This window comes from Mesorhizobium sp. M0772, assembly GCF_040320135.1.
Taxonomy (GTDB): Bacteria; Pseudomonadota; Alphaproteobacteria; order Rhizobiales; family Rhizobiaceae; genus Mesorhizobium.
On sequence record NZ_JAMYPB010000030.1, the window covers coordinates 1 to 57,671 of the forward strand.

Here is a 57,671-nt window from a genome sequence, read left to right on the forward strand (position 1 = left end):
CGGCCGCTGATCCGCGGCACCACATCCGGACCCGTAAAGTGAGCGGCGCCCAACAAATCGCTGCTGGACCCTTCACCCCCCCCGGCGCTGCGCGCCGACCTCCCCATCAAGGGGAGGTAAAAGGTCGTGGCTTCATTCACGACCGCCAAAGGGCGACTTTCGGAGAAGCTTCTTTGGCAGCGAGGGTGTTCGCGCCAACGTCCTACCTCCCCTCGATGGGGAGGTCGGCGCGAAGCGCCGGGTGGGGTGATACCCTCTCAGAAGGAACAACTGGAACATCTGGAGGAGTAGTTAGGTGACCTCTAAATCGCCCCTTCGCGTCGTCGTCGCCGGGCTCGGCAATATGGGCCGCAGCCATGCGCTGGCCTACCACACAAATCCGGGTTTCGAGATCGCAGCACTCATCAACCGCTCCGACGTGCCATTGCCGGAAGGACTGTCGGGCTATGACATCCGTCGTTCCTTCGACGATGCATTGCGCGATGAAAAGCCGGATGTCGCCTGCATCGCCACCTATTCCGACAGCCATGCCGACTATGCGGTGAAGGCATTCGAGGCCGGCTGCCACGTCTTCGTCGAGAAGCCGCTCGCAACGACGGTGGCGGACGCCAAGCGCGTCGTCGCCGCGGCCAAGGCCAACGGCCGAAAATTGGTGATCGGCTACATCCTGCGCCATCACCCGTCCTGGGTCAGGCTGATCGCCGAGGCGCGCAAGCTCGGCGGCCCTCACGTGTTTCGCATGAACCTCAACCAGCAATCGTCAGGCCCGACCTGGCAGACGCATAAGCAACTTATGCAGACAACCTCGCCAATCGTCGATTGCGGCGTGCACTATCTCGACGTCATGCTGCAGATCACCGACGCCAAGCCGGTCGAGGTGCGCGGCATGGGGCTGCGGCTGACCGAGGAGATCGCGCCGACAATGTACAATTACGGCCATCTCCAGGTGCTGTTCGACGACGGCTCGGTCGGCTGGTACGAGGCGGCTTGGGGCCCGATGATCTCGGAGACAGCGTTCTTCGTGAAGGACGTGATTTCGCCCAATGGCTCCGTGTCGATCGTCATGAAGGAAGGTGTGAAGTCGGACGACATCGACACCCACACCAAGACCTCGACCATCCGCCTGCACAGTGCGGCGACCGGCGCGGACGGCAAGTTCGCCAGGCCGGACGAGATGCTGTCCATGGAAGGCGAACCCGGCCACCAGGACCTCTGTGACCTCGAACAGGCCTTCGTGCTGAAGGCGATCCGGGAAGACATTGACCTGACCCGCCACATGGACGACGCGGTGAAATCGCTCGCCGTCTGCCTTGCCGCCGATGAGAGCGTGCGCAGCGGCGCCCCAGTTAAGCTCTAGTAGGGCAAACTCTAGAACAAGGACGAAGCCGTGGGCTCGCTGGTAATCGAGAATGTGAAGAAGGCCTTCGGGCCGGTCGAGGTGCTGAAGGGCATCAACCTCGAAGTGACCGACGGCGAATTCGTCGTCTTCGTCGGCCCATCTGGCTGCGGCAAGTCGACACTGCTCAGGGTCATTGCCGGGCTGGAGGATTCGACTTCGGGCCGCGTGGTGATCGACGGCGCCGATGTCTCGGCCACGCCCCCGGCAAAACGCGGCATCGCAATGGTGTTCCAGACCTACGCGCTCTACCCGCATCTGACGGTGAAGAACAATATGGGCCTCGGCCTCAAGCAGGCCGGCACGCCCGCCCCGGAGATCGAACGCCGCATCGGCGTCGCCTCGTCGATGCTGTCGCTGGAACCGTATCTCGAGCGGCGGCCGGCGGAACTGTCGGGCGGCCAGCGCCAGCGCGTCGCCATCGGCCGCGCCGTGGTGCGTGAGCCAAAACTGTTTCTCTTCGACGAGCCCTTGTCGAACCTCGATGCAGCGCTGCGCGTCAACACGCGGCTCGAGATCGCGCAGCTGCACCGGCGGCTGAAGGCGACGATGATCTACGTCACCCACGACCAGGTCGAGGCGATGACGCTGGCCGACAAGATCGTTGTGCTCAATGCGGGAAAGATCGAACAGATCGGCGACCCGATGGAGCTCTACAATTCGCCGGCAAACGAGTTCGTCGCCGGCTTTATCGGCTCGCCGAAGATGAATTTCATCGACGGTGCCAGATTGGGCGAGACGGCCAAGACGATCGGCGTGCGGCCGGAGCATCTGACCGCGGATCCAAGGTCCGGTGCCTGGAAGGGAACGGTGGTGCACGCCGAACATCTCGGCGCCGACACCAACCTCTATCTCGACTGCGAAAAGGCCGGGCTGATCACGGTGCGCATTTTCGGTGTCTACGACGCCGAGCCCGGTGCGACGCTGTATGCAACGCCCGAGCCGGGTAAGACATACCGGTTTGGGGCGGACGGCAAGACGATCAAGTAATCCTTCGCCGACAGCAACCACGGCGATCACACCGCGCCGAGCAGCACCGCGCCATGGATCGCCGCCTGCCAGCCCAGGGCCGCCCAGCGAATGTCCAGAGGCTCTACAACAAGCGAATGCGGCAGGCTGTCCGCGATGCGCTGCTTGAGCGTCTGGCGGGGATAGGACTTCATGTCGACGATACCGCCGCCGATCAGGATCGTCTGCGGGGAAAACAGGGCGGCTGCCGTTGCGACGGCCACCGCCTGCTGCCAGACGATTTCGTCGAGCCATTCGCGCAGCGATGGCGGCTGCCCGGTCGCCGAAAACAGATCGGCCACCGGGATATCGTAGTCCGTCGCGAGTTCGACGAGCGTTGCTCCCGAGGCATAGGTCTCGACCCGGTTTGGCGGTCCGCTTTCGTCGGGTCGGTAGATCGGCATGTGGCCGATCTCGAGCGCCCAGCCGCCGCCCCTGAAAATGCCGTCCTTGCCGAGATAGGCTGCACCAATGCCGGTGCCGAGATAGACCGCCAGCACCTCCTTTTGCCGCTTCACCGCGCCGGCAACGCTTTCGCCCAGCAATTGCAGCACGACGTCGCGTTCGAGCCGCACGGGAACGCGGAGCCGCGATGCCAGTTCCGTACCCAGCCGGATGCCGTTCAGCTCGCGAATGTTGGCCGTGTGCAGCACCGTGTCGAAGTCGCGGTCGATGAACCCAGGCACCGTCGCAACGACCCGTGCAGGTTTGAGCCCGGCATCGCGGCAGGCTGCGGTGACCGCATCTGCCAATCCCACCACCGGCGCGCCCTGGCGCAGTTGCGCGGTAGGGTAGGTGCGGGCGAAATCCACCGGGTGGCCGCGATCGGCAAAGCCAACCTTGACCGACGTGCCGCCGATCTCGACCACGGCGATGGTCTCATTCGTCGTTTTGTCGGTCATGCGAGCGGTTCCAGGAATTCCGAAAGACAGGCGCGGAATTCCAGCCGGTAGGCGGCGTGATCCTGCGATTTGGCTGTGATGGTGCAAAGCCGGGCCGACGGAACGAGCCCGGCCAGCGTCTGTGCGTCGTCCAGTCGATGGACGAGGTCATGGTCATGGCCGATGACAAGAGTCGGCACCGCGATAGCGCGGATCTCCGCCTCGCTCACGCCGGGACCATCGCCGGCGATCGCCGAAAGCAGCCTGCCGAACAGAACCGGGTCCGGGCGAGTGAAGAAGCCTTGCAGGCTGCCGAGATTGTCCGGCGCCAATCTGGCCAGTTCGCCGGCAACAGCGCTGTCATCGAACAGACGCCTGGCGTCTTGGGGCGAATGCCGCATCAAGAGATTGCCGACGACGGCATAGGGCTTCATATTTTCCGGAGCCGCCTGGGCTACCCAGGCGGGCCGCGCGAGCACCAGCGCGCGCACGCGGGCCGGCTTATGCACCGCCAGGCGCAGTGCCAGCGCCGCGCCCATCGAAATGCCGCCGACGACGGCCGGACCGATGCCGAGATCGTCGGCCAACGCTTCAATGTCCTCGGCAAACGTCGCGATCGAAAGCCGCTCGACCGGCCCGTAGCCGGATCCACCCTGGCCACGGCATTCGAGCGTCACCCGCCGGGTCACCGGCAGATCGGGAAACACGTCGGCGACCTGCGCGTCGTCGCCGCCTAGGCCGTGCTGAAAGATGAAGGGAGGCCCGGCGCCGACGTCCCGGTAGGCAAGGTCGACGCCATCTCGGCTGAAGGTCTTTTTCACGTGTCGTCGCTCGCTTCCAGCACGGTGCGCAGAAAAGCGCCGACGCCGGGCGCCTCGGCCTCTGTCAGGCCATGTGTGATCAAGGGGCCGTCGAACCCGGCAGCCTTCAGGCGGCCGATGAAATGCGGGAAGTCGACCACGCCCTTTCCGGCTGCGGCAAAACTGCCATCGGCATGGCGGTCCTTGGCATGGGCCATGCCGATCTCGGCGGCCAGCAGATCGATGGCTTCGTCGATGAGGCGATGACGCTCCGCGCTGTCGGCCACTTCGAACAGATTGGCCGGATCGAGCACGATGCGCAGCCGCGTGCTGTTCATTTCGTCCAGCAGGCGGCGTGCGGCCCGGGCGCTGGAGAGGACATTGGCCAGTTCCGGTTCGATGCCAAGCTCGATGTCGAAGCGCTCGGCAATCGCGATCGCCGCTTCCATCTCCGTCCGCAGATCGCTCCATGCCGCCTCGCTTGCATTGTCGGGATGCCAGCGCCACTGATCCTCAGCATCCCTGGTGCCGGTGCACAGCGTAATCAGCCGCGTGCCCATGTCAGCGCATGACGCAGCCAGTACCTCGAGCCGGGCGAGTCCCTGATCGCGAACCCTGCGATCGGGATGGATCATGTTGTAGGTTCCAGACACTGCTGCAATCGAAACACCGGTCTGGCGGCTCGCCTCAACGACGGATCGGGCCGCATCCGGCTCAATGCTGTCCGGCATCGACGGCAGTCCAAGGCACGCCATGTTGAACTGCGCCGCCGTGTAGCCGCCGTCCGCCACCGCGCGCAGCACCGGCAGAGCGCCGGTGGTGGCGAAGGTCTTGGCGAAAATCCCAAGCTGCATCACACCACCCCGTCGACATCGGCCAGACGGACGGCGCGGCCGCCGGCAGCGGCCGAGCGGGCGATGGCCGCCATGCCCCTGACCGAGGCGATGCCGTCCTCGATGCCGGCGCCGATCATCGGCGCGCCATTCAGCACGACATCGGCGAAGCCTTCGAGCTGGCGGCGATAGAAGTGGCCATCCGCGCCAAGCGTCCGATGCCAACTGCCATCGGCCTCGCGGAAAATGTCGACCTCGCTGCTCTTGTAGTACCAGGGGTTGTAGGTCTTCGCGAGAACGCTGCCATTCTGGCCGTAGATCTGGAACCCTTCGTGCCAGTCCATGCGCACGGCGACCGTCAGGTCGAGATGGCCGATCGTGCCGTCGGCGAAGATGGTGGTGACGAACCAGCAATAGGCGCCATAGCGCTCGGTGAGCCGGGCCTCGACCGCCTCGATCGGCCCGTGCAGATGGCGCGCCGTATCGAGGAGATGGCTGCCATGCGCCAGCATGTAGTATTGGCGCAGATCCGCCTTGGGATTGACGGCAGGCTTGCGCGCCTTGGCGCTGGTGATGATCAGCGGCTGCACCGCATCGGTCATCGGGTAGCGGTGGGTGCTGTCGCAATACCAGCCCTTGAACGCCAGCCGCTCGCCCATTTCGTCGTCGACGAAAGCCTTTGCCGCCTGGATGCCGGGATCGAAGCGCTTCATATGGCCGACCTGGAGCACCTTGCCGCTCTTGTCGAGCGTGGCCCGCAAACCTTCGACCTCCTCGACCGAAACGCCCAGCGGCTTTTCGCAAAGCACATGCTTGCCGGCATCGAGCGCCAGTTCCGCGGCCTTGACGTGAAAAATGTCCGATGTCGCGATGATGACGGCGTCGAGATCGGGATCGGCCAGCATCTGGCCGTAGTCGGCATAGGATTTTTCGGGCGCGTAGGTCGCGGCCATCCTGTCGCGCAGATCGTCGGCGACATCGCAGATGGCATAGAGATCGGCATTGCGTGCCTTGGTGCAGGATTCGAAATGCGCCGCCTGGGCAATCGGACCGCAGCCGAGCACGCCGACACGCAGCCGCTTTTCGTCTTTGCGAGGCATTGAATCTCTCCTGATTAGCGCGCGGCGAGGCCGCGAAGTTGAAATTGCGGATCGCCCGACAAAGCTGCCTGATGCAGCAGACAGGCAGCGCCCAATGCCGGACCGTCGGCGCCGACACGCGACAGTTCGACTGTGGGAACCGGATAACCTTCAGCCAGGAAGTCCGAGAGGAAAGCTTCCACCTGTTTGGCGACAAAGGGATAGACAGCATTGACCGAGCCGGAGAGGATGATGCGCTCCGGCTGGAAGGTGCAGGCAAGTGTCGCCAGCCCGCGACCGAACCAGAGCGCCCAGTCGCGCGCGGTGGCAACGGCTGCCGGATCGCCATCGGCCAATGCCGCCACAAACTCATGCAGGCCGGCGCGCAGTCCGCTTATGTGCAAATAGCGAGCCAGCAACGCATCCTTGCCGACATAGGATTCCAGCCGCCCCGGGCGCTTCGCGTCGAAGACAAAACCTTCGTCGCCAATGCGAAGATGACCGATTTCGCCGGCGCCGCCGAGCCGGCCGCGATGCAGCCTGCCGGCATTGATGATGCCGCCGCCGACGCCGTTCTCGATCAGGATGATCAGCGCATCCTCATCGTCCTTTCCCGGCTGCGCCCAGTATGTCTCGGCCACAGCGACGGCATTGGCATCGTTTTCCAGCAGGATCGGAAAATCGTCGCCAAAGGCGTTGCCCAAAAGCTCAGCCAGATTGACCCCGTGCCAGCCAAGGATGGTGGCATGGTATGAGACGCCATCAGCGGCGGGGAAGCCGGGCACGGCGACATTGAGCCCGTAGGGGCGCGTGCTCTCAGGCAATTGCGATCGGACATCGCCAACGAGTTCCTCGATGATGGCGACTGCAGCGGCAGGCGTACTACCCGGGCCGGCAAAGGCCTTCGATGCTGCGGCACGCTGCGTGCCAGCAAGGTCGACAGCCACGGCAGCGATCCAGTTGACGCCGATATAGGCGCCAAGGAAGAAGCCGCCATTGCCTTCGATCTCGACAAGGATTCCGGGGCGGCCGACCCGGCCCTCGGCGTCCTGCTCGTCATCCCCTTCATCCGAGCGCTCGCGCGCCAGACCGGCTTCGATCAGTCCCAGCACCAGGGCGCCGGTGGTCGACCGGGTCAGGCCGAGATCGCGTGCGAGCGCCGCCCGGCTCAACGCGCCGGCACGAAACAGCGCCGCAAGTGCCCGCGTTTCGTTCGGCCGAAGATCGGTCGACACCAGCACGTCGTTCTCCACAATTTGTTTGATTGGCATACTAATAGAATTTCTAGGCGGTTTGAAAGACCCAAGGTTGGGTGCATTGCAACAAACATTCAGCATCCCTAGGCTCATTGACCCAAGTTTCATACGATGATTTGTATCAGAAACTTACAAATTGGCACGGGAGGATGCGATGCCGGTTCTAGCGCGTCTCGAACACATCGTGAAGGATTTCAGTGCCGTCCGCGCGCTGGACAACGTCTCGCTCGACATCAATGAGGGCGAGGTTCTCGGCATGATGGGCGACAATGGTGCCGGCAAATCGACGCTGGTCAAAACCATCGCCGGAAATTTCCAGCCGACGTCAGGCACCCCCCAAGCCTGTCCTCCGGCCGGGGGACATCTTCTCGAAGGCAGGCTTGTCAGTTGCCCGCTTCGCAATCAGAGACTGCCTGTGTCTCTCCAGCAGGCGATCAGATGACCGTCGCCGGCCTGCCTGACGGGCGGTTGCGCCTTTCGGCAATCGGGCAGCGCGACAGGACAGCGGGCGGCAAAGGAGCATCCGGAGGTCTCGGCATCGTGTGCCGCGACGTGGAGCTGAGCCGGAGCTTTCGGCGCCGTCTCATCCGAGGACGCGGCCAGAAGCAGCTTCGTGTAGGGGTGGTTGGGGCCACGAAAAATCTGCTCGGATGACCCCGTCTCGACCAGCCGGCCGCGATAGAGCACGCCGATCCTGTCGGCCATATAGCGCACCACCCTGAGGTCGTGGCTGATGAACAGATAGGTGGTGTCCTTGTCGCGCTGCAGGTCGTTGAGCAAATTGAGCACGGTCGCCTGCACCGAAACGTCGAGCGCAGAGGTCGGCTCGTCCAGCACCACGAGCTTCGGCACGCCGGCAAAGGCGCGCGCAATCGCCGCCCGTTGGCGCTGGCCACCAGACAGCGATCTCGGCTTCTGGTCGACGGTCGTAGCGGCAAGACGAACCGAGGCCAGGAGATCGCCGACACGCTGCTTCACCTCGCTGCGGCTAAAGCCGGCGAGCCGCCGCAGCGGACGGCCGAGGATCCTGCCGATCCGCTGGCGCGGATTGAGCGTGCGGTCGGGTGACTGGAACACCATCTGCACGTCGCGCCGTTCGCTCAGGCTTCTTTTCTCGACGCGCGACGCGACAGTGCTGCCGAACAGCTCGACCGACCCAGCGTCCGGCGTCTGGAGGCCAGTCACGATCCTTGCCAATGTCGACTTGCCGGAGCCGGATTCGCCGATCAGCCCGAACGTCTCGCCCTGGGCTATCTCCAGGTCGATATCGTGCAGGACGGCCTGGGAGCCGAAGGCGTGGCTGATGCCTTTGCAGGCGACGGCGATCGGACGTGCGGCTTCCGGTTGATCGCTGCGGACAGGCTTCGACGGGCCGGTTGTGTGCATCTCGGCCAGCCTGCCGTCGCGCTTGGTGAAGTTGAGCGCCGGGATCGAGGCGATCAGCGCCTTGGTGTACGCGTGAACAGGGTTCTCGAAGACATCGTTGGCGATGCCGCTTTCGACGACCGTCCCCGACTGCATCACGGCCACCCGATCGCAGGCCCGGCGGACCATGTTGATGTCATGGCTGATCAGCAGAACGCTGGTTTTGTGATCGCGGCGCAAGTCCTGCAGGATGGCGACGATCTCGGACTGGACGCTGGCGTCAAGCGCCGTCGTCGGCTCGTCCAGCACCAGCAGCGACGGGTCGAGCGCAATGGCAATCGCGATGTTGGCGCGCTGCTGCATGCCGCCCGACAATTCGTGCGGATAGAGATCGAGCACCCGTTCCGGATTGCTCACCCTGACACGGCTCAGCAGCTCGGCGGCGCGGGTGCGTGCTTCGTCCTGCCGAACCGGGCGATGCCGCATGATCGTTTCGGTGATCTGCCGGCCGATCGTCATGGCCGGATTGAGTGCCGCACCTGGATGCTGGTAGACGGCCGCGATGCGATCGCCCCTTAGCCGACGAAGCTGCTCGCCGGAGAGACTGCGGATCTCGCGACCCTGGAATTCGAGCGCCGACGCGGCGATCCGGGCGTTGCGCGGCAGATAGCGCAAAATAGCGAGAGCCACCGAGCTCTTGCCCGATCCGGACTCGCCGACAAGGCCGAGCGCTTCGCCTTCGCCGATGGCGAGCGACACGCCGTTGACGGCCGGATGCGATCCCCGGCGTCCATCATAGGCGACGGTGAGCTGCTCGACGTTCAGAACCGATGACGACATGTCTTGCTGAAACCACTTTCTTTCGGCGCGGTCTTCGAGGGCAATCGCTTCCGCTTTCGCGCCCCACAATCTCTATAAAATTACTCGAATTAAGCTGGAGCGCAATCTACCTTTCACCGCTCAGGAGAGATTGTCGCAGCCGGTCGAGGCATCGCGACGGTCGCCTGAAGCAGTTCTGCAAGGAGACCGGCATGGCACGCGACCACATGATCCTCAGCGCGTTTTTCTTCAATCCGCAGGGCGATCATCGCATGTCGTGGCGCCATCCGCGCGCGCCGGGCCGCGAAGTGCTCGACTTCGACTTCTACCGCGATCTCGTCCAGTCTGCCGAGCGCGCCAGGATCGATACGATCTTCGTCGCCGACCATGTCGCGATCTGGGATTCCGTACAGAGCGGCGTAGCCCATTACGCCAATGCCCGCCTGGAACCGCTGACGCTGTTGTCGGCGCTTGCCGGCGTGACCAGGCATATCGGCCTCATCACCACCGCCTCGAGCTCCTACAGCGAGCCCTACAATGTCGCCCGCATGTTTGCCTCGCTCGACCATATCAGCAAGGGCAGGGCGTCTTGGAATGTGGTGACGTCGGCCATGGACGAGGAGGCCCGCAATTTCGGCCGCGACGGCAATATCGAGCACGCCTTTCGCTATGAGCGCGCCACCGAATTCCTCGATATCGTCAAGGCGCTGTGGGACAGCTGGGAAGACGAAGCTCTGCTTATCGACAAGGCATCGGGCTATTTCGCCGATCCCGACAAGGTCCATGCGATCAACCACAAGGGCCCGCACTTCAAGGTGCGCGGACCGCTCAATGTCTCGCGCCCGCCGCAGGGCCATCCGCTGATCGTCCAGGCCGGCTCGTCCGAAGACGGCAAGAATTTCGCTACCGCGCACGCCGATGCGCACTTTGCCATCTACAGCACCAAGGAAGAGGGCATCAAATATAGGCAGGACATCAACGAGCGCCTCGCCCGTTACGGTCGCAAGCCCGAGAGCTTCAAGATCCTGCCGGGCATCCTGCCGATCGTCGCAGCTTCCGAAGCGGAGGGACGCGAGCGGCAGGAGTATCTGCAGAGCTTGCTTCCCGATCGGGTCGGCATCGACCTTCTCTCGAGCTGGAGCGGCGTCGATCTCTCCGTATATCCGCCGGACGGCCCGCTGCCGCCGCTGCCGGACGAGAGCACCTTCAATGGCGGCCGCACCTCGCTCAATCGCGTCAAGGAATGGTCGAAGCAGAACCTCACTCTGCGCGAGATCGCTCGCAAGCTCGCCAACAGCGGTTCGGTGCCGACCGTCGTCGGCACACCGAACCAGATCGCCGATCAGCTGCAGGACTGGTTCGAGGCAGGTGCCGCCGACGGCTTCAACCTGATGTTCCCGCTGCTCCCGGAGGATTGGGTGAATTTTGCCGAGCAGGTCGTGCCGGAACTGCAGCGCCGCGGCGTATTCCCCACCGAATATGCGCCGGGGACGCTGCGTGACCGTTTCGGCCTGGCTCGGCCGGCCAACCGCTTCGCCGAACAGCGCGACAATGTGCGCGCCGTATCCTGACTTGGGGCAACTGATATGACCGCAGCGCCAAAACTTCAGCCCCGCGAAGCCACGGCTCCGCAGCTCATCAATGTTCTGCACAGCCCCAAGCGCATTCGGGTCAAATTCGCCGGCCGCACCATCGCCGACAGCCGCAACGTCCTGGTGCTGCGCTCCAACCATTTTCTGCCGATCTATTTCTTCCCGGCCTCCTCGGTGGACCGCTCGCTCTTAAAGCCGTCCGAGCATAGCCAGCGCCATCCCGTCGGTGGCGAAACCACCTATTGGAACCTGGAGACGGGAGAAAAAGCTTCGCCCAACGCGGCCTGGTCGCTTGTCGCGCCGCCGGATGAAAATCTGTCGCCGCTGGCCGGGCGTATCGCCTTCACCTGGAAGGCGGTCGACCAATGGTTCGAGGAGGAAGAAGAGGTCTTCGTCCACGCCCGCGATCCATACGCACGCATCGATGTGCTGCAGAGTTCAAGTCACGTCCAGATCTGGTTCGACGGCGAACTGATCGCCGACAGCCATCGCCCGGTGCTTCTGTTCGAAACGCATCTGCCGACGCGTTTCTACCTGCACCCGGACGATGTCAGGCTCGACCGGCTGACCGCTTCGGACAGCACGACGCGCTGTCCCTACAAGGGCATCGCCTCCTACTGGTCGGGCCGGCGCGCCGACGGCTCGGTAAGCCCCGATGTCGCCTGGAGCTACCGCGATCCCATTGCCGAAATGCCCAAGATCAGGGGCCTCATCGCCTTTTACCCGCAAGCCGTCGACCGCATCCATCTCGACGGCGAACCAGTCGCTTAAGCCATTCAACAGTCATTTCAGACAGGGGTTTCAAAATGACCAAACGCAACGACATCGATACGCTTCGCAATATGTCCGGCGACATGTGGAACGTCGCCGTCGATGAGCACCAGGCCGGCTTCCTCAAGCGCCGCGATCTGCTGAAATACGCAGCCTTGATCGGCCTCACCGGCTTTGCCGCCTCGCAGGGACTTGCTGGTTTCGGCACGGCGCGCGCTGCCGGCGCCGGCGGCACGGTCCGCGTTGGGCTCGGACAGCCGACCAAGGCGATCGATCCCGTCTCCATCACGGATCCGGCCAGCATCGGCGTCATCAGCCAGGTCGGCGAATATCTCATCCTCGACGATCCCAAGGACGGTCTGCAGCCCAAGCTCGCTCTGTCGTGGGAGGCCGACGAGACCGCCAGCCGCTGGACCTTCAAATTGCGGCCGGGCGTGAAATTCCACGACGGCCGCACCGTCACCGCCAAGGATGTGGTGGCGAGCTTCGAGCGGCTGGTCGATCCGGCCAGCGGTTCGTCCGCTTTGTCTGCCTACAAGGGCATCCTGTCCAAGGGCGGCGCCAAGGTCGTCGACGACCAGACAGTCGCCTTTGATCTCGACGGCCCCAACAGCAACTTCCCCTTCTATGTCTCCTCCGACGTCTACAACGCCGTAATACTGCCGGCCGACTATGCCGGCGATTTCGAAAAGAATTTCAACGGCACCGGCCCGTTCAAGCTCGAATCCTTCCGCCCCAAGCAGGGCGCCAGCTTCGTGCGCAACCCTGACTATTGGGGCGACAAGGCGCTGCCCGACCGCGTCGAAATCAAGTTCTTCGACGACGAGCAGGCGCAGGTGCTGGCGCTGCAGGCCGGCCAGCTCGACGTCATCCCGAGCACGACCCGGCTGGAATTGGCGATCGAGGGCAATCCCAACTTCAAGCTGCTCAGCGTGCAGGCAAGCTCGCATGACGAGGTGCATCTGCGGACCGACCAGGCGCCGTTCACCGACAAGCGCATCCGCCGCGCACTGGCGCTCACCATCGATCGCGAGGCGGTGGTCAAGGGCTTGCTCAAGGGCCGCGCCATTGTCGGCAACGACACGCCGTTTGCGCCGATCTTCCCCTCGGCCGATCCGTCGGTGCCGCAGCGCAAGCAGGACATCGCCGAGGCCAAGCGCCTGCTTGGCCAGGCCGGCGTGCCGAACGGCTTCCCGGTGACGCTGACCACCGAACGCGCCTATGACATTCCCGACTATGCGGTGCTGATCCAGAACTTCGCCAAGAAGGCCGGCATCGACATCAAGCTCAACGTGCTGCCGCAGGACGCCTATTATGGCTCGGCGAAGTTCGGCTCGTCGCCATGGCTCGATTCCAATCTCGGCATCACCGATTTCGGACATCGCGGCACGCCCGACATCTTCCTCAACGCGACGCTGAAGAGTTCGGGCGCCTGGAATGCGGCGCATTTCAACAACCCGGCCTATGACGGGTTGCTGCTCGAATACGGCAAGGCCCGCGACCTTCAGGCGCAACGCCTTGCGGCGGGCAAGATCCAGACCTTGCTGCTGGACGAGACGCCGCTGATCATCAGCTACTTCTCGCAATACAGCCGCATCGTCTCGTCGAAGGTCGAGGGCGTCCGCTTCACGGCGATCTCGCATCTGCTGCTCGACCGCGTGACGTTCGCGCAGGCATGATTGCGAGACGTCCAGCCACTCCGGGCACCACAATCCGATGCTGACCGGCCGCACTGTGTCGGTGCGGGCAGCCTCGCTTCTGCTCACGCTGTGGTTGGTCAGTATGCTGGTGTTCTTCGCCGGGCAGGTCCTGCCCGGCGATGTCGGCCGCCTCATGCTCGGGCCGTTCGCCGATGCCGAGGCCGTCGCGGCGCTGAACAGGCAGCTCGGCGCCGACCAGCCGGTGCTCGTGCAATACTGGCACTGGTTCAGCAGCGTGCTGTCAGGCGACTTCGGCACCTCCCTGTCGTTGCGTTTGCCGGTGGCGCCCTTCGTTCTGGAAAGCCTCAAGCGCTCGGCGGCCCTTGCCGGAATTATCCTCGTCTTTCTGTTGCCGCTGGGCATCGGCGCCGGCATCGTCGCCGGTCTCAACCAGGGCCGCTTTGTCGACCGCCTGATCGTACTCGCCGGCGTGTCCTTCGGCATCGTCCCGGACTTCGTCTCCGGCCTGCTGTTGCTCATCGTCTTCGGCCTGTGGCTGAACTGGTTCCCGATCACCGGCGCTGCTCCCGATGGCGCCGGGCTGTGGGTCAGTGGCTATTATCTGATCCTGCCGGCGCTGCCGCTGGTGCTGAACCTTGCCGGCTACATCGCCCGCATGACGCGGGCCGGTGTGATCGAGGCGCTGGCCGCCGACTATACGCGCACCGCCGTCCTGAAAGGCCTTGAGCGTCGCGAAATCCTCATCCGGCACGTGCTGCGTAATGCGCTGACGCCGACCATCGCCGTGCTGGCGACGCAGACCGGTTACATGCTTGGCGGGCTGGTGGTGATCGAAGCGCTGTTCGGCATACAGGGTCTCGGCAATCTGGTGCTCAACGCCGCCAAGTCGCGTGACTTCCCGATGCTCGAAGCCGGCGTGCTGGTCATGGCGACCATCTTCGTGCTGTCGGCCGCGGCAGGCGATCTCGTGAATGCCTTGCTCGATCCGCGGCAGCGCCGCCGTGTTTCGCCATGATGGAACTGATGGAATTGCCGGAGCGCCGTACGCTGGGCTGGCGGGCAGCAAGTCGCATCCGCGAGACTGTTTCGCAGCTGCCGCCCTCGGTGATCGTTGGATCGCTGATCCTGCTGTTCTGGGTCGGCTGCGCCGTGTTAGGCAGCCTGTTTGTGCCCTACGATCCCTATGCCGAGGATTTCCTCGTCATGCTGGCGCCGCCTGATGCCGCGCACTGGTTCGGCACCGACCAACTTGGCCGCGACGTGCTGTCGCGCATCGTCGTCGGCTCGCGTGACATCCTGCTGGTCGCGCCGGCAGCAACACTGCTCGGCGTTGCCGCCGGCAGCGTGCTTGGCCTCGTGCTCGGCTATTTCGACGGGCTGATCGACGCCATCGGCGCCAGGCTGCTCGACACGCTGATGGCCTTTCCCTTCATCGTCCTCGTCACCATGGCGCTGGTCGCGCTTGGGCCATCGAACCTCACCGTCATCCTTGTGATCGGCATCGCCTATGCCCCGCTGGTGGCACGGACGGTGCGTGCCGCCGTGCGCGAGCAGCGCGAACGCGACTATGTCAGCGCCGCTCGTCTCGGCGGCGAGAGCGCTCTTTCCATCATGTTCCTCGAGATCCTGCCTAATGTCAGGGAAACCATCCTCATCGAGCTGGTCACAAGGCTTGGCTACGCCTTCTTTTCGATCGCCACGCTGAGCTTCCTCGGCCTCGGCATCCAGCCTCCCTCAGCCGATTGGGGACTGGCGGTCGCCGACGGCTACGGCTTCCTGACCGGCGGCAAATGGTGGGTGGTGATCTTCAACTCCGCAGCCATCGTTTCGCTTGTCATGGCAACCAATCTGATCGCGCAAGGCATGGGGGCCTTCGAAAACAGCGACCGGTGAAGAGCGGAACGCTCAGCAAAGCTGACGCGCAATCGCGGACCGTGCGCTAAAATCGTTCCTCGTGATTCGGCTCTGACAGGGCCTCAAAGCAAGGAACGGCATGAGCAAGGCCCTCATTACATTCGCATTGGTCGCGGTGCTCACCGCATTGCTCATGGCGCTCAGCCTGGGGGTGGCCAGGCACGGCTACCCCTATGGCGCGATCGGCGTGAGGCGGCTGGACGGCATTGCCGATGCCGGCTCGTTCCTGCCGCTCGCCGCCGTCTATTTCTTCGGCGCCATGCTGATGATGATCCTGCCGATCCGCGCCGCCGGCATCGTCTTGACCCATGCTGCGGATGCGCTGTTCTGGGCGGTGATCGCCCTGTTCGCCACGATTGTCGGCTGTCTCGTCGCCCGCTGGGCTTTCGGCCAGAGCAGCGTGCTGTGGGCGCTCCTGAACTGGCGTTTCCTGTTCGCCGCGGCCATCGTTGGCAGCCATTTCACCATGAACGAGCTGCGCCGTAACATCCTGCTCAGAAGCCTGTTCTTCGTCATCTTCGCCGCGGCAACGCTGGCTTGCCTGTTCTGGACCTTTCCGACCTGACAGGCCGCTTCATATTGTCCATCTTGAGGCCGCGGCTTTCATAGCCGCGCGCCATCGGCTATCCAGTCCGCAGCCAGATTTCAGCCCTCACAGTGTCGTCATTTGTCTGATAAATGATTCAGGCATACGGCACCCCCAGCGAACCAATACAAGGAAACCGCGACATGAGCCTCTTTCGTAAAAATCTGATCGATGGCGAGTGGGTGGGCGAGGCCGGCTCGCGCAACATCAATCCCTCGAACACGGGCGATGTCGTTGGCGAATATGCCTCGGCCGGCGCCGAGCAGGCAAAGCAGGCCATCGCGGCGGCCAAAGCCGCCTTCCCGGCCTGGTCGCGTTCGGCGCCGCTGGTGCGCCACCCCGGGCTGAAAAAGGCGTCGGACGAGATCATGGCGCGCAAGGACGAGATCGGGCGCGCGCTGTCGCGCGAGGAGGGCAAGACGCTGGCCGAGGGCATTGGCGAGACCATCCGCGCCGCCCAGATCTTCGACTTCTTCGCCGGCGAGACGCTGCGCCTGTCGGGTGAATTGGTGCCCAGCGTTCGCCCGGGCGTCGGCGTCGAGATCACCCGCGAAGCCGTCGGCGTCGTCGGCATCATCACGCCGTGGAATTTCCCCATCGCCATTCCCACCTGGAAAATCGCGCCGGCACTCACGCATGGCAACACCATCGTCTTCAAGCCGGCCGAACTCGTCCCCGAAAGCGCCTGGACCATTGTCGACATCCTGCACCGCGCCGGCCTGCCGAAAGGCGTGCTCAACCTGGTCATGGGCAAGGGCTCGGTGGTCGGCCAGGCCATGCTCGACAGCCCCGACCTCAACGCCATCACCTTCACCGGCTCGGTCGGCACCGGCAAACGCGTCGCCGCGGCAAGCGTCGAGCACATGCGCAAGTTCCAGCTCGAAATGGGCGGCAAGAACCCGATGGTTGTGCTCGACGACGCCGACCTCGCCACGGCTGTCGAGTGCGCCATCAACGGCGCCTATTTCTCGACCGGCCAGCGCTGCACGGCATCGTCGCGCCTGGTGGTGACCGAAGGCATTCACGACCGCTTCGTTGCCGCGCTCAAGGAGCGCCTGGAAAAGCTCGTCATCGGCGATGCGCTCGATGCCAAGACCCAGATCGGGCCCGTCGTCGATGCGAGCCAGCTGAAGCAGGACGAGGACTATATCGCCATCGGCAGCCAGGAAGGCGCCAACCTCGCCTTCGGCGGCGAGCGGCTGGACCGCGAAACACCCGGCTTCTATCTCAGGCCGGCGCTGTTCACCGAGAGCACCAACGCCATGCGCATTTCGCGGGAAGAAATCTTCGGGCCGGTCGCCAACGTCATTCGCGTCAAGGACTATGACGAGGCGCTTGCGGTTGCCAATGACACCCCCTTCGGCCTGACCTCCGGCATCTGCACCTCTAGCCTCAAGCATGCCACGCATTTCCGGCGCAATTCCGAGGCCGGCATGGTGATGGTCAATCTGCCGACCGCCGGCGTCGATTTCCACGTCCCGTTCGGTGGCCGCAAGGGCTCGAGCTACGGCCCGCGCGAGCAGGGCCGCTATGCCGCGGAGTTCTACACTACGGTGAAGACAGCCTACACCTTTGCCGGCTAATCGACGGGTGAACCGATGACAGCGGCGAAAGAGGAACTGACCTGGCTCAACCCGCCGCCGCACCATGCTTTCGGTAATGGCATCGTGCATGTGCGCACCGGCGGGGAAACCGACTTCTGGCGCGAAACCTTTTACGGCTTCTGGCGTGACAATGGCCATTTCCTGTATCGGCCGGTCGAGGGTGACTTCAGCGCCGAAGTCACCGTCAAGGGCGACTACAAGGTGCTCTACGACCAGGCCGGGCTGATGCTGCGGCTGAGCGAAACGCACTGGATGAAGGCCGGCATCGAATACACCGACGGGCTGGCGTATTTCTCTGTCGTCGTCACCAACGACACCTCCGATTGGTCCCTTGTAGCCATCGCGGCCGGCCCCGACGGCGTCCGCATCCGCCTGACCCGCCACGCCGAGGCGATCCGCGTCCAGTATCTGGACTCCACCGATAGTCACTGGAAGCCGGTGCGGCTGGCCTATTTCCCGGTCTCGAAATCCGTCGATGTCGGCATGATGTGCTGCTCGCCGCAGCGCGAGGGTTTCGAAGTCACCTTTTCGGGCTTTACGGTCGGCCCGCCGATTTCCAGGCAGTTGCACGACTGAGGGCGATACCTAGCCGTCCGCGCGGTGCTGGAAGAACTGTAAAAACAGTTCTCTTTCGGTGGTGATGTCGAGCTTCTCATAGATGCGGCGGCGGTGGTTCTTCACCGTGCCGACGGTGATGCCGAGCCGCTCGGCGATGTTGGCGGTCGGGTGACCCGCGAGGATCAGCTGCACCAGTTCGCGCTCGCGCAAGGAAAGCTCCGGCCACAGGCTCGCAGGAATAGTCGGCTCTTGCCGGGGCGAGGCGCCGGGGCCGGTCGGCGCCGATGTGCGGGAGAATTCCGTCCCCCGCGCCTCAATGTCGAGTGCATGCAGCGCCTCGAACACCGGCAGCCGCTCGTCCAGCAGGGCGATCTCGCTCTCCTTGAAGGTGGAGGTCGAGCGGTCGAGGAAGATGCCGAGGCACCAGTCGCCGCCATCGGCCAGCATGATGCCGACCTCGTCGCAGATTTCCGACTGCGCCAGGAAGCCCGCTATGTACTGGCCGCGCTTGGCCTCGTCGTCGGCAAGCCGCTTCAGCGGCAGGATGCCCAGCCTCTGCTCACGCCGCCACGAGGCATAGAACGGGTCGAAGACGTAGTAATTGTCGAGATAGCGCCGGACCATCTCGTCGGAGAAGCGCCGGTGCTTGATGAATTCCGGCGTCTTCGTCGCCGAATATCGGGTCACGGTGACGAGATCGTGCTCGATGTCCGCGCCGATCAGGTCGATCAGGCAGTCGACATGCCTGTCCGTACCGGTGGCGGCAATCGCCCTGGCGAGCGGCCCCCAGATATTGCCCATGCGCATGCCCTTTTCTCAGCGATCCCGGTCCGGCGGTCATTGTGTCTTTTGGCACATGGCGCAAGGCCGCCCAAGGAATCTAGCTTGAGCATCCTAGAGCAATCCCGAGGCGACCGTGACACAACCCAACCTCACCAGTCCCATCGTCGGCAATCCAATCGTCATCGGCATCGACGCCGGCGGCACCATGACCGACACGATCCTTGTCGACCAGGACGGCCACTTCAAGATCGGCAAGTCGGCAACCACGCCGAAGAACGAGGCCGAAGGCTTCCTCGCATCGGCCGAAGACGCGGCCGACGCCTGGGGCATCTCGCTGGAGCAGCTGTTCTCCGGCGTCAACGTCGTGCTCTATTCCGGCACCGGCATGCTCAACACACTGTTGTCGCGCACCGGGCGCCGGCTGGGCCTGATCACCACCAAGGGTCTGGAAGACATGATCCTGATGGGTCGCGGCCTGCAGGCCTGGGCCGACTATTCCTATGCCGACCGGCTGCATGCGGTGACCCACCACCATCCCGATCCGCTGGTGCCGCGCCGTCGCACCCATGGCGTCACCGAGCGCATCGACCAGTTCGGCGACATCGTGCTGCCGCTCTACGAGCATGAGGTCTCGGCTGCGGCCAAAAAGCTGATTACCGGCAAGGTCGAAGCGATCTGCATCATGACCATCTTCTCGCACGTCAATCCGGTGCACGAAAAGCGCATCGCCGAGATCTGCCGCGAGGAGGTGCTGAAAGCCGGCGCCGACATCCTCGTCTACACCAGCCACGAGGTCCGCCCGGTCATCCGCGAACAGTCGCGGCTGAACTCGGTGCTGATCGAAGCCTACGCGACGTCGCGCGGCCGCAAGCAGCTTAGGGGTATCGAGGACGTTTCGAAAAAATATGGCTTCAAATACGGCGTGCAGACGCTGCTGTCCTTTGGCGGCCTGACCTCGATCAACCATCCGCGCCTGCACGAAACCATGATTTCCGGCCCGATCGGCGGTATTCTCGGCGCGGCCTATGTCGGCAAGCTCATCGGCAACGACTCCCTGATCTGCTCGGACATGGGCGGCACCTCCTTCGACATGGGCGTCATTTCGCGCGGCCAGACGCGGATCGAGAACGAGCCGCTGATGGACCGTTTCAAGCTCAACGTGCCGACGCTGCATCTCGACACGATCGGCGCCGGCGCCGGCATGATCCTCAAGGTCGACCCGCTGACCAAGAAAGTCTCGCTCGGGCCGGAAAGCGCCGGTTCCGACCCCGGCCCCATCTGCTTCGCCAAGGGCGGCACTGAACCCACCATCGCCGATTGCGACGCCATACTAGGCCGCCTCAACCCGTATTATTTCCTCGGCGGCAAGGTCGTCTTGCAGGTCGAGAAGGCGCGCAAAGCGTTTGAGGAAAAATGCTCCAGCATCCTTGGCGTCGGTGTCGAGGAGGCTGCCGAAGGCATGATCGACATGCTGGAAGCCGATGCCAACAACGCGCTGCGCCGGGTCATCTCCGGCCAGGGCATCCATCCCTCGGAATTCACGCTGCTGTCCTATGGCGGCTCGGGTCCGCTGCATCTGGCCGGCTGCTCAAGGGGCATCGGCTTCAAGGACATCATCACCTTCCAGTTTGCCGCCGCCTTCTCGGCCTTCGGCTGCACCACCGCCGATTTCATGCGTCGGCATTCGGTCTCGACGCAGCACGACATCGGCGCCCGCGCAAGCGATGACGAGCTGCTCGCTTTCGGCAAGAAGGTCACCGACGTCTGGAATGATCTCACCAAGGCGGCGGTCGACGAGATGATCAGCGACGGCCATATCAGAGACAAGATCAAGACCGTGCCGTTCCTGATGATGCGCTACACCGGCCAGCTCGAGGATGTCGAGGTCATGGCACCGCTTGCCGAGGTCAATTCGGCTGACGACATGCGTAGGGTCATCGACGAGTTCGAGGCGGTCTACGCCAAGGTCAACCATCGCGTTTCGCGCTATGGCGAAGCCGGCTTCACCATCACCGAGCTCGGATTGATCGCCACCGCCGACAAGGTCAAGCCGGTGCTCTTGAAGCGCCCGCTCGGCAAGTCGGCTCCGGCAGCAGCGCACAAGGGCGTGCGCGAGGCCTATATCGGGGGACGCTGGCACAAGGCCAATCTCTACGAGATGGACCTACTGCAGCCCGGCCATGAGGTGATCGGTCCGGCCATCATCGAACATCCCGCCACCACGCTCGTTGTTCATCCGCAGGACCGTGTCCACGTCGATGAGTGGACGCTGCTGCATTACACCCATTCTTGAAAGGGCACCGCCATGTTGGACAGACCTGCCTCGGCCCTGCGCCTTCGCGAACGGCTGCTCGATTCAGAACGGCTGATGGAAGAGACCGGCTGCTATGACGGCATCACCGAGCTCACGCTACGCAACCAGGACCCGCTGAAATTCGAGACGCTGCACACCAAGCTGCGCGCCTATTGCGTCTCGGCCCGCGAAATGGCCCGCCGCATCTCGGCCTCGCCCGGCGTGCGCGAAGTCGGCGAAATGGTGGTGGCGATCTATACGCCCGAGGGCGATGCGATCGCGCTGTCCAACGGCATCATGGTCCACGTCCACACGATGAGCCGCTTCATCAAATGGATGATCAAGAACGATTACGAGGAAAACCCGAAGATCCGCGAAGGCGACATCTTTGCCAACAACGATGCCTTCATCGGCACCGTGCAGGTGCCCGACGTCATGGACGTGGTGCCGATCTTCCATCAAGGCACGCTGGTCGGCTGGGCCGGTGCGGTCTGCCACGAGCTCGAAGCCGGCGGCATCACGCCCGGCGGCGACGTCTGCTTGGCGCAGGAGCGCTTCACCGAAGGCCTGTTCGTCTGCGCCGAGAAGATCGGCGAGAATGACGAGATCCGCCGCGACTACGTCATCCGCTGCGAGCGCAATCTACGCATGCCGATCTACTGGGTGCTCGACGAGAAGGCCAAGGTCGCCTCCTGCATCGACATGCGCGAAAGCGTCAAGCAGCTGATCTCCGAGATCGGCCTCGACTACTGGATGAAGGTGTCGAAGGAGTTCATCGAGGAGGGCCGTCGCGCCCAGCTCGCCCGCACCCGCCAGCTCACCGTGCCCGGCATTTATCGTGGCCACACCTTCTACGGCCATGTCACGGCGGGCAAGCCCGGCTTCCAGCTGCTTGGCGATCCCGACTGGCTCTACAACATCCCGATCGAGATGGAGATCACCACCGACGGCAAGATCACCATGGACTTCGAGGGCACGCAACCCTGGGGCTACCATTCGATGAACTGCACGCCGGCCGGCATGGATGGCGGCATGTTCGTCACCTTGACCCAGCACATGAATTTCGAGGGCCTGGTCAATGACGGCGCCTGGATGGCGACCGAGCTGAAGCTGCCGCACGGCACCTGGACCAACCCCGACAATGAGATGGTGGCGACCGCCACATCCTGGGCGCTGCTGCTGCCGGCCTATGGCGTGTTCCAGCGCCTTTTGTCGCGCGGCTTCGTCGCGCGCGGCTTCGTCGAGGAGGCCTTCGTTGGCCAGGTCAACAGCCCGATGATCGAGATGGGCGGCGAAAGCCAGTACGGTACGCCGTTCGGCATGGCGCATTTCGAATGCGCCGCCGCCGGCTCCGGCGCGCTGGCCATCGCCGATGGCCTCGACACCGCCTATGTCGGCTGGAATCCGGAATCCGACATGGGCAACATCGAGGTCTGGGAACAATCGATGCCGATGGTCTATATCGGCCGCTCGATCGTCCCCAATTCAGGGGGCGCCGGCAAATATCGCGGCGGCTGTTCCTTCGTCTCGACCTGGCTGATCAACAAGACCTCGCACCTGCGACTGCACACCTCGGAACACTCCTCGCGGGTATTCGACAATGGCGGCATGTGTGGCGGCTATCCCGCGCCGACCTGCCAGAAGCATCGCGCGGTACGCAATTCCAACATCCATGAACTGGCGGCAAAAGGCGAACCGCTCGCGCATGCCCCAGGTATCGATCCGCATGTCTCCGACTACGAGAAGAACATCGGCGGCGACCATGCCGTGGTCGAAGGCCCCTACATCACCTCGCCGCACAAGTCGGGGGACATCTTCAGCCATTCCTACAATGGTGGCGGCGGTTACGGTGACGTGCTGGAGCGCGATCCGGTCAAGACCGCCTGGGATGTCGAGAACGGTTTTCTCACCCGCCAGGCGGCGATCCAGATTTTCGGCATCGTGCTGAAGGACGACGCCGAGGGTTATCCGGTTGCCGATATCGACGCCACCGTCGAACGTCGTGCCGCCATGCGCAGAGAGCGTCTGGCCAAGGCGATCCCGGTTTCCGACTGGATCGCTGCCGAACACGGCCGTGTCGAGAAGGCCGACTTCGCGCCCGAGGTGAAGAAAATGTATGCCAGCGCGATCAAGCTGTCGTCGCGCTTCACCAGGGATTTCAGCGATTTCTGGACCGTCGACGCCAGATCGATCTTCATGCCGGGAGCAAAGCCATGACCTCGTACAGCAAGGAAGTCCTCGGCGATCTCTCAGCCGGCAAGCTCCCCTGGCCTCAGACAAAGCGCATCATGAGCGCCTACAAGGACGACGACCGCTTCTTCAAGATGCTCGCCGTCTATCAGGACCGTGTCACCTGGAAGGACCCGATCCTGCTGCCGGTCTCGGATCACCTGTTCATCTGCCAGAGCGGCGACGAGCGCATCACCCGTTGCGAATGCGGCCACTCCTTCGGCGACTACCGCAAGAACTGGAAGCTCAAGGCCGCGATCAACGTGCGCAACACCGAGGCAGCGCTGCGCGAGATCTATCCCAACAGCGATATCCCCGATCCGCAATGGATGGAAATCCGCGAATTCATCTGCCCGCAATGCGGCACCATGCACGAGGTCGAGGCGGCAGCACCCGGCTATCCGATCGTGCATGATTTCGAACCCGATCTCGAAGGCTTCTACCGCGAGTGGCTGGGCAAACCGCTTTAGCGAAACTCGATGTTACGGCCGCGTTGCCGGCAAGGTAGCGCTCCTAGCCGGCGACGGACTATGAATAAACGCATCGTACGTCGCATCGGAGACTGCCCACCATGACAGACCTTTCCGGCCGCAGCGCCATCGTCACCGGCGGGTTTTCCGGCATGGGTTTCGCCATTGCTACGGCCCTGGCGCAAGCCGGCGCCAATGTCGCCGTCGGCTCCTACATCGCGCCCGCCGGCGCCGACAGATCCGACGCCGCCTACTATCCCGGCGCCGATGAACTCGAGCGCGTGCGGTTGGCCCTGTCGGCACACGGCACCAGGGTTTGTGCCGCCCATCTCGATGTCCGCGACAGCGAGGTGACCAACCGGTTTGCAGCCGACGCGCAGGCCGCCATCGGCCCGGCCGACATACTGGTCAATGCCGCGGGCACCACCGCAGAACAGCCGGTCTGCGGCCATTCCGACGCGCTGTGGGACAAGATCGTCGACACCAATCTCAGCGGAGCGTTCCGCGTCACCCGAGCTGTGCTGCCCGGCATGATCGAGCGCGGCTGGGGCCGTATCGTCAACATCGGCTCGACGGCGGCTTCCGTCGGCTGGAAGGACAACCCGGCCTACTGCGCCTCGAAGGCCGGGCTGCTCGGCCTTACCCGCTGCGTGGCGCTGGAAGGCGCCGCGCACGGTGTCACCTGCGTCATGATCAGCCCGACCTGGGTCGAGACCGAACTGATGCGCCGCAACGTGGCGCAGGTCGTCGAGCGTGAGGGCAAGGGCAGAACCGCCGAGGAAGCGATGGCCGAGATCGCCAAGGGCAATCCCCAGCAGCGCATGCTGCAGCCGCAGGAAATCGCGGCTCTAGCCGTGTTCCTGTGTTCGGATCTGGCCAAGGGCATCACCATGGAAAACATCCAGATCACCGGCGGGGCGCTGTGGTAGTGTGTTCTCCTCGCCTGATCAGAGCTGCCGTGCTGGGTGGGCTACCGGCTGACCTCTCCCTGTTCGCTGGAGCAATTCCACGAAAAGTGTGAACGGGTTCCAACAGGAATTGCATCAAAACAAAGGGTTAGAGCAGTTCGTCGTTCCCGCAAAACGGTGAACGGCTCCGATGTAAGACAAGGTGACCGGATTTGCCATTGAGCATGGCGTGCGATAGGTTATATTGCACTGCACAATGGAGATGCCGTTTATTGCACGCCCCTGTTTGCGGACATGCCGGCTGGCTTGCGGCCGGTCTGGCTTGCCGACCTTGGGCCGCGTCGCCGGGACTCTGAGATGAAAATTCCAAAGGCCCTGCTGGTCGACCCCGAGAAGAACTCGGTCTATGGCGCCTTTGCAGTGGCCGTATCGGTCTGGGCGTTCTCCTATTCCGTCATTTTCGGCCAGGTGCTGATCCTGGCCTACTACGCCGTCTGGCTTCCGCTTATCCTCGTCGACTACCGGCGCTTCCTGCGGCAGTTGTCTAGCGCCTGGCTGCCGTTGCTGTTCGCGGCCTATGTCTGCTTCTCCGTCTTCTGGTCGCAGGCGCCCGGCATCACCGCCAGAACCGCGGTCCAGTACTTTTCCCACATTGCCTGCGCCTATGTCGCGGCGCGCACCGTCAGCGTACGCACCCTGACGCTCGGCGCCCTGATCGGGATATTCTTCGTCCTGCTCTATTCGCTCAAGGTCGGGGCTTATTCCGAGGACGTGCTTGACGGCACCTACAACTTCGTCGGCGCCTTCGCCTCCAAGAACCAGGTCGGCTTCGTCGGCTCGCTTGGCATCTATTTCTCCGTCGTTTTTCTTACTTTCCTGCGGCGTGGTCGGCTGAGCTTCATACTAACGGTGCCTGTGGTGCTGTTGTCGGCCTTTGTGCTGGTGGTCTCGCATTCCGCCACCTCGATGGCCTCGATACCGGCGGTCCTGGCGCTGATTGCGCTTCTTGCTATGACCAAGCTTTTGTCGCGGCGCTATCGCCGGGTGATCTTCGTGGTCGGCGCTGGTCTGGTCGTCGTGGTGGCCGTTGTTGCGCTCAATCTCGGGCTCATGGACTTCGTGCTTGGCCTCTTTGGTAAGGATTCGACACTCACCGGGCGGACATATCTTTGGGAGCAGGGCTGGAACGCTGCGCAGCGCTCGCCGATCCTCGGCGTCGGTTATGCCGCCTATTGGGTGCAGGGCTTTGCCGAAGCCGAGCGGCTGTGGAACGAATTCTACATCACCACTCGCACCGGCTTCCATTTCCACAACACCTATGTCGAGGCGCTTGTCGAGCTCGGCTTCACCGGCGCGATAATGGTGTCGCTGATCTTGCTGCGCACGCTTTATGGTCACGTTTCGACGGTGATCTTCAAGGCATGGCAGGCCGAATCGGTGGTGCTCTTCGGCGTGATGGTGCTGCTGCTCATCCGCTCCTTCGTCGAGGTCGAGATCCTCAACCCTTACATCATGGGCTCGTTCCTGATGTATTTCAGCTACTTCAAGCTGGCGCGGCTGCCGGTCACCCGCACGCGCTGGTCGCCGGCCTTCGAGCCGGCGGAGGCGGCAAGGGGCGAACCAGCCTGGCCCGGGCATGCCGGCCGTCCGGCCGCCGATCAAGCAAGCCCATGCGTGTCACCCAAAACTGCATAGCGGCTTTGGAGCAGCGACATCCGCGTGAATTCCTTCAAAGCAGCGCGCCGTATCGGTTCGCGGCCTAAAATCGCACATAGCAAAATCTCCGCCAGGCGGGCCTGACGGAGATTGGAATTCTTTGCTCTGGATGGATAGAAAGCGCTGGATCGCGACGTAGTCCCACAGCCTACTGACTGGCCGTCGGCGCCAGCTTCACCTTGATGACGTCGCCCGGCAGCACCGGCGTATCTTCCTTGGCGTCGATCTCGCTGGTCTTGCCGTCGGTCACGCGCACCAGCGAATAGATGAGCGCCGGCTCTTCATTGTTGTTTGTTATGGCGGCGGTCGTGGCCGGGTCCGATGCCTGGGCCATCAGGCCCTGTTGCATGTTGACCCTGAGTGCGGCTTCGTTGAGGTCTGCTTCGACCTGCTGCCGGTCGGCGGCAAGTCTCGAGTTCAACGTGTTCTGGGCATCGATGGCATCCTGCGTCGCCTTGCTGACCGACTGCTTGGCGGTGAGGATCGCCGTCTCATAGTCCAGGATCTTGCCCTGCAGATCGGTGACCGACTGTTGCGAGGAAAGCAGGCGTGCGTTGGCGACCAGGCCCTTTTGCGCCAGCGGACCGATACTGTCCGCCTGCTGCTGCGCCAGGTCGACCTGCTTTTGCTGGTTGACGATCTTTTTCTGCAGCGCCTCGATTTCGGACTGCAGGACCCCTTTCAGATCGTCAAGCGCCTGCAGCTTCAGCTTCAACGCTTTCTGGTCGGAGATCAGGATCTGCATTTCGTCGGCGACGATTGTCGCCAGGCGCGGGTCGCCCTCGACTTCCTTAGGCGCCTCGAAACTCTCCTTGCCGGCGAGATCGGCATCGATGCGGGCACGCTTGACGATCAACCGCACGCGCTGGTCGTCATAAATGTCGAAATTGCCCTTGGCGGTGATCAGATCCTTGCCGAGCTGGGTGCCGAAATCGGCGTTGCGCCGGATGCCGCCGGCGATGCTGATCGCCTTGAGCACGGTCAGCTCCGGCACATAGGGAAACTGGCCAGGCGTCTGGATCTCGCCCGAGATGTAGAACGGCCGGAACTGCACCATTTCCACCGAGGCTTCCGGCTTGTCCGACAAGGCAAGCTTGCGCTGCAGGGCGACGCTGATCGCGGCCGCAACATCCGACGTGGTCTTGCCGGCGGCCGGCAGTTCGCCGACGAACGGCACCGACAAATTGCCGGCTGGACCGACCGAATATTCGCCGTTTACCGCCGACCAGTCACGGAACGTGCCTTCCACCGTCTGCCACTCGGCGACGCGGATGTTGAGCTTGTCCTGCGAGCCGAGCCGGTACTCGTCGGCCATGGCCGGAACCGCGAGCGACAGAGCGAGGCACGTGGCGACGAGCCGTGCCGGCCGCATCGGGCCGGCAAGGCGAAAATACGCTGATATGTCTGTTTTCAACTGAACGTTTCCGATCCGTTTTGGCCCCATCCGCCCGATAGGCCTGCTGCCGAGTGCCTCCTTCGGAACCTGGCAGAATACTATGGCTGCAATGCGAGACCGGCCCATCGCCGAATAGCTTTGGACCGGATTGGCTTCGGGCCGTACCGGCCCGATTGCTGACCAGTTGCGGTCGGTCAGTAGGAACCGCGCGACATCCACACCGCAGGCACGGTCTTGAGGATGATGCGAACGTCTTCGAACAGCGACCAGTTCTCGACATAGTGACGGTCGAACGCGACGCGGCTGTCATAGGAGACATCGTTGCGTCCGCTGACCTGCCAGAGCCCGGTCAGGCCCGGCCGCGACTTCAAATAATAGACCGCGGCGCTGCCGTAGATCTCAAGCTCGTCACGCACCACCGGGCGAGGCCCGACAAGGCTCATATCGCCCTGCAGGATGTTGATGATCTGCGGCAGCTCGTCGAGGCTGAGCTTGCGCAGAACGGCGCCGACGCGGGTGACGCGCGGATCGTTCTTCAGCTTGCGGGTCGCGATCCATTCGGCGTTGGCTTCCGGATTGGCCGCGAGATAGGCGGCCAGCACACGTTCGCCGTCTTCGACCATGGTGCGGAACTTGAGGCAGGGGAAAATCCGCCCACCGCGTCCGATGCGCTTGTGGCCGTAGAAGATCGAGCCGCCGTCGGAAAGCTTGACCAGAAGGGCCACCATCAGGAACAGCGGGCTAAGCGCCACCAGGCCGACAAGTGAACCGAAAATATCGAAACTGCGCTTCAGCAGCCCGCCGATGGGTGGCGGAAAATCTACGCCGACATGCGAAAATGCCGCATTGGCCGACTTGGCAACGTCCCTCATGCAAAAGCTCCATACGTTGAACGGATGGTTTATGCCACGATACCAAAAAAATGCTGCAGCGCAACACACAATTTCCCATATGGCTGAAATAGTCACGTCAGGAATTGACTAAATAATAAACCCTCCTTGCCCAAATTTTGCCCTTTATGGCGGGTTTGTGACGAATAATTAGCAACCGTAGGAAATGTAATGCCTTTTTTCGGCGGGTTTTGGGCAAATCGTCCTTTGCTGCAGAGGGAACGGCTTTAACTGATTTTCGAATCACTGGCTTTGCTAAATTAATCAAGTAAAATACTAATCAACATTGTAGATTCTACTGTAGTATAAAGCGCATGACGAGTTAGGTCACCACCCCTGCATGTGCATCGCAGCATGGCGGAGTCCAAGCCGCCGCCAAGCCGAAAATTATTGCAGGTTGCCCTTGCCGTCAGTTTCGCGCCTTAATAGAGTCGCAAATTATTCCTGATAGAGTCTGGATGGGTTGGGAAGGCCGGAAGCAACCGGCCAAAAAGAGCAGCTAAATAAGCTCGCATGGCGAATGGGGAGATACTCGGGTGGGTAAGTCATCGCTTTTGCATGCTCGGGCCGGTTGACGGGCCGCCGAACATGTCATTACCAAAATTCGTCATTGGAATGGTTTTCGCCCTCGCGATCGTGGTCGCGTGGTCCTATGTCGACGGCGCGACGGTCACCACAACGGTGCTTCGCGTCATCGGCTGCGCTGTCCTCATCCAAATCGGTTATTTCCTGCTGGTGTATGTGATGATCGCCAGGAGCGCGCCGACATCGGCCGACAGGGCTCGTGACGCCGAAAGAAGCCTCGGCGCCGACAAGGCGGTTGAAGGCGAGAAGCTTTCGGCGAGGCGCAGCGTGCATTGAACAAACTGAAGCCGCAAGGTCGGCCTCGGATCATCTTGCAGCCGGACTCAGCCTGCTTCGGCCGGCTCGGGTTCCGATTGCTCGCCTGAAAGCATTTTCGACAGGCGGCTGCCGGCCTTCGCTTTCAACCTCTGATATTGCCCGACTTCGACGATTCGTCCATTTTCGACTGCAACCACCCAGTCGGCGAAGGCGATCATCGATGGTCTGTGCGCAATGGTCAGGATCGTCATCGATCCGCGCAAGCCGTCGATCGATTTGGCGATCAGGGACTGGTTCTGCCAGTCGAGCGCGCTGGTCGCCTCGTCGAGAATGAGCAGCGAAGGTTTGCGCAGCAGCGCGCGCGCCAGCGCGATGCGCTGGCGTTCGCCGCCCGAGAGCCGGACGCCGCGGTCGCCGACCACCGTGTCGAGCCGCAACTCCAGCCGCTCGACGAAGTCGGCGCCATGCGCAGCGCGCAGTGCAGTCCACAGCTCCGCGTCACTGGCTTGCGGCGCGGCAAGGCGCAGATTGGCGGCGATCGTATCGTGCAGCAGGAACACGTCTTGCGGCACATACGCCACCTGGTCGCGCCAGCGCCGGCGGTTGGCGGCGCCGATCTCGACGCCATCGGCCAGGATTTTGCCCTCGCTCGGTTCGAGCAGGCCAAGCAGCATGTCGGCAAGCGTGCTCTTGCCCGAGCCTGACGGACCGATCAGCGCCGTTACCTTGCCGGCGGGAAGGCCAAACGTCACATCGCTCACCACCGGCTTGCCGCCGGCCTCATAGGCAAAGGAGACGTTGCGGATGTTGAGCCCGACATCGAGCGACAGCTTGGCATCCGATTCGAGGTTTGCCGGCTCGCTTTCGGCATCGAAACGCGCCTGCATGTCGCGCATCGAGGCATAGGCCGGCAGATTGATCAGCACCTGCTGCGCCTGCATCTGCATGTCCATGAAACGCGGCGCGATGCGCATGAACACCAGAAGCAAGACTACGATCTCGGCCAGTGAGAGGTTGAAGCGGACCAGGGCGACATAGATGAACAGGCTCAGACCAATGACGCTGGCGACCTGGAACAGCGCGGTGCCGATGGTGCTGTTGCGCACATAGTTGATGTTGTCGGCCTTCATCTTCTCCAGCGTCGCGCGAAGCTGCGCGTAATAGGTCGCCTCGACATTCAGGCTCTTGGCCACCTTGATGCCGCCGAGGAACTCCGAGACCGTTCGGTACTGCTCCTGGCGATTGCTGGTCAAGACCCGGCCGAAGGCGCTGGCTCGTGCCCGAAACGGCTGCAGTGCCAGGAAGGTGACGATGCCGACGACAGTGGCAAACGCCGTCATCACTGGCGAAATGAACAGCGAGACAACGAGATAACCCGCCAGAAGCACGGCGATCTGCACCAGCATCAGCAGCGAGAACGCCGCCGACTGCACGCGGTCGATATCGCCGGTCAGCGCATGGTCGAGATCGGAGCTGCGCATGCGCGCGAATATCCCCCACCGCGCCTTGCCGATGCTCTCGAACAGGTTCATGCGCAGGCGATTGATGAAGTCGAGCAGCAGTCGCGCCATGTAGACGGATTTATAGCGGTTGAACGCTGCCTGCAGCGCGACAAGCCCGACCAGCAGGCAAAGCACCGTGGTCAATTGCAGCGTTCCGTCCGGAGCCAGCCAGCGCACCCAGTCGCGGTCAGGCAACCTGACCGCGAAATTCTGCTCGGGTCGCCCGACCAGATGCAGCAGCGGCACCAGAAGCAGGATCGAGATGCCTTCGGTCAGGCTTCCCAGGATCAGGAACAGCAATGCCGTGAAGGTCCTGCGCCCGCCGATCCGGGCCATGGCGGCGCCGAAACCGGCGACATCGCGGTAAAACGAAAAGCGCAGGATCTGCGATGCGGACATGTCAGTCACCGCGGCCCTTTGTCGGCCGCCAGATCGTTTTCGATCAGGGCGACGGCTTCGCCGATACGGTCGAGCCCGGTGGGCACTTCGAGGCGACAGACGCCGATCTGGCTGGCCAGGGCCGCGCATTGGCGAAGATGTGTCGTGGCAAAATCGCCGACCAGGGCTGGACGGCCGAAACGCGTCACATAGGAAAATTTGATGATGGCCGGCAGGGCGCCGATGCCTGGCAGCGGCGTGATCGCTGCCTTATCGCCGCGCTCGAGGATATAGATCCGGGTCGCCGGCACCGCGTCTGCCGCAAATCCGGCGTGCAGGCGATGCTGCATCTTGTCGATCGCCGCATGCACCTGCGGGCGTATTTCTGCCTGGCGGATGGGAAACGCGGCGGCGGCATCGGCGGCGAGCTTCAACTGCGGAAAACCCGGAACGATCATCGGCCGGTCCGTGAGATCGAGCGCCACGACATCGTCGGTCAGCAATCGATGCCCGGCACGGATCATCGCGCTCGCCGTCGTCGATTTGCCGGCGCCCTTGTCGCCCATGAAGACAGCGCTCTTGCCGCCGACCGCAATGGCGCTGGCGTGCAGGATGAGCAGGCCGCGCTGGTGCAGGAGCAGTGCCATGACCGGACCGAGCAGCGGAAACGCCAGCAGCGCATCGTCGACATCGGGCGCCGGCTCCACCTCGATCCGGCAGGCATCGGTGATCAGGAAGGCGCCGACCGTCTGCCATGCCAAATATTGCTGCCGCGGCTCGAAACGGAAAGCGGTTCCGGTCTCGGGCGAGGGTTTTGGCAGGTCGATCGGGCCGACCGTGATCAGCACATCGACGCAAGCTGGTTCGCTCGGCTCTAGCTCAGGCAGTTCGACCTGCGAAGCGATCGTCAGCCCATAGGCTTTGTACAAGTGCTGTGCGCGAGCAGCAATTGCATGGCGGTCATCAGCGGCAAGAGGCATGTTGGCCGGCATCATCAGTGGCTCCCGCGCTGTTGCACCTGCCGCAGCCACAACGATAGCGAAATCGAACGCCATACATACTGGACATCGGGCAAGGTCGCGGCCTCGGGTTGGCTGGAAATGCGGCCATAGGCGGCGGTCACCTCAGGCAGGTTGACGTAAGGGGCAATCCGCGCCGCATCTTTCACCAGCACCTTGTCCAGGAGATCGCGGTGGTTGCCCAGCATGCCTTTGACCAAATTGGAGGTGAAATCGATCTTGTCGCGCCGCCACTGCACCGCCGGGGGCAAAATTCCTTCCATGGCACGGCGCAACACCGAGCGGCCAAAGCCCTGGTTCAGCTTTTCCGCGCCGGGCAGTGCCAGGCAGAACTCGACCAGAGGCTTGTCCCAGAAGGGGTAGCGCGGCTCGACGCCGAAATTCGCCGCCGCCTTGTCGAGTACCTCGAAGGCGTGCGGCACCATGCCGTTCGACAGCAGCCAGCGATGGGTCAAGGTCTCGCTGGCGCTGACCGCGGGCGGCATATAGCCGGCCCTGCGGAACCGTTCGACGAGGTCGGTACGCATCGCCAGGTCCGGATTGATCAGGGCGCGCCAGCTCGTCGCCGGCCGCCCAGTGGGATGGCGCCGCAATTTGCCAAGCACGCGGTTCGCGAACCGCTTGATTCTCGCGATGCGCCAGGCCGGCCCGTAAAGGGTAAGGAACTGGTAGTAGAGGCCGAGCATGCCATCGCCATAGGTGTTGGAGGCGCTGCGCAGCTCGCGCCACAGCTCCATCCATTTGCCGGCATAGGCGAGTTCGTGCAGATGGCCGTGGCCCTGCGAAACCACCTCGTCGCCTCCATGGCCGTCGAGCAGAACCTTCATGCCCTTGCCGCCGGCGGTCCTGTAGATGTCGCGGGTCAGCGACAGGCCGGGCGCAAGAAACGTTTCTTCCTGCTCCTCCAGGATGCGGTCGAATTCGGCGAAGGGGGCATAATTGCCGACCGAAATCAAAGTGCCGTCGACCTTCTGCTGGCCCAGCACCGCCTCGATGAACGGACGCTCATCCATCGGCGAGCCCTTTTCGAACACCAGCGAGAAGGTCGGCAGCCTCGATCTTTGCTGGGCGGCATTCTGCAGGCCCGCCACGCAGGCGATCGAGGAGGAATCGAGGCCTCCGCTCAGCATAGCACCGACCGCAGGCGTGCCGCGCATGCGGTTGCGGACCGATTGCGAGAACAGATGCCGGAATTCCTCGGCCGTGTCCGATCGCATCGGCCTTGGCGAGGGTTCGATCTGCCAGTAGCGGCGCAGCACCACCTGGTTGCCGGTCACTGTCAGACTGTGGCGCGCCGGCAGGCGGAAGATATCGGCATAGGCTGTCGACTGCGGATCGTCGGGCAGCCCGGCCAGGAATCCCGAAATCTGGTGTTCGCTGATGCGCATGTCGACGCCGCCGGCATCGAGGATCGGCCCGATCTCCGAGGCAAAGACGAAGCGCCGGTCGCTCGAATGATAGTAGAACGGTTTGACGCCGAAATGGTCGCGCACGCAAAACAGCTGCCGGCGCTCGCCATCCCAGATGGCAAAGGCGAAGTCGCCTTGCAGATGCTCGGGGCAGGCTTCGCCCCAGCGCAGATAGGCGCTCATCACAAGCACGGCGTCGGCAACCGAATTGTTCCGGATGCCGAGCCTGGCCAAGAGTTCGTCGCGGTTGTCCAGCCGGCAATCCGCGGTGATTGCGAGCTTGCCGCCGGCCATGGTCAGCGGGCCGGGGCCGGCTTCATCGGTGGTGTTGAGCCAGGCGTGGCCAAGAACGACGCCCTCGTCGATCCACCACGAACTGCCGTCAGGCGCGCGATGCTGCATGCGGGCAAGCATGCGCTGGATGTCGGCCGCGGCGGCCTGCCTGCCTTCCTGCCTCAGCAGAATTCCGGCGACGCCGCTCATCGCTCACTGGCCGTGGTCGACGAGATGGTTAAACCTGCCAAGCGAGCCGCCGAGCACGATATGGTCGCCGCTGACCAGCCAGGCATGCGCCTTCAACTCGGTGCCGGTATCGCGCTCGATGCCGATGCGGATTTTTGAGGCGTTGCCCTGGCGGGCAAGCAAATATTGGCCGGAAAGCGCTTGGGTCAGACAGCTTGCGCCAGGCACCAGGCGGGCAGCCGCAGCCACGCCCCAGGCGACACGCCTGAGATCGCCGATGTCGGCTGGTTCGCGCGCGTCGAGCCGGGTCACCATGCGGCGCACTTTGTTGTAGGAAAGCAGCGTCAGCCCCAGCCGCACCGACACGACCACCGCAAGGCAGTGGGCGAGAAAGAGCATCTCCGGCCCGCTCAGTGAGAAAGCTCTAGACAAGTTCCTCATCATGGAGCCTCGCAAGCCCGGCGTCCGCCAAGCCCTTCAACAATCCATCGACATCGGCCTTGCAGCGTTCCGGATCGACATTGTAGCGATCCAGCACGGCGCTGCGGATTTCGGAAATCGGCCGCGGCTCCTGGATCAGCTCCCAGATATAGGCGCCGACGCCGTTCAGGCTGTAATAGATGTTGGACCTCATATCGAGCAGCGCTAGGCCGTTGCCGAATTTGCAGGCCACGGCATCCTTGCTCGCGCTCATCCGATCATGGTCCGTGGGGTTCCAGTCCATTCCTAAACCTCGCTCACAACCAACGCTTCGGCAATTCCGGACAAAGACGCGAGAGCCGGGGTTTGACCCCCGACTCTCCTTAGTGCGCTCTGTTTGCAGAGTCCGGACTTTGTCACCCCAACGAGAGAATACTCAGGAGAAGGTGAGTTCGCCGACCGGCGTATGTGCCGGAAACGAGGCGTCGAGTGCCGTAGTACCGCTACCGCCTTGCGTGATGGTCTCGATCGAGCCGTGGACCGTCAGGCTAGGGGTTTCGTACTCATGCTTTTCAACATTCTGTTCCAATTTACTCTCCACTTGTGGACTGGAAGCGGCCTGTCGATTGCCGGCAGCGAGCTATTGCTGCACCGCAATAGCTGCATGGCAGCATTTATGAGTCAAGCCTGATTTACCAGCCGTTAATCAATTCTCGGTTGCGACTCCCTTCAATGGTGATCAAAGCGCTTTGCATTTCACATCTCAGGAGAATTCAGCAGAGTGTCCGAGGCCGTCAACTAAGTATCTGATTTAATTACGTTAAATTTTCCTTCGAATGCTCCTCACTTGGGCGCTGGCGCATTCCCACAAAAATTGTTGCTGACGTACCCGCCACAAGCCCCGATCAGGCGGCGCCTTGCATCTCGTTGTAGGACTGTGTTGCGAAACGTTCAGGTTGCAGGAAAATTGCGCCAAAGGAAAAACTGGACGCGGCGCATGAATTTGGCGATGCTTTGCTTCGCAGTTGCAATATAACGCGCCTGGCGAATTTTTTGCGGAGATGCTGCAGCATATGGCATTGCAGGAAGGGACCTTCGAAAGGTTGCGCGCCGCTGGCTGCGCCGACGAAGTGGCCTATGTGCAGGCTTGCCTGCGGCTGTTCTTCGCCTCCAGGGCGAGCCCCAGCGCCGCGCCTGCACCGGCCATCTCCGTTGCCGATGTTTGCGATATCGCCAGGCTGAACAAGGTCGCCACCTTCATGCTGAAGGCGCTGTCGCGCCCACCGGCGGGCGAGACGCCGCCGGGATTGCTCGAGTGGCTCGACACTTATCGCCGGCGCACGATTGCGATGAACTCGTCCGGCATCATGGATTCGATGGCCATCGACAAGGCGCTGCGCGGCAGCAGCATCGATTTCGTCTTCCTGAAGGGCCCCCTCCAGCAGCAACTGCTCTATGGCGACCATTTCATGAAGCCGTCCGGAGATGTCGACATATTGGTGTCGCCGGCCGGCTTCTTTAGAGCTCGTGATGCGCTGCGCTCGATCGGCTACGAGGTCGCCGGCAAGTCCCGCTCCGTCTGGTGGGTGCGCTTTCTGGGCGAGCAGCACATGGTTCGCAGCCAGGGTCGGAAATTGTCCACCGTCGATCTCCATTACCGGCTCCAGCAGCCGGGATCGCCCAGCCCGCGCGATACGGAAGGGTTCCTGCGCCGCAAGCGCGCGCTTGCGATCGCCGGCTCCAGCGTGCCGTTCATCTCGGCCTCCGACACTTTGCTTCTGTCCTGCATCAGTGTCGCAAAGGCGCTGTTCAACCGCGAGCCATGCGCGGGCTATGTCTGCGATATCCGGGCCGCTGCCAGTCGGCTGAGCGAGGCCGAGCAGCAGACTGTGCTCGACTACGCGGCCGAGCAGGGGCTGGCTGACACCCTGCTGCTGGGCCTGCGCGCCGCCGATGTGCTGCTTGGTGGCGCCGGCACGCTGCTGTCGGATCGGGCCACCAGGATCCTGTCACGCATCGGCAATGAAGATCTGTTCCACATGGTCATCGCGCCGTGGCTGTCGTCGCTCCGATGGCCGCAACGGCGCACCGTTTTGTGGGAATTGTGCGGCCGCGAACCTATCCGCTATCTGACCGAGGCCGGCTGGGCCGCGTCAGCCGACCTCAGCCGGCGGATTTTCGAGCGGGAAAGCCGGTGACGATGAGGGTCGTCTTGCAGCAGGCAGATAACGTTCCGTCCCGATCCGCTGGGGATGGATCGGGGGATGGATCGGGGGCCGGCGCCGCGCGCCGGGAGGGCGAGGGGCCTCGCGACAATTTATGCAATCGAAAGGCCACCCTATGTCCATGACAGAATCCCGGGTCTGCGTGATCATCGCGGCGCGCAACGCGGCCCGGACCATTCCCGCAGCCATCGCCTCGGCGCTGCGCGAGCCGGAGGTGGCGGAAGTCGTTGTCGTCGACGACGCCTCCACCGACGACACCGCAAAAGTGGCCAGCGCTGCCGACGATGGCAGCGGTCGGCTTTCGGTCATCCGGCTCGACGTCAATCGCGGCCCGTCCTTCGCTCGCAATGCCGCCATTGCCGGGTCGAAATCGCCTTTCATCAGCATTCTCGACGCCGACGATTTCTTCCTTCAGGGACGGTTTCGCCAGCTGTTTGCCAGCACCGACTGGGATTTCGCCGCCGACAACATCATGCTGATCCGTGACGATACGGCGACCGACGTCTCTAAGATCGTCGCCCCGTCCTTTTCGGCGGACCCGGAATTCCTCGACTTCGAGCGGTTCATCGAGGGCAACATCTCCAGACGGCGTGTCCAGCGCGGCGAACTCGGCTTTCTCAAGCCGGTGATATCAAGAGCTTTCCTCGACAGGCATGGGCTGCGTTACGACGAGAACCTGCGTCTCGGCGAAGATTATGAACTGTACGCCCGCGCCTTTGCCCTTGGCGCACGCTTCAAGGTCATCCGTTCCTGCGGCTATGGCGCGATCGTGCGCGCCGATTCGCTGAGCGGGCGCCACAAGACACAGGATCTGAAGCGCCTCGCCGATGCGGATCTGGCACTGCTCAAGATCGACAGCCTGCCGGAAGTCTCCAAGGCCCTGCTGCGCAAGCACGAGCGGCATGTGCGTGACAAATACCGGCTGCGCAATTTTCTCGATGTGAAGGCCGAGCGCGGCATGGCGGCTGCCGCCGCCTACGCGCTGGCCAGCCAGTCGAATCTCATTCCCATCGTTGTCGGCGTGGCCGCCGACAAGCTCGATGCGTTGTTTCGCCACGCCGGTCTGCCCCCGCGGCAGCAGCCGGTGCCGCCCTTGCGCTTCCTCATGGCCGGTACCAGCGCGGCGGCGCAAAAGTAGGCTCCGCCAGGTCCGGGACGGCGGCCGCAAGGCTGAAAAAATTGCCTTTCTGAAACTCGGAGGTTGCCTACACGCCCCGACGATGGCACTGTATGTTGCGGTGCAGCAATTTTGGAAGGCCAACCGGATGGCTTCAATTTTCGGCTTCAGGTCCAGGGACCCAGCGCGCGACAAGCAGACCGATCTGGCGCGTTTCGACCGTCTGGCAAAGCTGTTGGATCAGATCACGGCCGAGATTGCGGCCGAGAAGACCGGGCTGGAGGCCCGCTACCGGTCGAAGTCCACCAACGCGGCCTTCCTGGTCGAGTCGATGGAGAACGGCTCGGCGTCGGCAAGCAAGCTGTCGGAAGTCGGCGAGTTGACGAAGTCCATCCTGAACTGCGAACAGCGCATCGCCGAGCTGGTGCGCCAGACGAGCCGGATGAAGGAACTGCGTCATTCGCTCGACGCGATCGTCGGCGAGGATGGCCAGGATTCTGATTCGCACGGCGAATATGTCAAACCCGCAGGTCGCTTCGGCTGAACACGGTCACACGAGACACAGAAGAGAAAGTTCGGGGACGGAGGATCGGGATCGGCCCGTTAGCAATGTGGGCCAATCGGTGACTTTGGGTTGGGGCGGAACAGCACAAAGGTGAATTGATATGAACGCAGATCCGAAGACGACGCCCATGGCGGCAATCGATGCCATGATTTCCGCGCGGCCAAATCGGCCAATGCGTCTTGTATTCCCAACGCGTCTTCTATCCGTTGGTGCGCTTATGTTGGCGGCAGCCGCAGCTCTGCTCGGCGCCGCGCACCCCTCCCGCGCCCAGGACGCCTCCCCGGAGATGCAAAGCGCACCGTCCTTCGTCGACGATTTCAAGAGTTTCGATCGTTCGCGCTGGTATGTCTCCGACGGCTGGTCGAACGGCAATCACCAGAACTGCACCTGGTCGAAAAGCCTGGTAAAAGTTTCCGACAACATGCTGACGCTCGGCTTCGAAAAGCGCAAACTGAAGGACCGCGAGTTCGCCTGCGCCGAGATCCAGACCAAGCAGCGCTTCGGCTATGGGACCTATGAAGCACGGATGAAGACCGACACCGGATCCGGTCTCAACGCCGCTTTCTTCACCTATATCGGCCCTGCCGACAAACAGCCCTGGTATGAGATCGACTTCGAGGTGCTGACCAAGGATACATCCAAGGTGCAGGTCAACAGCTACATCGCCGGCAAACCCAAAAACGAGAAGCTGGCCGAGGTCGAAGGCGGCGCCGACAAGGGCTTCAACGACTATGCTTTTATCTGGGAAAAGGACCGGCTGCGCTGGTACGTCAACGGCAAGCTGGTCCAGGAAGTGACCAATCCCGAGCAATTGCCGACCCACTCGCAGAAGATATTCTTCAGCCTCTGGGGCAGCGACACGCTGAAAAACTGGATGGGCGCCTTTTCGGACCCCGGCCGCCAGGTGACGATGCAGGTGCAGCGCGTCGCCTTCACCGCACTCGGCCAGCCGTGCCAGTTTCCGGAATCGTTGGCATGCAGTGTAAGCAGCATAAAGTAATCTGAACCGGCCCGGCCATATAAGGCCAAAGGGCGTGAACAGGAATTAACCCGAATGAATTTGACGGTCTTTGGAATTGGCTATGTCGGTCTCGTGCAGGCCGCGGTGCTGGCTGAGGTCGGGCACCAGGTGGTGTGCGTCGATGTCGATGAAAAGAAGGTCGAGCGGCTCAACCAGGGCCTGGTGCCGATTTTCGAACCGGGACTGGAGGCCCTGGTCAAGGAGAACCACACCGCCGGCCGCATCAAATTCACCACCGATGCCGCCGCCGGCGTCAAGCATGGCGAGATCCAGATGATTGCGGTCGGCACGCCACCCGGCGAAGATGGTTCGGCCGACCTCAAATATGTGCTGGCGGTGGCCGAGACCATCGGCCGCGAGATGGACAGTCCCAAGATCGTCGTCGGCAAGTCGACCGTGCCGGTCGGCACCTGCGAAAAGGTGAAGGCCAAAATCGTCGCGACGCTGAAGGCGCGCGGGCGCCAGGACCTGGCTTTCGACGTCGCTTCCAATCCTGAGTTCCTCAAGGAGGGTTCCGCCGTCGCCGACTGCATGAAGCCCGACCGCATCATCGTCGGCACCAACAGCGAGGACACCGAGGCGGTGATGCGCGAGCTCTACGCGCCGTTCAACCGCAACCACGAGAAGATGATCGTGATGGACGTGCGCAGCGCCGAATTCACGAAGTACGCCGCCAACTGCATGCTGGCGACCAAGATCTCCTTCATGAACGAAATGGCCAACCTGGCCGAGCAGCTCGGCGCCGACATCGAGGAGGTGCGCAAGGGCATCGGCTCGGATCCGCGCATCGGCTATCACTTCATCTATCCCGGCCTCGGCTATGGCGGTTCGTGCTTTCCCAAGGATGTCCGCGCGCTGATCAAGACCGCCGAAGGCGTCAAGTTCGACGCCAAGCTGCTGCGCGCCGTGGAGGAGCGCAACAATGCGCAGAAATCGGTGCTGTTCGACAAGGTGCACCGTTATTTCAAGGGCAGTCTCAAGGGCAAGACCTTCGCGCTCTGGGGCCTCGCCTTCAAGCCCAACACCGACGACATGCGCGAGGCGCCGGCGCGCGTCCTGATGGAGGCGCTGTGGCAGGCCGGCGCCAATGTGCAGGCCTACGATCCCGAGGCGATGCAGGAATGCCAAGCCATCTACGGCCTGCGCGACGACCTTTTGTTGTGCGGCACCAAGGAGGCGGCACTGCGCGGCGCCGACGCGTTGCTGATCGCCACCGAATGGAAGAGTTTCCGCGCCCCGTCCTTCGACGCGGTGAAGGATGCCCTGACCACGCCGGTCATCTTCGATGGCCGTAACCTCTATGATCCCAAGGTCATCGCCCGTCACGGCATCGAGTATTTCTCGATCGGCAGGATGGCGGCGTGAAGGCAGGGCGGCACAACGCGGAGCCAGGTTCATGAAAGTTCTGTTTGCAGGCGGCACCGGCTACACGCCGCAATTCAGCGGGGGCGTCCAGTCGAGCACCCACCACCTGGTCGAGCAATTGCGCGAAAACGGTCACGAGGCATCCGTTCTGGCAGCGCTGTTCGGCGACGGCATGTTCGGCTTCAGGGCGCGCGCCAAGATGAAGCTCCTTCGTCAGCGCGCGGTCATCGACAATTTCCCGGGCTATCCGGTTGTACGGGCGTGGTTCCCCTGGGAAGCGGCCGACTTCGCCGTCAAAAAGTTGAGGCCGGATGTCGCGGTCGTGCAGTGCCACAATTCGGTGCCGATCGGCAGAGAGCTGCAGAGGCTTGGCGTGCCGCTGACCGTCTATCTGAGGAATGTCGAATTCGACGAATTGGCCGGCGATCTGCGTGAGCTCCATTCGGCGGTCTATATCGCCAACTCCGAGTTCACCGCGCGCGCCTATAAGGCAAAATTCGATATCGATTCGACGGTTATTCCGCCGACCATCAATCCCGCGTTCTACAGCACACCGACGACCGGTGAATTTGTCACGCTCATCAATCCGTATGAGGAAAAAGGCTTCGATCTTGCGGTGCGCATTGCCGCCGCCTGTCCCGAGATCCCGTTCCTGTTCGTCGAAAGCTGGAAGCTCGACGACGATCATCGAGCCCGGATCGAAGCAACAATCTCTCCCCTCCAGAACGTCAAGCTTGAAAGCCGCACCAGCGACATGAAGACGGTCTACGGCCGCACGAAAATCCTGCTTGCGCCCAGCAAATGGGAAGAAGCCTGGGGCCGGGTGGCCTCGGAAGCGCATTGTAGTGGCATTCCCGTGGTCGGCTCGCGGCGCGGCGGTCTGCCGGAAGCGATCGGCGCCGGCGGCGTGGTACTGGACTACGACGCACCGCTCGCCGACTGGGTCGCAACGGTCAGGCGGCTGTGGAGCGACGAGGCCGAGTACAAGCGGCTGTCAGCGACAGCACGTCAGTTTTCGGAGCGGCGGCAAATGAACCCCGACAGCCAGTTCGCAACGTTCATGGGCGTTCTCGACCGCGCAAGACGTGTCGGTTTGGAGCGCGCAGCCTAAACGCGTCGTGTTGCAGTTCAGCTGAGACGCTGCACGACCGTGGTCGCGCAAAGTTCCCGTTAGCCAGGTCCAGACGTCGTGCGCCCGTCCGGATCACTTTTAATTGTTGCAGTGCAATATTTTGTGGCACTGCAGCAATCAACGTGTATTCTGCCTGTCTACATTAGGGCTTGTGCGATATGGACCGCTTGGTCCGAGCAAGCCCCAACCTTATGGGCGGGTCATGCGCGTGGGCTTTGTCGTCGGCGAATTCCCTCTGCTTTCGGAAACCTTCGTCGTGGACCAGATGGCTGGGCTGCTGGCGCGGGGCTTTCAGGTCGAAGTGGTCTGCGAAAAGATGCAAGGTGACCACCGAATTGACCGGCAAAGCGAGCCGATGGCGACGCTGCTCGCCAGAACCCGACATTGGTGGCGATGGGCCGCTGTAATCAGCAAATTTGTACAGCGTCTGCCGCCGCGTCTGCGATACAAGGCCTCGACCGTTCTCGACATCGCCTTTGCACGCCGCCTGAACCGCTGCGACGTGATTGTCGCCCACTTCGGACAGAACGGCGAGAGAGCAGCCGCACTGAAGAAATGGAAGGTGCTCAAACCACCGATCATAACCATCTTTCACGGCGCGGACGTGGCGATCCCGGCGCGGCAGGCAGTGCTCGCGACACAATATGCCGGGCTGATCAAGCATGGGACCCTGAACCTGCCCGTCAACGATTACTTCCGCACGATGCTGCTGGAAGCCGGCCTGTCGCAGGCGAGCACGACGGTCCACCATATGGGAATTGACGCCCGCGAAATCGGCTATCGCTGGGAATCGTGGGAAGGCACCCAACTGGTCGTGACGACGGTTTGCCGCCTGGTCGAAAAGAAAGGCGTCGAGTTCGCCTTGCGAGCCTTGGCCTCCCTCAACGCCTCCCAGCCGCAGCTAGACTGGCGTTACGACATTGTTGGCGACGGTCCTCTGCGGATGAATCTGGAGAAGCTGGCCGTAGAGCTGGGCTTGGCTGGTCGCGTAACGTTCCTCGGCAGCCTCCCTCACGCGGAGGTGAAAAGACGGCTTCGCATGGCCCATCTCTTTTTGCTGCCAAGTATCACTGCCAGCGACGGGGATATGGAAGGCATTCCGGTCGCGCTCATGGAGGCCATGGCCGCCGGATTGATTGCGGTCAGCACGTATCATTCGGGAATCCCGGAGCTCATCAAGGATGGGGAGACGGGGTTGCTTGCGCCCGAGCGAGATATCTCAGCGCTTGCCGGCAAGCTTGCCTGGGCCGGGGAGCACCCGACCGAATGCGAGCGTATCGCGCTTGCCGCACGCCGCAAAGTCGAGGACGACTTCAACGCAGATGTTCTGAATGAACGTTTTGCGCAGATCGTTACCCAACTGGCCACATCGAGCCCTGCGCATGAACCTGCCGGTCATGTCGGGGTTTCCGAGGGCTTGGCGGATCCTTCATCTGCCGGCTGACACTGCTGCTCTGCGTTTGATCGGCAGACACGCCAAGCCGAGGGAAATCTTGCTACACTGCACCAAAAATGTTGCAGTGCAGCAAGACCTATACTAACGTCCCTGCGGGTGGGCCAACAGCGGTAGAGTTCCATGCTGCATGTCTTGTGCCTCCGGCACCCTGTTTTCGGCCCGGCTTTTGTCAAGGGCACACCGGCTCTCCGCACGAGCGCATCCTGCCGATGAAGATTTGCTTTGTAGTCGACAAGTTTCCCTCATTGTCCGAAACCTTTGTTCTCGACCAGATAGCCGGATGCCTTGAGCGCGGCATGGAAGTCGGCGTCGTCTGCAACGAGACGTCCTTCGGCAGGGACAGCAACATCGATGATCCGCGCTGGCAGGCGTTGCCAGGAAAGGTCGTATGCTGGTGGGGTGGCCTGGGTCGCTATCGCCCGCTGCTCAGGAAGTGGTCCGGCAGGTTCTGGGACAAGCTCTCGACCGCCATCGACATTGCTCATGCGCGAAAACTGCAGGGCGCCGACGTCATCGTTGCCCATTTCGGCAACAACGGCATGCGCGTGGCCCGCGCCATCAAGCGCGGGAGGATTTCCGCTCCCCTGGTGACGATATTTCACGGCCGTGATGTCGGCGAACCGCTGCATGACAATACGCTCGCGCGCTACAAGATTGTGTTCGAAAAGGGCGTTCTTCAACTGCCGGTGAATGCGTTTTTCCGCGATGCCTTGATTGAGGTCGGTGCATCGCCGGAGCAGGTTGTGGTTCACCATATGGGGGTGCGGCCGAGTGACATCGACTATCGGTGGCGTTCATGGGAGCAGGCTACGCTCTCTTTCATCTCGGTCTGCCGCCTGACTGAAAAGAAGGGCATCGAATATGCGCTTCGCGCGCTTGCTGGCCTGCCGCGGCGAGACTGGATCTACTCGGTGATCGGCGGCGGAGAACTTCTCGAGCAGCTGAAGGGGATCGCCGCAGAGCTCGGCATTGCCGACAGGGTGAATTTTCTTGGGCCACGGCCGCACAGCGAAGTCAAACAGCGTCTGCGCGATGCGCATGTATTCCTGCTGCCCAGCGTCGGCGCCCGCGATGGCGATCTGGAAGGCATTCCGGTTTCGCTGATGGAAGCGATGGCCGCCGGCCTGACGGTGGTCAGCACATATCATTCCGGGATCCCTGAACTGATCGACGATCACAAGACGGGTTTTCTCGTGGCTGAGCGGGACGTTGCGGCGCTGACCGGAAAGCTTGCCTGGATCGCCGAGAATCCGAAGCCGTGTGAAGAGATCGCTCTCGCGGCGCGCAAGAAGATCGAGGCCGAGTTCAACTCCGATCTGCTGAACCAACATTTCGTGGAAATCGCCATGCGGCTTGGCGAAACGAGGTCGCTTGCATGAACGCCAATCCGCCCCCCCAGTTCGGTCGTGTCGCCCTGCGCGGCGGGCTGGTAACCATCGGCGCCCAGGGCTTCAAGATGGCGATCCAGTTTCTCTCCGTCATCGTGCTGGCCCGTCTGCTCGTCCCCGAGGATTTCGGTCTGGTGGCTTCCGTCGGGCCGATCGTCGCCTTCGTCGGGCTGCTTCAGAATCTGGGCCTGCAGCAGGCTGTGGTTCAGCGCAAGGACATCAGCAACCAGCAGCTCAACCAGGTGTTCTGGATCAGCGCGCTCGTCGGGCTGGGTAGTGCCGTGGTAGTGGCCGGCCTGGCGCCTGCCATCGCCGCGTTCTATGGCGATCAACGTATGTCCGGCATCACCCTTGGCTCTGCCCTGCCGCTGCTTCTCGGCAGTCTGGCCGCAGTGCCGCTGGCGTTGATGAACCGGCACCTGCAGTTCGGCCAGCTCGCACTGAACGACGTGATAAGCGCCGCCGCCGGACTTCTGGCCGCCGCGATCGCGGCCTATGCGGGGTTGGGCTACTGGTCGCTGGTCATCGGCCCGGCGGTTTCGGCAGCTATCGCCCTGGCTGCCGCCTGGCTGGTGGCGCGTTGGACGCCTTTGCGGCCGGACCTGAAGGTCGATGCCGATATATTGTCGTTCGGCGCCAACCTGACCGGCTTCAACCTCGCCAACTTCTTCTCGCGCAATCTCGACAACATTCTCATCGGAAAATATTCCGGTGCGATCGAACTCGGCTATTACGACCGCGCCTACAAGCTCCTGTTGTTCCCGCTGCAGAACATCAACCAGCCGCTGACACGGGTCATGGTGCCGCTGCTCAGCCGCATTCACGATGACAAGGCCCGCTTTCGCGATATCTATGTGCGCACCAACTGGATGCTGGCGGCCGTTACCATGCCGGGCATCGCGGCGCTGACGCTGACCTCTAATCAGATCGTCGGACTTCTCTTTGGCGCGGGCTGGGCACCGGTCGCACCGATCTTTGCCTGGCTGGGCATCGCCAGCCTGGTCCAGTCCGTTTCAAGCACGACGGGATGGATATTCATCTGTCAGGGCAAGACGAAGACCATGTTCCATTGGGGCATCTATTCGTCGCTGACGACCGTCGCTGCCTTCGTCGTCGGCCTGCACTGGGGCGCCGTCGGCGTTGCCGCGGCCTATGCCATCAGCGGTTACGTGCTGCGCGTTCCCGTGCTGGCGCTACTGGTCCATCGCGTCGGTCCGGTGACCGCCGCCGACTTCCTGCTCATGCAGGGGCTTTTCATCGCCTCGTCCCTGCTTGCCTGGTTCCTGTACCTGTGGTTGCCGGCGTCTCTAACGGGCCAGTCAGACCTGCTCGCGGTCTTTTTGGCGCTTGCCCTCAACTACGGCATCGGTCTCGTTTTCATGCTTGCCGTCCCGCAGTCGCGACGCGCCTTGTTCACCACCCTGTCCAACGCCGCGCGCAATATCCGCTGAGCGGCCGGCGATCAGCGGCGCCAGCAGGTTTGTGGCCGACATTGCCGAAGCATGTTCTTCGAGCACGGCCTGAAGGCTTGTCTTGCGATAGCGGTCGAGATTTCCCGCAAACCGGCCGAGCTTTTCGCGCGCCTCTTCGGGCGTCACGGTGTCGATGTCGAGCAGCACATCGTCGACACCGATTCGCTTGGCCACTTCCTTGGTTTTGAACTCGTAGGCGATCGGCAGCACCGGCGTGCCGACGCAAAGCGACATGATCATCATATGCATGCGCGTCGCGACGACGAAGTCGAAGCCCTTCACCAGCCCCATCAACTGGTCCGGCGTGTGGAACGAAGCGTCCACTGTCACGTGGCTGGCGATCTCAGGATCGAGCTCGGCAACGATGGCCTGTGCGGTCTTGGAATCGTCATGGGCATATTCCGGCACGCCCTGACACGTGGAGACGAAGGTCACCTCCTTGCCAAGGTCCCTGACAAGAATTGTGGCGATCTCGCGGATCGAATCCAGATAGCGGCGCATGCCGCCCTCACCGTCGCTGACGTAGTTCCAGTGGCGGACCGAAATAGCGACGCGGCCCGTCGACGCCGGCGGCTGGCTGGAAGCGAGACGCTTGCCGATCCTGTCGGTATCGGCCAAGGCGAATACGGCATCGGCCACCACGTGGCACTTGCCGAGATCCTTCACCAAGTCCCGGATATGGGTCCGCGACCGTTCGTCGCGCAACAGGATGAGCGGACTGCGGTCAAAGATCGGGCCGAGCTCCTGGCGGTTGTAACTTTTGTCGAACGGACCGAGGGATTGCGTGAAGAAGACCGGATCTTTGCCAAATACGGCATCGAGCCTGAACTGATTGAGGCGTCGTTCGAGATTGTAGTTCTCGACGAGATAGGTTCCCCCTGTGGTGACCACCATGTCCGCGTCGGCGTAGATATCGAGACCGCGCCGGTCGCGATGGCTGAAAAAATTGCCTAGCGCGCTGCTGCCAAACCAGCGCAGGGCCTGGAGAACGAGCCGATTGTAGATCGGCTTGAACCGGTCCCTCAGCCCGCTGCCATTCTTGTATCGGAACAGGGATTCCGACAGCAGCTTATGAAATTCGAGGTCGGGATAATCCGTCTTCGGATAGAGTCGTTCCGCAACCTCGGGCTGGCTGTCGAAGACGGCAAACCGCACGTCGCCTTGCACGATCGTCTTGAGAATGTGGCGGACCGCCAGCAGAATCGCCGCATCCCCGGTATTCAGGCAGACTGTGTTTTCAACGACGATCTTCATGGGATACCTCATTTCGTCAGCAGATTCCGCGGCGGGGCCTGCGGTGCCTAGGACGGGCATGGTGACCGAAAACACCAACGCCAGGACGATCCCGATGCGGCTCGCGTCACAATTCATCGCTGCATCGGGCTGGGTGACCAGTCAGAGCGGCGCTCAAGCCCGACGAAGGGTAACGCATCAATTTTGCAGTGCAACAAAAAACGTGCACTTATGCTACGGCGCACCAAAAATGTTGCGATGCAGCAAAAGCTGGGTTAGCATTCCCGTGGGTGGGCCAACAGCGGTCGAGTTTTCATGCTGCATGTCTTGTACCTTGTGCACGATGTTTCCGACCCGGCGGTGCGCCGGCGGATCATAATGCTCAAGGCAGGCGGCGCGCGGGTCACGTTGGCCGGCTTCCGTCGGACCACAAATGCTGTTCCCGACGTCGAGGGGCTGCAGCCGGTCGACCTCGGCGCGACGCGTGACGGCCGATTCGGCCAGCGTCTGGCGGCGGTCGCCAAGGCGGCGCTGTCGATAGGCTCGAAGCTTGCGGCGATGCCGAAGCCCGACCTCATCATCGCGCGCAATCTGGAAATGCTGGCGCTGGCCAGGCGCGCCAAGGCCGCCTTTCGCGGCGGCGTGCCGATCGTCTACGAATGCCTCGACATCCATCGCCTGGTGCTGCGCAATGACATGCTGGGCAAAGCACTGCGCACAGCGGAGCGTTATCTCGCCCGCGACGTGAAGCTTCTGGTGACGAGCTCACCGGCCTTCATCGCCAATTATTTCAAGCCGTTCGGGCAGGTCGCCGCACCGGTGGAACTGGTCGAAAACAAATACTTCGAAACCGCGCCGATCGCCTTGGATGACAGGTCAAAGGCCGAAAACCCTGCAGCACCCCCGTGGCGCATCGGCTGGTTCGGCGCGCTGCGCTGCCGCCGCTCGCTGGAGCTGCTGGCCGACTTCACGCGCCGTCAGGGCGGGCGCTTCGAGGTCGTCCTCCGGGGCCGTCCGGCACTCTCGGAATTCCCGGATTTCCATGCTTTTGTCGAGGCCGAACCCTATCTCTCCTTTCGTGGCCCCTACCGCAACCCGGAAGACATGGCCGCGATCTACGGCGAAGTGCATTTTTCCTGGGCGATCGATTTCTTCGAGGAAGGGCAGAATTCGGAATGGCTGCTGCCCAACCGCCTCTATGAGGGCTGCCGCTTCGGCGCCGTACCGATCTCGATGGGCACTACCGAGACGGGGCGCTTTCTCAACCAGCAGGACATTGGCATCCTGCTTTCTGCTGCCACGCCCGAAATCCTGGAAACCGCGCTCGGCCGCATGGACCAGGAGCACTTCGGCAAGGCCAAGGCGCGTGTGCTGGCCCGCAACCCACGAACCTGGAGTTACGACCGCAGCGACTGCCGCGCCTTTGTCGACAGGCTGCGCGGCCTTGCGGTTGCCCCTGGTTCGTTCGCCACCGAGGCACTGGCCTGAAGGATGACCAATGACAAAAGTGCAGTTCATGGGAAGGCGCCGATGACGCAAACCGAAGCGCTGCCGCCAAGCCTGATCGTCATTCCGTGCCTGAATGAGGCAGCCCATATCGGCGCGTTGCTCGAGCAGCTCAGGCCGGCAGCGCTAAGGCTCGGCGCCCGCATCGTCGTTGCCGATGGCGGCAGCACCGATGGTACTTTGGCCATTGTCGAAGCGGTTGCGGCCAAGGACCCTCAGGTCGTCCTCCTGCACAACCCAAAACGTATCCAGAGCGCGGCGATCAATCTCGCCGTCGCCAGCCTCGGTGACGGCGCCGAATACCTGATCCGCATTGATGCCCATGGCGGCTATCCCGCCGATTATTGCGACCGGCTGGTCGAGGAGGCGCTCGCCACTTCAGCCGATTCGGTCGTCGTCTCGATGCTGACCAGCGGCAGCGGCGCGGTGCAGAAAGCGGTCGCGGCGGCGCAGAATTCCAAGCTCGGCACCGGCGGCTCCAAGCACCGGCACCTCTCGGCCGGCGAATGGGTCGACCACGGCCATCACGCGCTGATCCGGATTTCGGCCTTCACCGCGGTCGGCGGCTATGACGAGAGCTTCAGCCACAATGAGGATGCCGAACTCGACTACCGGCTGCGCCAGGCTGGCTACCGCATCTGGATGAGCGGCAAGACGCAGATGGTCTACTATCCGCGTTCGTCGCTGAAGGGCCTGTATTTCCAATATCTCGGCTATGGCCGCGGCCGCGCCAAGAATGTGCTCAAGCACCGTATGATCCCGAAAGTTCGGCAGATGATCCCGCTGCTGGTGGCGCCGGTCGTCCTTCTCGCGGTATTTTCCTTTATCCACTGGCTGGCGGCGGTGCCGCTGCTGGTCTGGACTTCGGTCTGTCTGGGCTACGGCGCTGTGACCGCCATCAGCCAGCGCAATCCCAACAATGTGCTGGCGGGCATTTCGGCGATGGTCATGCATTTCGGCTGGTCGCTCGGGTTTTGGCTGCAACTGCTCGGCTCGCGATCGCAGCGCGGGGTGGCATGATGGTCGCCGACAGCCGCCGAATCGACATCTGCGTCTGCACGTTCCGGCGGCCGGAACTGGCCGACACGCTGCGGTCGCTCGCTGCCATGGATATGCCTGCCGGTTTCGGCATCGGCGTCATCGTCGCCGACAATGACGACGAGCCGACCGCCGAGCCGCTGGTGACCGCGCTGGCGAGCGAATTGAAGCTCGTGGCCCGCTACCGGCACGCTCCGGCGCGCAACATCTCGGTTGCCCGCAACGCCTGTCTTGATGCCAGCACGGCCGATTTTGTCGCCTTCATCGACGACGATGAAACCGCTTCCCGGCAATGGCTGGCCGAACTGATTGCTATCGCGGAGACAAGCGGCGCCGAGGCCGTGCTCGGTCCGGTGCGGGCGCTCTACCGCCCGGATGCGCCGGACTGGATGCGCAAGGGCGATTTCCATTCGACCTTGCCGGTCTGGGTGCAGGGCGAAATCCGCACCGGCTACACCTGCAACGTCCTTTTGAGGATGAGCGCCGACAGCTTGCGCGACCGTCGTTTCAGCCTGGCGCGCGGCCAGAGCGGCGGCGAGGACACCGAATTCTTCAACCGCATGGTCAAGGCAGGCGGTCGCATCGCCTTTGCGCCGGAGGCGTGGGTCGAGGAAGTCGTGCCGCGTTCGCGAGCCGCTTTCGACTGGCTGCGCCGCCGCCGCTTCCGCTTCGGCCAGACGCATGGCCACCTCATCGGCCATGACGCAGGCGTGATAGAGCGTGCGAAGGCTGTCGGCCTTGCCTCGGCCAAGGCCGTCTATTGCTTCGGCATGGCGGCGTTGACCGCGATTAGCCCGGTCCGCCGCAACCGCAGCGTGCTGCGCGGCATCATGCATGTCGGCGTCGTCAGCGGCCTGGTCGGTATCAGCGAAATTCGCCAATACGGACTGTCTTCCCCGCAGCAAGGAGGCAAGCGTGCAGCCTGACGTCTCCTTTGTCATCGCAGCCCACAATGCCGCGGCCACGCTCGATCGGGCGATCGCAAGCGCCATGGCCCAGCGCGATGTCAGCGTCGAAATCATCGTCGCCGATGACCAGTCGCGCGACAACACGCTCGACGTCGCAAGAGCCTATCCAAAAGATGTCGTCAAAGTGGTTGCGCTGCCGGCAAATCGTGGCCCTGGCGGCGCCAGGAATGCCGGCCTCGACCTCGCCACAGGCCGCTGGGTCGCGGTGCTCGATTCCGACGATGCCGTCCTGCCCGGGCGGCTCGCCGCCATGATCGCGCGAGCCGAAAGTGCGGGCGCTGTAATCGCCGTCGACAACCTCCAGGTGGTGCGCGAGGACCGCATTGCCGAAGCGACGATGTTTCCCGCCAAATATCTGGAGGGCCTGCGTGAAATCACGCTCGCCGACTACATCGCTGGCAACATCGTTTTCGAATCCACGTTCAACCTTGGCTATCTCAAGCCGATCTTCCAGCGCCGTTTCCTGATCGAAAACGGGCTTCGCTATGATGAAAGTCTGAGCATAGGCGAGGATTACATCCTGCTCGCCAACGCGCTGGCCAAGAGCGGAAAATGCGTCGTCGAGCCGACGACCGGCTATATCTACCACATCCGCACGGGCTCGATCTCGCGCGTGCTCGAGCTTCACCATATCGAGGCGATGCGCAAGGCCGACGCGGTCTTCGCCGAGACCAATTCCATGGACGCTGCTGCTGCGGCCGCCTTCGCCAAACGCGCCCGCAGCCTGCGCAAGGCGGCATCGTTCCTGTCGCTGGTCCAGCACATCAAGGCGCGTTCGCCGTTGAAAGCGATACGCACCGCGCTAAGTGATCCGGCGGCTGTCAGGCACATGTCGATGCCGATCGCCGTCCGCCTCAAAAGGGTGGCGGCGCAGTTTGCCGTCGGCGCGGAGAGGTAAGGAGGGCGAGTACATCAAGACGTTTGTTCGTGGCCTGCAACAGGCTGAAATCGATCTGCTCAGAAGGAATTTGCGATGAAGAAAATCAGGAAGGCAGTCATCCCTGTGGCGGGGCTTGGAACACGGTTCCTGCCGGCAACCAAGTCGATTCCGAAGGAGATGCTGCCCGTGGTCGACCGGCCGGTCGTCCAATATGCGGTGGACGAGGCCTTCGAAGCCGGCATCGAGCACATCGTGTTCGTCACCGGCCGCAACAAGGCTGTCATCGAGGACTACTTCGACCTGCACCCCGAACTGATTGGAACGCTCGAACAAACCGGCAAGAAGACCCAGCTCGAGGCGCTCGAAAGCATGCTGCCCGTGGCCGGCGCCACCAGCTTCATCCGCCAGCAGTCGCCACATGGTCTCGGCCATGCGGTGTGGTGCGCACGCGAAGTCATCGGCGACGAGCCCTTCGCCCTGCTGCTCCCCGATATGGTGTCGTTCGGTCGCCGAGGTTGCCTGGCTGAAACAGTCGATCTCTATCACCAGACCGGCGGCAATGTGATCGCCGTCGAGCGCTGTGATCCCAGCGAGACCAGCAAATACGGCATCGTCGGGCGCGGCGCCGAGACAGGCAGCGGCTTCGAGGTGACGGCCATGGTCGAAAAGCCGGCGCCGGCCAATGCGCCGTCGAACTATTACATCAACGGCCGCTACATCCTGCAGCCCGAGATCTTCACGCTGCTGGGCAACCAGCAGCGCGGCGCCGGCAACGAAATCCAGCTTACCGATGCCATGGTGCGGCTGGCGAAAAGCCAGTCTTTCTTTGCCCAGCCTTTCAATGGCCGCATGTTCGACTGCGGCTCCAAGGAAGGCTTCATAGAGGCGACCATCGCCTTCGCGCTGGCGCGCGACGACATGAAGGGACCTGTGCTGGAAATGCTGCAGGCGTTCGTGCGGTCGCATGAGCGTCAGGAAGTGGCCGCATAATGCCCATCTTTCGAGGGCATATGCGTTTGGACGATGGCGCGGCTCATGCCTGCACGCCTGGCCGCTCAGGCCCAGCGCCGGATGGCATGAAGCTTGCGTTGCATATCTTGCCCCCGATCTCCGCAGCTTCGGACGAGGTGGGACCTGACCCGTCTCGCTCCGGCGCCTGTAACCTAGAATTGGATCGAAGATGAATTATGCCAGCTTTCCTCTCGACAAGAGGATGCCATTGCCCAACCCCGATCAGGAAAAGGGTGAAGACTTCATCGACGTCGAGCGCCTGCTTGGCATGGCGGCGCGTCAGGTCAAGGTGGTGGCGGTCTGCGCCATCATCGGCCTGTTCCTGGGGTTGCTCTATCTGCAGACCACGCCCAAGCAATACATGTCGGTCGCCAGCGTGCTGATCGACGAAGGCCTGAACAAGGTCATCGACGACATCTCGGCTGCATCCGTCACCATGCAGACCGACGCCGCCCTGCTCAGCCAGATCGAAATCATCACCTCGGCGCGGCTGGCCTCGGTGGTGGTCGACAAGCTGAAACTCGACCAGAACGCAGAGTTCATGAACCCGCCGCAATCGGCGCTGGTCAAGGGCATCGGCTTCGTGCGCGGCGTGATCGGCTATTTCCGCTCAAGTTCCGCCGAGCAGATTCCCGGCATGGAAAACGTCGATGAGGCGACACGCCAGGCCATGATGCAGACGGCGCGCCACGACTATGCCGTGCTGAAGCTGCAGAGCGAGGTGCTGGCGCAGCGCAACGGCCGCTCCTATGTGCTCGCCATCGGTTACCAGTCGACCAATCCGGCGCTCGCCACCGCCATCACAAAGGCCTATGCCGACGCCTATCTCGCCGACCAGCTCAATGCCAGCTTCGACGCCACCGAGCGCGCTGCGGTCTGGCTGCAGGGCCGGCTGACCGAGCTTCGTCAGAACTCACAGGCGGCCGCTATGGCGGTCGAGAAATTCAGGGCCGAGCATGGTCTGGCCGCCAACAGCGACGGCCAGCTGATCAGCGACAAGCAGATTGCCGATCTCACCGCGCAACTGATCGTCGCGCAGGCCGATACGGCGCGCGCCAGCGCCCGCTATCAGCAATACAAGACCATCGTCGAAAGCGGCTCGGACAATGCCTTCAACGATTCCGCCATCTCAAGCGATCAGCCGGCAAGCTCCGTCATTGCAACGCTCAAGACCCGCTATCTCGCAGTGGCCAAGCGGCTGCAGGACGTGACGGCCAATTTCGGCGCCGACCATCCGCAGGCGGTGGCGCTGGCCAAGGAAAAGGCCGACCTGTCGACCCAGATTTTCGGCGAGTTGAAGCAACTGACCGAAAGCTATCGCAATGAATATGAAGTCGCGCTTTCACGCGAGACCTCACTGAGGCAGAAGATCGCCGACGCGGCCGGCAAGAGCTCTATCGACAACCAGAGCCAGGTCAAACTGCGCGAACTCGACCAGCAGGCGCAGGCGCTGACCACGCTCTACCAGACCTTCCTTAGCCGCTACGAGGAGGCCTCGCAGCAGCAATCCTTCCCGGTCGGCAAGGTCCGCATCATCTCGGATGCCTCAACGCCGCTTTCCGCCTCAAGCCCGCGCACCTCCAGGGTGCTGGCGCTGTCGCTGGTGCTTGGCGTGCTGCTTGGCGCCGGCTTCGGTGGCCTGAATGAGTTCAACGAGCGCTTCTTCAGGACCGGCGAGGACATTCGCGATCGCGTCGGCCTCAAATTCCTCGGCTATTTGCCGATGATCGGCGGCAGGCTCGGCAAGGACGCCGACGGCGGTGCGGCGGATGCCAAAGGCGCCAACACATTGTCGGCGGCCGAGAAACGGGCGCGCATGCGGGTCAGCGTCGATGCGCCGGCATCGATGTTCTCCGAAACGCTGCGCAACGCCAAGATCGCCTTCGACGTCGTCATGGAAGGGCAAGGCAGCCGGGTCATAGGCGTGGTCTCGGTCCTGCCCGGCGAGGGCAAGTCTACGGTCGCCGCCAATCTCGCCGGATTGCTGGCCGCCAACGGCTCGAAGACGCTTTTGATCGACGCCGATCTGCGCAATCCTGGCCTCAGCCGCAACCTCGGCATGGAGGCCGAGCAGGGGCTGATGGAGGCCGTGGTCAACGGCCAGACCTGGCAGTCGGTCGGCAAGGTCGACCGCCAGACCAAGCTGGCGATCATCCCGGCCGTGCTGCGTGGGCAGTTCTCGCATACCAGCGAGCTGCTGTCGTCGGCCGGCATGCGGCGCTTCATCGACAACGCCAAGGAGACGTTCGAGTACATCATCGTCGACCTGCCGCCGCTCGGCCCCGTGGTCGACGCCAAGGCGTTTGCGCCGCTGGTCGACGGCTTCGTGCTGGTTGCCGAATGGGGCCGCACGCCGCGCGCCATGGTGCGCTCGCTGCTGGAGCAGGAACCCTACGTCGCAAGCAAGGTCGTCGGCGCCGTGCTCAACAAGGTCGATCTGAAGAAGCTGCCGAAATACGGCTCGCTCGGCGGCTCGGAAAAGTTCTTCGACCGCTATTCGACCTACTATCTGGAGAAATCGGACGTGCGGGCCAAGACCGCCGCCTGAACGGAGCGCGATCCTGAAAAGGAGCGTGATCCGGAAAAGCGGATCCGGTTTTCGGAAAGGATCACGCTCAAACGAAGAACGGCAGGTCAGGAAAAGATCAGCTTGCCGAATTTACCCGCGATCCTGAGCGCTGTCAGCCGGCCGCTTTGAAAGGCGCCGGTGTCGATGCCGAGCCTTCGCCCGTCAAGCCTGGGGATATCGACCGGCGTGTGCCCATGCACCACAAAGCGGTCGAGCAGATGGGCGGCGTTGAAGAACTCGTCGCGGATGTTGAGCAGGTCCTGCTCATCCTGTTGGACCAGGTCGATACCCGGCCTGATGCCGGCATGGACGAAAACGAATTTATCCGAACAGAGCAGCACCGGCAGGCTGCGCAGAAAGTCGATATGGCTGGCCGGAATGACTTCCTTCACGCGCCGGTCGACCTCGTCGCTCGAGGCATAGAGGCTGGCAAGCCGCGCCGGATCGACCCCATAGGAAAACAGCGTCTCGCGGCCGCCGACCGCCAGCCAGCGGTCCCGCGACAGATATCCGTCGAGATAGTTCAGCATCGCCACTTCGTGGTTTCCCGCCAGGCAGACGCGCAGGAACCCTGTTGGCGGTAGCGCCAAGACATGGTCGAGCACGCGCGCCGATTGCGGCCCGCGATCGATATAGTCGCCGAGCATGACGATAATCTTGCGGCCGCGAAATTGCAGCGCGTCGAGCTGGATCTTCTGCTCCAGCGACAACAATTCCTTGTAGCAGCCATGCACGTCGCCGATCGCGTAGACGACGGTGTCGTCCATATCCATTTCCAGGCGCTCGCGCGGCGCCGGCCGGGGAGGTCTGGACCGCTGAAACAACGCCACTGGGGCCGTCAGACCCCGATGCCGCGGGCTTTGAGCGCCGCGGTGATCTCGTCAAGAATGGCGGGATCGTCGATGGTCGCCGGCATCGTCCATTCTTCCTTGTCGGCGATCTTCTGCATGGTGCCGCGCAGGATCTTGCCGGAGCGCGTCTTGGGCAGGCGCTTGATCGTCACCACCGTCTTGAAGGCGGCGACCGGGCCGATCCGTTCGCGCACCAGCCCCACCACTTCGCCTTCGATAGCAGCAGTATCGCGCGACACACCGGCATTGAGCACGACGAAGCCGAGCGGAACTTGGCCCTTCATCACATCGGCGACGCCGATGACGGCGCATTCGGCAACATCGGGATGCGCTGAAAGCACCTCCTCCATGGCCCCGGTCGACAGCCGGTGTCCGGCGACATTGATGATGTCGTCTGTGCGCGCCATGACATAGAGGTAGCCGTCCTCGTCGATCATGCCGGCATCGGCCGTCTTGTAGAAGCCGGGAAATTCCTCGAGATAGGCTTGCCGGAAACGCTCGTCGGCATTCCACAGCGTCGGCAGGCAGCCGGCCGGCAGCGGCAGTTTCACCACCACATTGCCAAGTGTGCCGCGCGGCACTTCATGGCCGGCATCGTCGAGCACGCGAATGTCGTAGCCCGGCATCGGCACGCCGGGCGAGCCGTATTTCACCGGCAGCAGGCCGAGGCCCGCCGGGTTGATGGTCATCGGCGAGCCGGTCTCGGTCTGCCACCAATGATCGACCACCGGCACGTTGAGTTTCTGCTCCGCCCATTTGATGGTTTCCGGGTCTGCGCGTTCGCCGGCCAGGAACAGAGTGCGGAATTTCGACAGATCGTAATTCGGCACGAATTCGCCCTTGGGGTCCTGCCCCTTGATGGCGCGGAAGGCCGTCGGCGCGGTGAACAGCGCGACCACGCCGTGTTCTGCGATCACCCGCCAATAGGTGCCGGCGTCGGGTGTGCCGATCGGCTTGCCCTCGAACAGCACGCTTGTCGCACCATGCAGCAGCGGTCCGTAAACGATGTAGGAATGGCCGACCACCCAGCCGA

At 62.8% G+C, this 57,671-nt stretch carries 48 protein-coding genes and 2 pseudogenes (1 of these 50 running past the window's edge); 32 read left to right on the plus strand and 18 right to left on the minus strand.

Translation table 11 applies throughout. The features are described 5' to 3' along the window. Window positions 1-295 precede the first annotated feature (295 nt). Window positions 296-1,357 carry a Gfo/Idh/MocA family protein gene (locus NKI06_RS19450; RefSeq protein ID WP_352986724.1) on the plus strand — a complete coding sequence of 354 codons (1,062 nt, stop codon included), beginning with the start codon at window positions 296-298 and terminating at the stop codon, window positions 1,355-1,357. Between the two features lie 30 nt (window positions 1,358-1,387). Continuing rightward, entirely contained in the window at window positions 1,388-2,386 is a 999-nt protein-coding gene (locus NKI06_RS19455; protein WP_352986726.1) for an ABC transporter ATP-binding protein, read from the plus strand. A gap of 26 nt (window positions 2,387-2,412) precedes the next feature. Here NKI06_RS19455 and NKI06_RS19460 read toward each other — a convergent pair whose 3' ends face one another. Genes NKI06_RS19460 through NKI06_RS19480 form a run of 5 tightly spaced genes read right to left on the minus strand, consistent with a single transcriptional unit; the run spans window position 2,413 to window position 7,268 of the window. Then, on the minus strand, window positions 2,413-3,306 hold the full coding sequence (locus tag NKI06_RS19460; protein ID WP_352986728.1) for an ROK family protein: 894 nt from the start codon (window positions 3,304-3,306) through the stop codon (window positions 2,413-2,415). Then, a complete protein-coding gene (locus tag NKI06_RS19465) occupies window positions 3,303-4,106 on the minus strand; it encodes an alpha/beta fold hydrolase (RefSeq protein WP_352986730.1) in 804 nt (267 codons plus the stop codon). Before NKI06_RS19465 ends, NKI06_RS19460 begins: the two co-directional genes overlap by 4 nt. After that, window positions 4,103-4,939, minus strand: coding sequence for a sugar phosphate isomerase/epimerase family protein (locus NKI06_RS19470; RefSeq protein WP_352986732.1), 837 nt, complete (start codon window positions 4,937-4,939; stop codon window positions 4,103-4,105). The genes NKI06_RS19465 and NKI06_RS19470 overlap by 4 nt, the downstream gene beginning before the upstream one ends. Next, the gene (locus NKI06_RS19475; RefSeq protein ID WP_352986733.1) at window positions 4,939-6,018 is read right to left on the minus strand and encodes a Gfo/Idh/MocA family protein; all 1,080 of its coding nucleotides are present in this window, start codon (window positions 6,016-6,018) and stop codon (window positions 4,939-4,941) included. The genes NKI06_RS19470 and NKI06_RS19475 overlap by 1 nt, the downstream gene beginning before the upstream one ends. Window positions 6,019-6,032: 14 nt before the next feature. Further along, window positions 6,033-7,268: an ROK family transcriptional regulator gene (locus tag NKI06_RS19480; protein WP_352986735.1), complete on the minus strand. Its 1,236-nt coding sequence runs from the start codon at window positions 7,266-7,268 to the stop codon at window positions 6,033-6,035. A 139-nt stretch (window positions 7,269-7,407) separates the two neighbouring features. Here NKI06_RS19480 and NKI06_RS19485 point away from each other — a divergent pair. Further along, a pseudogene (locus NKI06_RS19485) lies at window positions 7,408-7,638 on the plus strand (ATP-binding cassette domain-containing protein); the annotation flags it as partial. Window positions 7,639-7,655: 17 nt separating this feature from the next. Here the strand turns inward: NKI06_RS19485 and NKI06_RS19490 are convergent. Next, complete coding sequence (locus NKI06_RS19490) at window positions 7,656-9,458, minus strand: dipeptide ABC transporter ATP-binding protein (protein WP_352986737.1); 1,803 nt, start codon at window positions 9,456-9,458, stop codon at window positions 7,656-7,658. Window positions 9,459-9,649: 191 nt separating this feature from the next. Between NKI06_RS19490 and NKI06_RS19495 the strand changes: the two genes are divergently transcribed. From NKI06_RS19495 to NKI06_RS19530, 8 genes are all read left to right on the plus strand, one after another. Further along, entirely contained in the window at window positions 9,650-11,008 is a 1,359-nt protein-coding gene (locus NKI06_RS19495) for an LLM class flavin-dependent oxidoreductase (RefSeq protein WP_352986739.1), read from the plus strand. A 15-nt stretch (window positions 11,009-11,023) separates the two neighbouring features. After that, window positions 11,024-11,800: a DUF427 domain-containing protein gene (locus NKI06_RS19500; protein ID WP_352746290.1), complete on the plus strand. Its 777-nt coding sequence runs from the start codon at window positions 11,024-11,026 to the stop codon at window positions 11,798-11,800. 35 nt (window positions 11,801-11,835) lie between these two features. Then, complete coding sequence (locus NKI06_RS19505; protein ID WP_352986741.1) at window positions 11,836-13,479, plus strand: ABC transporter substrate-binding protein; 1,644 nt, start codon at window positions 11,836-11,838, stop codon at window positions 13,477-13,479. A 37-nt stretch (window positions 13,480-13,516) separates the two neighbouring features. Next, window positions 13,517-14,476: an ABC transporter permease gene (locus NKI06_RS19510; RefSeq protein ID WP_352986743.1), complete on the plus strand. Its 960-nt coding sequence runs from the start codon at window positions 13,517-13,519 to the stop codon at window positions 14,474-14,476. After that, complete coding sequence (locus NKI06_RS19515) at window positions 14,473-15,354, plus strand: ABC transporter permease (RefSeq protein WP_023707792.1); 882 nt, start codon at window positions 14,473-14,475, stop codon at window positions 15,352-15,354. Before NKI06_RS19510 ends, NKI06_RS19515 begins: the two co-directional genes overlap by 4 nt. Before the next feature lie 100 nt (window positions 15,355-15,454). Further along, window positions 15,455-15,940 (plus strand): hypothetical protein, encoded by a 486-nt coding sequence (locus NKI06_RS19520; RefSeq protein ID WP_352986746.1) that lies wholly within the window; start codon window positions 15,455-15,457, stop codon window positions 15,938-15,940. A gap of 164 nt (window positions 15,941-16,104) precedes the next feature. Then, window positions 16,105-17,544, plus strand: coding sequence for an aldehyde dehydrogenase family protein (locus tag NKI06_RS19525; protein WP_352986748.1), 1,440 nt, complete (start codon window positions 16,105-16,107; stop codon window positions 17,542-17,544). Between the two features lie 15 nt (window positions 17,545-17,559). After that, the gene (locus NKI06_RS19530) at window positions 17,560-18,141 is read left to right on the plus strand and encodes a DUF1349 domain-containing protein (RefSeq protein WP_352986749.1); all 582 of its coding nucleotides are present in this window, start codon (window positions 17,560-17,562) and stop codon (window positions 18,139-18,141) included. Between the two features lie 9 nt (window positions 18,142-18,150). On the opposite strand, the gene NKI06_RS19535 is transcribed toward NKI06_RS19530, so the two are convergent. Continuing rightward, the gene (locus tag NKI06_RS19535) at window positions 18,151-18,930 is read right to left on the minus strand and encodes a helix-turn-helix transcriptional regulator (protein ID WP_352986751.1); all 780 of its coding nucleotides are present in this window, start codon (window positions 18,928-18,930) and stop codon (window positions 18,151-18,153) included. 109 nt (window positions 18,931-19,039) lie between these two features. On the opposite strand from NKI06_RS19535, the gene NKI06_RS19540 reads away from it, so the two are divergent. From NKI06_RS19540 to NKI06_RS19560, 5 genes are all read left to right on the plus strand, one after another. After that, entirely contained in the window at window positions 19,040-21,199 is a 2,160-nt protein-coding gene (locus tag NKI06_RS19540; RefSeq protein WP_352986753.1) for a hydantoinase/oxoprolinase family protein, read from the plus strand. A 12-nt stretch (window positions 21,200-21,211) separates the two neighbouring features. Further along, window positions 21,212-23,416: a hydantoinase B/oxoprolinase family protein gene (locus NKI06_RS19545; protein WP_352986755.1), complete on the plus strand. Its 2,205-nt coding sequence runs from the start codon at window positions 21,212-21,214 to the stop codon at window positions 23,414-23,416. Continuing rightward, window positions 23,413-23,898 carry an acetone carboxylase subunit gamma gene (locus NKI06_RS19550; RefSeq protein WP_023729650.1) on the plus strand — a complete coding sequence of 162 codons (486 nt, stop codon included), beginning with the start codon at window positions 23,413-23,415 and terminating at the stop codon, window positions 23,896-23,898. The genes NKI06_RS19545 and NKI06_RS19550 overlap by 4 nt, the downstream gene beginning before the upstream one ends. Window positions 23,899-23,999: 101 nt before the next feature. Beyond that, window positions 24,000-24,827 (plus strand): SDR family NAD(P)-dependent oxidoreductase, encoded by an 828-nt coding sequence (locus NKI06_RS19555; RefSeq protein ID WP_023684241.1) that lies wholly within the window; start codon window positions 24,000-24,002, stop codon window positions 24,825-24,827. A gap of 336 nt (window positions 24,828-25,163) precedes the next feature. Further along, window positions 25,164-26,501 carry an O-antigen ligase family protein gene (locus tag NKI06_RS19560; protein ID WP_023684240.1) on the plus strand — a complete coding sequence of 446 codons (1,338 nt, stop codon included), beginning with the start codon at window positions 25,164-25,166 and terminating at the stop codon, window positions 26,499-26,501. A gap of 169 nt (window positions 26,502-26,670) precedes the next feature. On the opposite strand, the gene NKI06_RS19565 is transcribed toward NKI06_RS19560, so the two are convergent. Together NKI06_RS19565 and NKI06_RS19570 are read right to left on the minus strand one after the other, a co-directional pair. Further along, window positions 26,671-27,894, minus strand: a complete 1,224-nt coding sequence (locus NKI06_RS19565; protein ID WP_032903882.1) for a polysaccharide biosynthesis/export family protein — start codon at window positions 27,892-27,894, stop codon at window positions 26,671-26,673. Window positions 27,895-28,112: 218 nt separating this feature from the next. Beyond that, window positions 28,113-28,790 carry a sugar transferase gene (locus tag NKI06_RS19570; protein WP_023668816.1) on the minus strand — a complete coding sequence of 226 codons (678 nt, stop codon included), beginning with the start codon at window positions 28,788-28,790 and terminating at the stop codon, window positions 28,113-28,115. Window positions 28,791-29,396: 606 nt separating this feature from the next. Here NKI06_RS19570 and NKI06_RS19575 point away from each other — a divergent pair. Next, window positions 29,397-29,669 carry an exopolysaccharide production repressor protein gene (locus tag NKI06_RS19575; RefSeq protein WP_023668815.1) on the plus strand — a complete coding sequence of 91 codons (273 nt, stop codon included), beginning with the start codon at window positions 29,397-29,399 and terminating at the stop codon, window positions 29,667-29,669. Between the two features lie 47 nt (window positions 29,670-29,716). Here NKI06_RS19575 and NKI06_RS19580 read toward each other — a convergent pair whose 3' ends face one another. The 6 genes from NKI06_RS19580 to NKI06_RS19605 all read right to left on the minus strand — a co-directional run bounded on the left by NKI06_RS19580 (window position 29,717) and on the right by NKI06_RS19605 (window position 35,430). After that, a complete protein-coding gene (locus NKI06_RS19580) occupies window positions 29,717-31,552 on the minus strand; it encodes an ABC transporter ATP-binding protein (RefSeq protein WP_352986757.1) in 1,836 nt (611 codons plus the stop codon). 5 nt (window positions 31,553-31,557) lie between these two features. Further along, on the minus strand, window positions 31,558-32,526 hold the full coding sequence (locus tag NKI06_RS19585) for a phosphoenolpyruvate carboxykinase (ATP) (protein WP_352459278.1): 969 nt from the start codon (window positions 32,524-32,526) through the stop codon (window positions 31,558-31,560). Beyond that, window positions 32,526-34,442, minus strand: a complete 1,917-nt coding sequence (locus tag NKI06_RS19590; RefSeq protein WP_352986759.1) for a lasso peptide isopeptide bond-forming cyclase — start codon at window positions 34,440-34,442, stop codon at window positions 32,526-32,528. Before NKI06_RS19590 ends, NKI06_RS19585 begins: the two co-directional genes overlap by 1 nt. Window positions 34,443-34,445: 3 nt before the next feature. Beyond that, entirely contained in the window at window positions 34,446-34,820 is a 375-nt protein-coding gene (locus tag NKI06_RS19595; protein WP_245263585.1) for a lasso peptide biosynthesis B2 protein, read from the minus strand. A 25-nt stretch (window positions 34,821-34,845) separates the two neighbouring features. Continuing rightward, window positions 34,846-35,115: a PqqD family protein gene (locus NKI06_RS19600; RefSeq protein ID WP_352986761.1), complete on the minus strand. Its 270-nt coding sequence runs from the start codon at window positions 35,113-35,115 to the stop codon at window positions 34,846-34,848. A gap of 162 nt (window positions 35,116-35,277) precedes the next feature. Then, complete coding sequence (locus NKI06_RS19605; RefSeq protein ID WP_023684233.1) at window positions 35,278-35,430, minus strand: lasso RiPP family leader peptide-containing protein; 153 nt, start codon at window positions 35,428-35,430, stop codon at window positions 35,278-35,280. A gap of 484 nt (window positions 35,431-35,914) precedes the next feature. Here NKI06_RS19605 and NKI06_RS19610 point away from each other — a divergent pair, with 484 nt between their 5' ends. The 9 genes from NKI06_RS19610 (at window position 35,915) to NKI06_RS19650 (ending at window position 46,561) form a co-directional block, all read left to right on the plus strand. Next, a complete protein-coding gene (locus tag NKI06_RS19610) occupies window positions 35,915-37,039 on the plus strand; it encodes a nucleotidyltransferase family protein (RefSeq protein ID WP_352986763.1) in 1,125 nt (374 codons plus the stop codon). A 142-nt stretch (window positions 37,040-37,181) separates the two neighbouring features. Further along, complete coding sequence (locus tag NKI06_RS19615) at window positions 37,182-38,204, plus strand: glycosyltransferase family 2 protein (protein WP_352986765.1); 1,023 nt, start codon at window positions 37,182-37,184, stop codon at window positions 38,202-38,204. 127 nt (window positions 38,205-38,331) lie between these two features. Further along, window positions 38,332-38,727, plus strand: a complete 396-nt coding sequence (locus NKI06_RS19620; protein ID WP_352986767.1) for a cytochrome P450 family protein — start codon at window positions 38,332-38,334, stop codon at window positions 38,725-38,727. Between the two features lie 121 nt (window positions 38,728-38,848). After that, window positions 38,849-39,748: an endo-1,3-1,4-beta-glycanase ExoK gene (gene exoK, locus NKI06_RS19625; protein ID WP_352986769.1), complete on the plus strand. Its 900-nt coding sequence runs from the start codon at window positions 38,849-38,851 to the stop codon at window positions 39,746-39,748. Window positions 39,749-39,802: 54 nt separating this feature from the next. Then, window positions 39,803-41,134 (plus strand): UDP-glucose dehydrogenase family protein, encoded by a 1,332-nt coding sequence (locus NKI06_RS19630; protein ID WP_023729640.1) that lies wholly within the window; start codon window positions 39,803-39,805, stop codon window positions 41,132-41,134. Window positions 41,135-41,165: 31 nt separating this feature from the next. Further along, window positions 41,166-42,245, plus strand: a complete 1,080-nt coding sequence (locus NKI06_RS19635; RefSeq protein WP_023711257.1) for a glycosyltransferase — start codon at window positions 41,166-41,168, stop codon at window positions 42,243-42,245. 223 nt (window positions 42,246-42,468) lie between these two features. After that, the gene (locus NKI06_RS19640; protein WP_352986771.1) at window positions 42,469-43,710 is read left to right on the plus strand and encodes a glycosyltransferase; all 1,242 of its coding nucleotides are present in this window, start codon (window positions 42,469-42,471) and stop codon (window positions 43,708-43,710) included. A 221-nt stretch (window positions 43,711-43,931) separates the two neighbouring features. Continuing rightward, complete coding sequence (locus tag NKI06_RS19645; RefSeq protein WP_023736209.1) at window positions 43,932-45,101, plus strand: glycosyltransferase; 1,170 nt, start codon at window positions 43,932-43,934, stop codon at window positions 45,099-45,101. After that, window positions 45,098-46,561: a lipopolysaccharide biosynthesis protein gene (locus NKI06_RS19650; RefSeq protein WP_023684224.1), complete on the plus strand. Its 1,464-nt coding sequence runs from the start codon at window positions 45,098-45,100 to the stop codon at window positions 46,559-46,561. Before NKI06_RS19645 ends, NKI06_RS19650 begins: the two co-directional genes overlap by 4 nt. A 225-nt stretch (window positions 46,562-46,786) precedes the next feature. Here NKI06_RS19650 and NKI06_RS19655 read toward each other — a convergent pair. Next, window positions 46,787-47,953, minus strand: a pseudogene (locus NKI06_RS19655) (polysaccharide pyruvyl transferase family protein); the annotation flags it as partial. A gap of 177 nt (window positions 47,954-48,130) precedes the next feature. On the opposite strand from NKI06_RS19655, the gene NKI06_RS19660 reads away from it, so the two are divergent. The 6 genes from NKI06_RS19660 (at window position 48,131) to NKI06_RS19685 (ending at window position 55,766) form a co-directional block, all read left to right on the plus strand. Further along, window positions 48,131-49,303 carry a glycosyltransferase gene (locus NKI06_RS19660; RefSeq protein WP_023689991.1) on the plus strand — a complete coding sequence of 391 codons (1,173 nt, stop codon included), beginning with the start codon at window positions 48,131-48,133 and terminating at the stop codon, window positions 49,301-49,303. 42 nt (window positions 49,304-49,345) lie between these two features. After that, entirely contained in the window at window positions 49,346-50,341 is a 996-nt protein-coding gene (locus NKI06_RS19665) for a glycosyltransferase family 2 protein (RefSeq protein ID WP_023684221.1), read from the plus strand. After that, entirely contained in the window at window positions 50,341-51,285 is a 945-nt protein-coding gene (locus tag NKI06_RS19670) for a glycosyltransferase family 2 protein (protein WP_196814827.1), read from the plus strand. Before NKI06_RS19665 ends, NKI06_RS19670 begins: the two co-directional genes overlap by 1 nt. Next, a complete protein-coding gene (locus NKI06_RS19675) occupies window positions 51,275-52,225 on the plus strand; it encodes a glycosyltransferase family 2 protein (protein ID WP_352986773.1) in 951 nt (316 codons plus the stop codon). Before NKI06_RS19670 ends, NKI06_RS19675 begins: the two co-directional genes overlap by 11 nt. A 75-nt stretch (window positions 52,226-52,300) precedes the next feature. Further along, window positions 52,301-53,197: a UTP--glucose-1-phosphate uridylyltransferase GalU gene (gene galU, locus NKI06_RS19680; RefSeq protein ID WP_352986775.1), complete on the plus strand. Its 897-nt coding sequence runs from the start codon at window positions 52,301-52,303 to the stop codon at window positions 53,195-53,197. A gap of 190 nt (window positions 53,198-53,387) precedes the next feature. Next, window positions 53,388-55,766 (plus strand): polysaccharide biosynthesis tyrosine autokinase, encoded by a 2,379-nt coding sequence (locus NKI06_RS19685; protein ID WP_023689994.1) that lies wholly within the window; start codon window positions 53,388-53,390, stop codon window positions 55,764-55,766. Window positions 55,767-55,852: 86 nt separating this feature from the next. Here the strand turns inward: NKI06_RS19685 and NKI06_RS19690 are convergent, their stop codons facing one another. Together NKI06_RS19690 and NKI06_RS19695 are read right to left on the minus strand one after the other, a co-directional pair. Further along, a complete protein-coding gene (locus tag NKI06_RS19690) occupies window positions 55,853-56,554 on the minus strand; it encodes a metallophosphoesterase family protein (RefSeq protein ID WP_352841641.1) in 702 nt (233 codons plus the stop codon). 71 nt (window positions 56,555-56,625) lie between these two features. Then, a protein-coding gene (locus tag NKI06_RS19695) for a propionyl-CoA synthetase (RefSeq protein WP_352859008.1) crosses the window boundary here: on the minus strand, window positions 56,626-57,671 show its 3' portion. It continues 862 nt past the right edge of the window; only the last 1,046 of its 1,908 coding nucleotides appear in the window; its start codon lies beyond the right edge, outside the window; it ends in the stop codon at window positions 56,626-56,628.

Bases quoted from the DNA above. Each gene is read 5' to 3' on its own strand.
- NKI06_RS19510 (WP_352986743.1), top strand. From the start codon at position 13,517: ATGCTGACCGGCCGCACTGTGTCGGTGCGGGCAGCCTCGCTTCTGCTC.
- galU (WP_352986775.1), top strand. From the start codon at position 52,301: ATGAAGAAAATCAGGAAGGCAGTCATCCCTGTGGCGGGGCTTGGAACA.
- NKI06_RS19560 (WP_023684240.1), top strand. From the start codon at position 25,164: ATGAAAATTCCAAAGGCCCTGCTGGTCGACCCCGAGAAGAACTCGGTC.
- NKI06_RS19615 (WP_352986765.1), top strand. From the start codon at position 37,182: ATGTCCATGACAGAATCCCGGGTCTGCGTGATCATCGCGGCGCGCAAC.
- NKI06_RS19620 (WP_352986767.1), top strand. From the start codon at position 38,332: ATGGCTTCAATTTTCGGCTTCAGGTCCAGGGACCCAGCGCGCGACAAG.
- NKI06_RS19635 (WP_023711257.1), top strand. From the start codon at position 41,166: ATGAAAGTTCTGTTTGCAGGCGGCACCGGCTACACGCCGCAATTCAGC.
- NKI06_RS19645 (WP_023736209.1), top strand. From the start codon at position 43,932: ATGAAGATTTGCTTTGTAGTCGACAAGTTTCCCTCATTGTCCGAAACC.
- NKI06_RS19495 (WP_352986739.1), top strand. From the start codon at position 9,650: ATGGCACGCGACCACATGATCCTCAGCGCGTTTTTCTTCAATCCGCAG.
- NKI06_RS19550 (WP_023729650.1), top strand. From the start codon at position 23,413: ATGACCTCGTACAGCAAGGAAGTCCTCGGCGATCTCTCAGCCGGCAAG.
- NKI06_RS19475 (WP_352986733.1), bottom strand. From the start codon at position 6,018: ATGCCTCGCAAAGACGAAAAGCGGCTGCGTGTCGGCGTGCTCGGCTGC.
- NKI06_RS19650 (WP_023684224.1), top strand. From the start codon at position 45,098: ATGAACGCCAATCCGCCCCCCCAGTTCGGTCGTGTCGCCCTGCGCGGC.
- NKI06_RS19640 (WP_352986771.1), top strand. From the start codon at position 42,469: ATGCGCGTGGGCTTTGTCGTCGGCGAATTCCCTCTGCTTTCGGAAACC.
- NKI06_RS19520 (WP_352986746.1), top strand. From the start codon at position 15,455: ATGAGCAAGGCCCTCATTACATTCGCATTGGTCGCGGTGCTCACCGCA.
- NKI06_RS19660 (WP_023689991.1), top strand. From the start codon at position 48,131: ATGCTGCATGTCTTGTACCTTGTGCACGATGTTTCCGACCCGGCGGTG.
- NKI06_RS19480 (WP_352986735.1), bottom strand. From the start codon at position 7,268: ATGCCAATCAAACAAATTGTGGAGAACGACGTGCTGGTGTCGACCGAT.
- NKI06_RS19670 (WP_196814827.1), top strand. From the start codon at position 50,341: ATGGTCGCCGACAGCCGCCGAATCGACATCTGCGTCTGCACGTTCCGG.
- NKI06_RS19505 (WP_352986741.1), top strand. From the start codon at position 11,836: ATGACCAAACGCAACGACATCGATACGCTTCGCAATATGTCCGGCGAC.
- NKI06_RS19590 (WP_352986759.1), bottom strand. From the start codon at position 34,442: ATGAGCGGCGTCGCCGGAATTCTGCTGAGGCAGGAAGGCAGGCAGGCC.
- NKI06_RS19580 (WP_352986757.1), bottom strand. From the start codon at position 31,552: ATGTCCGCATCGCAGATCCTGCGCTTTTCGTTTTACCGCGATGTCGCC.
- NKI06_RS19595 (WP_245263585.1), bottom strand. From the start codon at position 34,820: ATGCTCTTTCTCGCCCACTGCCTTGCGGTGGTCGTGTCGGTGCGGCTG.
- NKI06_RS19565 (WP_032903882.1), bottom strand. From the start codon at position 27,894: ATGCGGCCGGCACGGCTCGTCGCCACGTGCCTCGCTCTGTCGCTCGCG.
- NKI06_RS19665 (WP_023684221.1), top strand. From the start codon at position 49,346: ATGACGCAAACCGAAGCGCTGCCGCCAAGCCTGATCGTCATTCCGTGC.
- NKI06_RS19460 (WP_352986728.1), bottom strand. From the start codon at position 3,306: ATGACCGACAAAACGACGAATGAGACCATCGCCGTGGTCGAGATCGGC.
- NKI06_RS19555 (WP_023684241.1), top strand. From the start codon at position 24,000: ATGACAGACCTTTCCGGCCGCAGCGCCATCGTCACCGGCGGGTTTTCC.
- NKI06_RS19630 (WP_023729640.1), top strand. From the start codon at position 39,803: ATGAATTTGACGGTCTTTGGAATTGGCTATGTCGGTCTCGTGCAGGCC.
- NKI06_RS19490 (WP_352986737.1), bottom strand. From the start codon at position 9,458: ATGTCGTCATCGGTTCTGAACGTCGAGCAGCTCACCGTCGCCTATGAT.
- NKI06_RS19515 (WP_023707792.1), top strand. From the start codon at position 14,473: ATGATGGAACTGATGGAATTGCCGGAGCGCCGTACGCTGGGCTGGCGG.
- NKI06_RS19690 (WP_352841641.1), bottom strand. From the start codon at position 56,554: ATGGACGACACCGTCGTCTACGCGATCGGCGACGTGCATGGCTGCTAC.
- exoK (WP_352986769.1), top strand. From the start codon at position 38,849: ATGAACGCAGATCCGAAGACGACGCCCATGGCGGCAATCGATGCCATG.
- NKI06_RS19575 (WP_023668815.1), top strand. From the start codon at position 29,397: ATGTCATTACCAAAATTCGTCATTGGAATGGTTTTCGCCCTCGCGATC.
- NKI06_RS19525 (WP_352986748.1), top strand. From the start codon at position 16,105: ATGAGCCTCTTTCGTAAAAATCTGATCGATGGCGAGTGGGTGGGCGAG.
- NKI06_RS19585 (WP_352459278.1), bottom strand. From the start codon at position 32,526: ATGATGCCGGCCAACATGCCTCTTGCCGCTGATGACCGCCATGCAATT.
- NKI06_RS19610 (WP_352986763.1), top strand. From the start codon at position 35,915: ATGGCATTGCAGGAAGGGACCTTCGAAAGGTTGCGCGCCGCTGGCTGC.
- NKI06_RS19500 (WP_352746290.1), top strand. From the start codon at position 11,024: ATGACCGCAGCGCCAAAACTTCAGCCCCGCGAAGCCACGGCTCCGCAG.
- NKI06_RS19530 (WP_352986749.1), top strand. From the start codon at position 17,560: ATGACAGCGGCGAAAGAGGAACTGACCTGGCTCAACCCGCCGCCGCAC.
- NKI06_RS19600 (WP_352986761.1), bottom strand. From the start codon at position 35,115: ATGAGCGCGAGCAAGGATGCCGTGGCCTGCAAATTCGGCAACGGCCTA.
- NKI06_RS19570 (WP_023668816.1), bottom strand. From the start codon at position 28,790: ATGAGGGACGTTGCCAAGTCGGCCAATGCGGCATTTTCGCATGTCGGC.
- NKI06_RS19545 (WP_352986755.1), top strand. From the start codon at position 21,212: ATGTTGGACAGACCTGCCTCGGCCCTGCGCCTTCGCGAACGGCTGCTC.
- NKI06_RS19535 (WP_352986751.1), bottom strand. From the start codon at position 18,930: ATGCGCATGGGCAATATCTGGGGGCCGCTCGCCAGGGCGATTGCCGCC.
- NKI06_RS19685 (WP_023689994.1), top strand. From the start codon at position 53,388: ATGAATTATGCCAGCTTTCCTCTCGACAAGAGGATGCCATTGCCCAAC.
- NKI06_RS19470 (WP_352986732.1), bottom strand. From the start codon at position 4,939: ATGCAGCTTGGGATTTTCGCCAAGACCTTCGCCACCACCGGCGCTCTG.